The sequence below is a fragment of the Pseudoalteromonas sp. APAL1 genome (assembly GCF_021532475.1).
In the GTDB taxonomy this organism is placed as follows: Bacteria; Pseudomonadota; Gammaproteobacteria; order Enterobacterales; family Alteromonadaceae; genus Pseudoalteromonas; species Pseudoalteromonas lipolytica_C.
Genome location: NZ_JAKGAW010000025.1, coordinates 1 through 57671 on the forward strand (window position 1 = coordinate 1; position 57671 = coordinate 57671).

The following is a 57671-nucleotide window of genomic DNA, read 5'->3' on the forward strand; positions in this document are numbered from 1 at the left end:
TGTCAAGGTAGTGCTCTAACCAACTGAGCTACGGTCGTACAGAAGTGTCAAAATCAAGAGTGGTACAACCGAGTGGATTCGAACCACCGACCTTTGGACCGGGCCATTAAGAGTGGTAGTGCTCTTTCCTTTGGTTATACCTAAATCATGTTACAACCGAGTGGATTCGAACCACCGACCTTTGGACCGGGCCATTAAGAGTGGTAGTGCTCTTTCCTTTGGTTATACCTAAATTATGGTACAACCGAGTGGATTCGAACCACCGACCCCTACCATGTCAAGGTAGTGCTCTAACCAACTGAGCTACGGTTGTATTTTGATTTAAAAAGTTGTCAGCTTGGCTAAACAACGGAGGCTAATATATAGCGACTGCTTGTGTGAATCAAGCAGCTTTAGCTATTTTTATGTTAAGTGCTGGTTTTTTACTCATAACGGACTAATTTCGCACGCTCGATAAAAACCTTGCCACCAAGTTACATGGCTTTTAGCAGAGCGCTTAAGATTCCGTAATATTGCCTCATTACTTTCGCTATCTACTAATGGGCTCATTTCAGTGTCACGCCATATTTGATGATAAAGTGGTTGTAGGGTTTCTAATCTTCCCACCAAGAATGATTGATAAGGTTGTAACTGCTCCAAATAAAACTTTTTAAACACATTACTTAGCGTTTGTGCTTTTTGTTTATTCTTGTTGGCAGGACAGAGTTCATCATTTGTGTACTGCATAAGCAGCTCTGTTAATTGTTGATTGTAATGTGTTTGGGCTCGAGCCGCCGAAATTAACAGCTTGTTGTATTTAAAACGGTTTAACACTTCAAGTTGGCTGATGATTTTATCGGGCTCTATATCGTTTATTTTGCCGGTATTAATTTGATTGTTTAATTTAGCAATCTGCTCCAATGCGCTCACGGTTTCGCTAAAACCTGACGTATTTTCATCAATATAAGTCGAACTTAGCTGCCAGCTTTGTTTAAACTCGGTTTCGTTGAACAGCATAGCTTTAAAGTAGTTGGCTAAGTTTGCTTGTTTTTTTGCTGCGGTGAGTTTTATTTTTTCAAACAGTTCATCTTGTTCATCAATGCGCTCTAAGCATTTATTTGCGTTTTGTATAAACTTAATTTGATAACTCAAAATATTAGCGGGTGTTGCCGTTTTGCCAAGCTGGTTATTGTGCTCAGCAATCAGAGTTACAAGCTTACACTGACGTAACTGGGCAAGTTCAAGCATGCCGATCGTTGCTTTGTATTCATCGTCATAAGCGAAGTGCTTAACAGTTAGCGTACTCGGTTTAGATAGCTTAAAACCTTCGGTTTTAAGCACGTTATTTAGTCTTTGCGCATAGGTGTGATTTACATCACCAGAAGAGGGTGTGCAGGCAATAAGTGCCACACACACTAGAGCTATAATAGAGTTTAGAAGGCTATTGGTTTTGCAAAAATGGTGCATGTTTAAATCGCCTATGAACAGTGAACATCAACATAATCGCTGCGGCACTTAACCCCACAATAATGCCTATCCAAAAGCCATGAGGGCCCATTGCTGGAACAATTAAATCTGTACGAGCAAGTACGAATCCAAGCGTAAATCCGATCAGCCAATATGAAACAAATGTTATGTAGCCAATAGGGGCTGTGTGCTTTAATCCACGTAAAATGCCGTTAGCTGAGACCTGTAAAGCGTCTGGCAATTGGTAGATGCAAGCCAATACCATAATTGAAGAGGCAAGTGCTAATACCTCAGGATTATCTGAATACAATTGGCTGATGATATCACGAGCAAAGAAAGTAATACTGGCTAGCATAAATGCAATTACAGCTGCCAGAATATAGCTAGTTCTTACTGCATTTCTTAATTGCTCAAAGTGCTGCTGACCAAATAAATTGCCAATACGTATACTTATCGCAATTGAGAGACTTAGTGGCATCATAAATAGCAAGGTGGTTACACTAGCTGCAATCTGATGGCCAGCGACTGCGACTGCACCTAAATGAGCTATAAATAAAGGAATACAAGCAAATAAGGTTACTTCAAAAAAGGTAGCAAGTGAGATAGGAATACCTACTTTGGTAATGATCCACATTGTTGAGAATTTTGGTAATGCAAAATTAGCGAGGAGTTCTTTAGCGTTCACTTTTTTACTGAAATGACAGTAAATGACTTGAGTTAGTGCCATAGAAGTAAATACAAGTGCTGTGGCTATACCGCATCCGGCACCACCGTAGGCATCAAACCCTAATTTACCGTGGATAAACACATAGTTTGCAGGAACATTTACAGCTAAACCGATTAGGCTGATATAGAAGGCTGGCTTTGTCATACCCATACCTTCAGTAATATTGCGATACACGCTAAATAGCAAAAAGCCCAGCATTCCCCATTTAACAAAGTAAATATATTGCTCAGCCAGAGATGTAATCGCAGCGCTGGTGTCCAGTTGATTTAATACGCTATCAGCAAAACCAGCGACTAAGACACCTATGAAACTGAGTATCAGTGCTAAATATAAGCCTTGTTGAAAATAATGACTAATTCCTTGTTTATCATTTGAACCTGAAAATTGCGCAATAATTCCTGTAAGCGCAAGTAAAATCCCTTGAAGGGCAAGCATTAATGGGTTCCAGATACCAGTTGCAATTGATAAAGCAGCTAAGTCAGTTGCGCTTACTTGACCTGCCATTACTGTATCAACCACAGTCATTAAAATAAGTGTAACTTGCGCCAAAAACACAGGGATGGCTAAAGAAATTAAGCGCTTGGCTTCCCAACTACAAAAAAGCATATAAAACACACAACTAAAAAAACAGACAAACATTGTAATCTATTCATAGATCAATAAAAATCGCAGTTATCTATTTAGTGAAGAAAAGAAGTGTTGCTATGTTTACCGGAATTGTACAAACCCAAGCTATTGTAAAAAAAGCGATTCACGAAGGTGGAATTTTACGACTTACTTTACAGGTAGCTAATGACTATGCTGATAACTTAACTGTGGGGGCGAGTATTGCTATTAATGGCTGTTGTTTGACAGTCGTGAGTTTTGAAAAACAATCAGCAGAGTTCAGTTTTATTGATTTTGATGTAATAGATGAAACACTAAGACTAACTAATTTAGGTGCATTAACTGAGCATGACACAGTAAATTTTGAGCGTTCAGTTACCTTTGGCACAGAATTAGGAGGGCATATTGTTTCTGGTCATATTCATTGTATGGCAGAAATTATTGCAATTAATCATGACCAAAATAATTGTAAAATGCACTTATCACTAGCAGCTGATTGGCAAAAATACGTACTCTACAAAGGTTTTGTTAGTGTGAATGGCGCAAGTTTGACCGTTGGCGAAGTTGATGAACAGGGCTTTTGGTTGCACCTAATCCCAGAAACACTCGCAATCACAAATTTAGATAAGTACAGTGTTGGTGATAAGCTTAATATCGAAGTTGATCAACAAACCTATACCATTATAAACACCGTAGAAAATTACCTATCCCAACAAGAACATAGCAAACGAGCAAATTAAAAAATTTGCTCGTCGTCGCTGTCAACGAAAAGTTCTAGTTTGTTGTGTGCGTAATCAATATGCATATTTAAGTGGATCGGGTTACAGCATGCGCTGCAATCTTCGTAGTAATCCTGGTCACCGTCGCTTGCATCAAGAGCAACATGTATATGGTGGCCACAATGAGGGCATGAAATACGTTGTGTGAAATGTTCTTTCATCAGCTTTTACCTTAATCAGGCATGCCTGAGTTCGTTAAATTGCAATCAGAATTAAACCTTAACCCATGAAAAATGAATCTAGATTTAATCAGATTGGTATAACTTACTAACCGCTAAACAAGCGGCTAGCACCTGTATCTGAACGCGTTATAAGTAAACTATAGCCACGATTAACGGTTTATGACATTCGTTTTACAACGATTTTAATGTTATTTAAGGAGTAATTCGATTTGTTGTTTTGCTTCAGTAAGATAGTGTCCTGCAAAAATGTTTGCATGGTTAAGAACAGGGTAGAGTTGATAGATGAGTTTTCGTTGCTCATATCCAGATTGTAATGGGTATAAGGCATTGTATGCCTCGTAAAAGGCATCAGGCAGTGGAGCAAATAATTCGCTCATTGCGATATCACATTCCCGATCACCATAATAACAAGCTGGATCGAAAATACTGGGTACGGTGTTATAAAACCCCATATTTCTTCGCCAAAAATCACCATGGAGTAGAGATGGTTCCACTACATGGCTATGCAGTGCATCTTTAATAAAGGCGATGAACATTTCTTGGTTTACTAACTCAATGCCTTTTTCTTGTAACAATTGCAGTTGCCAGCCTATTCGTTCCTCTGCAAAAAAAACATCCCACTTTCTGTGCCATCGATTGGGCTGAACAGTTGGACCTAAAAAGTTATCATTATCAAAGCCAAACATGGCTTGAGTATGTTTTTGATGAAGCATGGCTAAATGTTCACCCATTTGATACCAATTTGAATGTGGTTGCTTATCAAGTTCTAACCATTCTAGAACGATGAATGAATACTCAATGTTACAACCTGTAGTGATGCAATCGGGTATCATAAATAAACTCTCTTGCGTGAGCAGCTCTAAATTAAAAGCTTCACATTCGAGTCGCTCTAAATCACTTAAGTGAGCTACCTTAACAAAGAAGTGGTGTAGATCATCACCAATATGGAAGTATTTATCGTTATTGGGTGATTGTAACTGGCGTTTAAAAGTATGCTTAAACTCAAAATGCATCGCTTGGCTTATCTGCTCATTCACCGAATTCCACATAATTCTGTTCACCTTTTAACCATATAATTAAACTATGGCAAAAAGACGGTGAATTAACAAACCCATGGCGTTAATATTATTAAAGTTTAGTAATTAATTTACGAGGATTCAGATGAATAAAAGTCTCATCACTAATTTAGTGGCAGTTGCCTTAGTATTAGTCGGATTTTTATTTGATCAAACAGTTGTATTAACGGTTGGTTTATTTGCCTTATCTGGGGCTGTAACAAACTGGCTTGCAATTCATATGCTGTTTGAAAAAGTCCCTTTTCTTTACGGATCAGGCGTCATTACTCTTAAATTTGCCTCTTTTAAAGTTGCTATACGTAACTTAGTTATGACCGAGTTTTTTGCAGAAGAGAAAATTGATCAAGTAATGGCTTTAGCGAAACCTAATATTGATCTTGAGCCAGTTATTAGTGAAGTTAATTTAAGTCCGGCTTATGATTCTTTAATTGAGGTCATTGAAAACTCACAATTTGGTGGCATGCTGTCTATGTTTGGTGGCCGAGATGCGTTAGAGCCTATGCGTGAACCTTTCATTGAAAAAATGAAAGCGGCGGTGATTGATATATCAAAGAGCGACGAATTTAAAACGATTCTTGATGAAAAGCTATTTGCCAACTCTCATCTAGGTGGGTCATTACATGGTACAGTTGAGCGTTTAGTTGATGAGCGTTTAAATGAACTAACGCCAACTATGGTAAAAGATATTATTCAAACCATGATCAAAGAACATTTAGGTTGGTTAGTGATCTGGGGCGGGGTGTTTGGCGGCTTATTTGGTCTTATCGCTGCGTTAATATAATAGGGGTAGGGTATGTAGCAGGCCGGTATCGGCCTACTACTTAGAATTCATCATAATTATTTAGAACCAGCAATAACAATGACTGTATCGTCAGATACTTTAGCAATATCTTGGATACTGGTTTTTGTTGTTGTTTCAAAATTTAAATAACTTGCTGATTTATTAAACCCATAGGTGCTAGCAAACTTTTCAGTGCTCATTTCATTACACTGTAGCTTTTCTGTCATAACCCGTTTGCTTAAGCGTAAATCACGCATTGTGTTTATTACGTTTAATGGTTTGTTTGAAGCAATTGCCATACACGCTTGAGTACCAACATTGTCATCTGCTGCTACAAATTGTGCGGCGTTTGTTTCTGTTGCTACTAATGAAGAACCTAAAATTAATGCTGTACCGAGTGCTGTTGTTAACGTATTCATCTTTCTCTCCAGTTGTTTGTCCATGTGACACGTCATATGTGCTACCTCGCTTTGGATACTGCACACTTCCTATTTGCTGGGCACAGTTAAAGTATGCGCTAACCGAGAGTAATTGCTGTTAATGAAAATCGACAAGTTGTAAGTAAGTATGTAGATGTGAACAACAAAAAATAACCGCTTGATAAGGTATATTTTTAAGTGTGAACTTTGACACAATTCGAGAAATATTTTTCTATTTTTATTATTAAAAAATCTTTATTGGCTAGTATTAAAGGTTTGGTTTTTACGTAATGGTTACATTTACGTTTTAACTCTACATTTTTTAGTCGCGCTATTTAAAGTATAAGGAGTACAAGTGGCCACGAAATTAGCAGGCTATTATCAACAAGCTTATGCATCTGAATCAAAACATTTTAATCAATGCTTCTATTGCGGTTGTGAAGCCACTGAGCGAGATTTTTGCCCACCACTACATATGCTACAAAGCATTATAGATTTAGGTGAAGACGCAGAATTTATATCTATTCCAGCATGTTATGAATGTTTTGCGTTACTACATAACGAACGGATACTGACCATTGATGGGCGAGTGACAAAGCTTAAAAAGAAACTTTCAGCAAAATACGCTAAAGCGTTGAGAATTTATCACATGTGGCATGAAAGTGAGCTTCACGATATGAGTGATGAATTTGTACATAGCATTAAAGCAGGTATGAAGTTAGGTGCAGAGGCTGCAGAGCGGCTTGCATTTCAAGGTTATAGTTATGCAACAGAAGAGGCCAGTGTAACTATTCGTCAAAAGCGTGCCGAATTTGATGTGCAAGGCAAAGTCTTTTATGACTTTAAAGACGCGCTAAATTACTGCATTAACGATTTGAACGTAGACAGAACAGAATTCTATAAGCTGGTGGTTGAAGATTATAACGGTGATTTTAATCGTGCTTTAAGCCAATATCGCCATCGCCACGAGAAGGTAACAGCAGCAAACGATGCTGATTCACTGATTAAAAGTTTTGCGAAGCAGCATAAACAAAATTCAGACTTTGTAACTCGCACTGTGAAGCATTTTATTAACAAAGATCCGAGTTTAACTACCGAAGGTGCTTTAGAGCAGCTATATAACAATTACATTAAAAAATAGAGCAAAACAAAACAGGTAATTCGTCCCAATAAACTGCTACTTGCCTCGTTTGTTCGCATTGAAATTAACATTTGGTTAAAGTGGTTCAATAATAAAAAGGAGAAACAACATAATGCAAAAATTTGCTCCATCCGTATTGGTCATGGCGCTTGGTGTCGCGTTAGCGGGTTGCCAAGACAATGGCCCTCAAGATCCAAAAGTAACCATAAATAAAAACCCATACCCAAGCACCTATAAGCCTCTTGCATCACAAAGCACATTGATCACAAATGCAACAGTACTAACTGGCACAGGTGAGCGCTTAGATGATGCAGATGTTTTCTTTGTTGATGGCAAAGTACAGCAAGTTGGTAAAGATTTATCAGTTCAAGCTGATAAAACGATTGATGCACAAGGCAAATGGGTAACACCAGGTATTATTGATGTGCATTCACATTTAGGTGCATATCCAACACCATCGGTGGCATCTCACCAAGATGGTAACGAAATGACAAGCCCTGTTACAGCTGAAGTGTGGGTTGAACACTCTGTCTGGCCACAGGACCCAGGTTTTAATCGTGCTCGTGAAGGGGGCATTACGTCTTTACAAATTCTACCAGGTTCTGCAAACCTGATTGGTGGTCGTGGCGTAACGCTTAAAAATATTCCTTCTCATACGATGCAAGGGATGAAGTTTCCTGATGCACCATATGGTTTAAAAATGGCATGTGGTGAAAACCCAAAACGTGTTTATGGTAGTAAAGGTGTTTTACCATCAACGCGTATGGGTAATATGGCCGGCTATCGTACAGCTTGGATAGAAGCAGCAGAATATAAGCGTCAATGGGAAAAATACGAGAGCGATTATGCTGCGGGTAAAAACCCCGAAGTACCGCATCGTGATATCAAGCTTGATACCTTAGCGGGTGTTCTTGATGGCGAGATACTCATTCATAACCACTGCTACAAGGCAGAGGAAATGGCTATGATGATCGATCTTGGTAAAGAATTTGGCTATCATTCAGGTACATTCCATCATGGTGTTGAAGCTTATAAGATTGCTGATCTATTAGCTGAAAATGGCAACTGTGCAGCACTTTGGCCAGATTGGTGGGGCTTTAAAATGGAAGCCTACGACATGGTTCAAGAGAACGTAGCAATTGTTGATGCAGTTAAAAATTCATGTGCAGTGGTTCACTCAGATTCCGACACGACAATTCAGCGTCTAAACCAAGAAGCAGGGAAAGTTATGTACCGTGCGAATGATGTTGGTTATAACATTTCTGAACAACATGCAATCAAGTGGATCACATCAAACGCTGCGAAATCACTAGGCATTGATGACAAAACAGGTTCACTAGAAGCGGGTAAACAAGCTGATGTGGTTATTTGGAATCAAAACCCATTCAGTGTTTATGCGAAAGCTGAACAAGTGTTTATTGATGGTGCCAAAGTTTATGATCGTAATGATGATAAATATCAAGCACAAAGCGATTTCATGCTAGGTCAAAAATAGGAGTAACATTGATGACAAAATTAACTCAATCATTAAAACTGTCTCTCGTTGCTGCTAGCCTGGTCTCGGCAACTGCGAGTGCTGCATCTGTAGCGATTGTTAATGCAACACTGCACACGTCAACAGAACAAGGCGTTCTAGAAGGCGCGAGCGTCGTTATTGACGAAGGTAAAATTGTTGCAATCAACCCTGCATCTATTGATGCTGATACAACCATTGATGCAAAAGGTCAAATTGTAACCGCTGGTTTTATTGGCACAATGAATCAATTAGGTTTAGTGGAAGTGGGTGCTGTTGCTGGCTCGCGTGATGGTGGGGATGATAAAGCAGGAATTGATTTCGATCCTAGCCTTGCATTTAACCCACGTAGTAGCTTAATTCCTTATGCACGTAAAGGCGGCATTACTCAGGATCTAATCGTACCAAACGGTGGTGAAAGTATCTTTGCAGGTCTTGCCTCTGTTGTTGATTTATCTGGTAGCTTTGACAGCGTAAATAAAAAGCAAGTTGCACTTGTTGTTCACTTAGGTGAAAAGAGCAAAGGTTCCCGTGCTATGTCGATGAAAACACTTATCGACAAGTTAGAAGGTCAAAAGTCAGCCAAAAAGGATGATAAAAAAGACGACAAAAAAGAGCCTTCGACTGAACAAAAAGTGCTAGATGCAGTGCTAGCTGGTGAAATGCCTCTTATTGCAAGCGTACAGCGCGCATCAGACATCTATGAACTTGTTAAGTTAAAACAAAGCTATGGCATTAATTTAGTGATTCATGGTGGTGATGATGCGGTTGTTGTGGCTGATACGCTAGCTAAAGCTAATGTACCTGTGATCATCAGTTCAATGGCTAACTTACCGGGTAGCTTTGATTCATTACATGCAAACCTTGCTAACGCAGGTAAGCTTGAAAAGGCCGGTGTAAAAGTCATTATTGGTGTAGCGGGCGATTCTAGCCACAATGTATACCAGTTACGCTTTGATGCGGGTAATGCTGTATCTTATGGTATGAGCCAGCAAGGTGCACTAAGCGCTGTTACAAGTAACATTGCTGATGTATTTGGTTTAAACTCAGGCGCAATTGCGACGGGTAAACGTGCCAACCTTGTAATGTGGTCTGCAGATCCATTTGAGCTTAATTCACACGTCAGTAAAATGTGGATCAACGGTGAAGAGGTTTCAACCGAAGCGCGTCAAGATAAACTACGTGAACGTTATACAACTGATTCAGCGATGCCACGTGCTTATACAAAATAAGCGCACGAGCACTTAGAGAAAAGGCCGCTATTGCGGCCTTTTTTGTATTTAAAGTGTTTATATTACCAAGTTTACAAGCTTATAGAGGCTTAGCCCGAATATCAGCAATAATACAGGTACAATCACCAGATTAACTGACATCGAGTTGGTATGCTCTTTCATTACAGATTTTTGATTCACTAACCAAACAAGGTAACAAGTAACAATAGGTAATAATAAACCATTGGCAGCTTGCGCGAGGATGATCACCGCAACAGGATCAAGCCCTAGCGATGCGACAAAAGCACCAAAAAGCAAAATAACAATAGCGACAAGCTTAAACCGTGTATCGCTCATTTGTGTTGACCAGCCAAGCATACCACATACCGCATAAGCACCTGCGAGTGGGGCGGTGATGGCACTTGTAAGGCCTGCGGCACACAAACCGATAGCAAAGAAATAATGAGCCATACCCCCAAGCAGAGGCTCAAGTTGCACGGCCATATTAGCAGCTGATATTTTACCTGCGTCAGTCCCATAAAATGCCACTGAGGCCGTTGATAAAATGGCTAATGTGATTATGCCACCTAAAGTAATTGAAATACCGGTATCAAGGTTCGTTTCTTTAATAACTTTATCGATGTCTTGTGAGCTATCGTGTTTTTCGGCAAGTACACCTGAATGTAAAAACAGGTTATAGGGCACAATAGTTGTGCCTATCAAGGCAAGCACCGTAGTAATTGAATCATCAGGTAGACTAGGTATAAAACCCTTCATAACTTGGCCAAGAGGCGGTGCCGCCATCACCAACGTTGAAATAAACACCAAGCTCATTAAAACAACTAAAACAATCAGTGCAGTTTCAATTACTTTATGTTTACCTGTGTATAATAATGCAGCACTTAATAGTGCAATAAGAGGTGTCCAGATCAATGGGTTTATTGATGGGATAATTTCTTGTAACCCCATACTTGCACCAGTCAAATTTCCCGCTTCGTAAGCGGCACTGCCAATACCAATCGCACTGATCACTAATATCGCAGCAAGGACTTTAAAGATCGGTGTTTGAATAGTGGTTCTAAGTGCAGTTGCTAAATCTTTCCCAGTAGCCACACCAAGACGAGCAGCCATTGATTGCAACAAAATAGTCGCTATAACAGAGAATAATAACGTCCAAATAAGAGCAAAGCCAAAATTAGCACCTGCAACACTTGCAGTGGTGATTGTACCTGGGCCAATAAAAGCGGCGGTGACAAGAAGTCCGGGACCTAAACGCATGACAAAACCTTTTATTATTATTTTTAGTGCATTAACAGTTTAAACAAAGCAGATCTTAAGGGTATAGAGAGTATTCGCAATGGTAAAGTAAAAGAGATGAGTCGCTTAGCGTTAGTGTGTTGAACTTATAACTAATCCACACTGTAATTTTTATACACTTTACGTAGTAATGGCACAGCATGTTTAGCTTTAAATATACTTAATCATTATAAATCAGGTAGTTATATTAACTGGAGTATTGGTTGGATTATTGCAAGGTATAAGCATATTTGTTATTAGCAAAAGGAAATGAAAATGCCTGAACTCACTTTTTCAGCTTACTCGGCTGTGTATGTTTATCTAATTATGTTGACTATTCAGTGGATAGTTGCAGCTGTGACTAAAGCAAAACAACCCAATGCGGTGCCAGGTAAACTCGACAGTTCCTTAAGTCATGATAGCTTTGTGTTTCGTGCGCATCGCACCTTTATGAATAGCCTAGAGAATAGCCCATTATTTTTAGCCACTGTGTTTTTAGGTTTTTTTCTTAACTTGAATAGCATGGCATTTGCTTTGTGTATCTGGATATATGTAGCTGCGAGGCTTATCCATATGATTCTGTATTATGCGATAGCAACAGAAAAGAACCCAAGTCCACGCAGCTATTTCTTTTTGATTGCAGCAATGGCTAACATGGTGATGTTGGTATTAATAGGCTTACGTTTATTGTAAAAGGGTGGTGAGGTATTGTGATTCAATGCCTCACCTGAGATTTATTTAAATTGACAAAGTCACTATTCGATATTTATTAAAACACTGCTAATTTCAGTGTCATATTGAACAGTGATCAATACCGTTCCTAATGTATTTGAGGTACTTGTAACTCTGTAGCCGGCTTGAGCTGTGCCCGCATTCACTAATTTAGTCGTTACTAGGTTACTGTTATTAATACTCCAATTAGCAAACTCAGTTACATTTAAAGATGATTGATTTGAGCTGTAGTTAGCGAACAATTTGAGTTCAATCGTTCCTAAAGGAGAAATTGAATACTCGCTAGAGCCATCATTAATTTCTAAAGAATCAAGTTCAGCGTCACCTTCAATTTGTACTGTTGTAATCTTTTGCTTAGTACCACAATCGGCTAACAGTTGCGTGGTACCAGGTTTAAGTGCAAGAAAACTAGCTGTCGAATCACTATCGTCAATACTTTTTGGTGTTAAACCAATAAAGTTACTGTTGATTGCAGACCACTTGATACTTGAGCTAATGTCTTCGGTTTGCTCTGAATTGCCATTTTGATATACCGCTTTGGCAGCAAGTTGGATTCGATCTCCAACGCTGATGTTTAACTCACTGTCTTGTTCAGAATTAAACGAAACATTAATTTCTTTTAAATTGCTAGGATCTGCAACAACAGATAATTGATCGGTAACATTGCCAATTGCAGCTGTAATTACAGTGCTTTCAACAGCTGCAGCAGATGTATATACAAAGCCTTGCTGATTGATTTTGGCAGTTGTATTTTCATCGACACTTAGATTTATATCTCTCAAGCTATTTAATGCAGTATATCCATCAACGTAGGTTATATCGGCCGATACTCTCGCAGGCGTGCATGTATTGATAGAGCCTGTTGCAGGAATGACTTGTTTTAAATTAATTGATTCTGCCGCCACATCTGCAATAGATATTTGTTTTTCATCACTAATATCATTTATAGTCGTCGCGGATATAGTAATTAACCCTTGGCTAGATGGCGAATTTTTTAGAGCAGTTAACAAGCCATTACTATTGATTTTAGCAATACTCTCGTCACTTGTTTGCCAGGTTATTTCATTGGTTACGTCTCTAGATTCACCATTTGAATCTATACCCGTTACTTTCAATTGATGGGTGTCACCTTCTTTTAAACGAACTTGGTAGTTTTCAATACTAAGTGACTCAATGATAGTGCCTTCTTGGCGTAACTTTTCAAGTTCAACTTCTTTTGCTAACTGAGTTGAGTCAGTTTCAGATCCGCAACCCAAAATAGCGCTAACAATTAAAGAGATACTGAAAAGTTTTGATACGTTCAACTGCGTGTTCATGAAAATCCTTTCGATTAGCTATTTAAAAATGGTAAGTAAGGCCAAGTGTTACACCACTGATTTCTACGTCGTCTCCTTTAAATAAAGATTGGTAGGCTAATCTCACTTGTGTATTTTTGATATAAGGTATCTGCTGGTGAACTGCTACTCCCCATGCAAAGCCATCATAATTATAATTTGTGGGGAGCTTTTCAGATGCTGAATTAACGATCATTTCGTTTTTTGCATAGCCTAATGAGATATCAAGTCCAAAGCCGTTAACTACATCAGATTGCATAACAAAAAAGAGTGCGGCGCTTTTTTCAAGTTCAAACTCTAAATTGTAAATGTTGTCGTCATCACTTGATATTAAGTACTGTGCCTCAAATGCCATATTATTGTTGCTGGCGCCTGCTCTTAAGAAGGTAGCAGTTGGTTTAGCACTTTCACTACTAATTTCAATATCACTGAGCATATAGTCAGCACCTAGATAGTACGTATCTGCCTTAGTCTGAAAACTAGCTGCAAATATAAAAAGCAAAATATACTTTTTCATAATTTAATTTCTTGTGTTTATATTAGGGTCGATACTAGCGTTTAGTATTAGTGGAATCAAGCAGCGTACTTGTAAATTTACATACAACTGGTTGAATTATATTTGAAACTGTAAATAACTAGCTTGCAGATACAAGTACCAGTTCGCTAGTTAAATACAGCAAAAACTAAGTTACTCAACACCAATAAAACCACCGGTTTGATGTGACCACAGGGCAGCGTAGATGCCACCTTGTGAAATTAATTGTTGGTGAGAACCTTGTTCAACCACGCCACCTTCATCAAGTACAATGAGTCTATCCATTTGTGCAATAGTTGATAAGCGATGCGCAATTGCTATAACCGTTTTACCCGTCATTAAATCGTCTAAGCTGGTTTGAATTGCCGCTTCTACCTCTGAATCAAGGGCACTAGTTGCTTCATCTAATATCAAAATTGGAGCATCTTTTAGAAGGACTCGGGCAATAGCAATACGCTGTCGCTGACCACCTGAAAGCTTTACACCTCGCTCACCGACTTGTGCAGCAAAGCCTTTATTACCTTTGCTATCTTCTAAGTCTTCGATGAACTCAAGTGCCTTAGCTTGCTTTGCAGCAGCGAGCATTTCTTCTTCAGTTGCATCTGGCCTGCCATAAAGAATGTTGTCTTTTACAGAGCGATGTAACAGCGAGGTATCTTGCGTCACCATCGCAATATGTTTACGTAAACTTTCTTGGCTTACATCTGCGATGTTTTGACCATCAATACGAATAGTGCCCGAGTCAACATCATAAAAGCGCAGTAATAAGTTCACTAAGGTCGACTTACCAGCGCCAGAACGACCCACTAAACCAATTTTTTCACCTGGTTTTATATCAAGGTTTAAGCCATTGATAACAGGGCCGCGATGGGTTTCGTTAGCTGCTTTACCATAGTTAAATTGTACATTCTCAAAGCTTATCGACCCTTTATCAACGTTAAGGGTGCTCGCATCTGTTTTATCATCTACTTCAATCGGCGTTGATAGGGTTTTCATACCATCAGCAACAGTACCAATGTTTTCAAACAGGCTACTGATCTCCCACATGATCCATTGTGCCATACCGTTTAATCTAAGAGATAAACTCACTGCAATAGCGATAGCCCCAACACTGATGGCACTAATAGACCACAGATACAATGACAAAGCGGCAATGCTAAATACCAGCAAATAATTAAGAGTATTGATAGAAAAGTTCAAGCTGGTAACTAAACGCATCTGCTTATATACCGGCTGTAAAAACACATCCATGCTGTCTTTTGCGTATTGCTCTTCACGCTGCGTATACGAGAATAATTTGATTGTTGAAATGTTAGTATAACTATCAACTACACGTCCGGTCATTTCTGAACGCGCATCTGCCTGCGAGCTGGCTACTTTTTTGAGCTTGGGTACAAAATACATCTGAATTGCAGCATAAAGTACTAACCAAACTAACAATGGCAGCATCAAACGCCAGTCAGATTCAGCGACTAAAAATACCATGGCACCAAAGTAGACTACGATATACATTAGTACATCGAGCAGTTTCATCACTGACTCACGAACGGCTAATGAAGTCTGCATGACTTTTGTCGCAATACGACCAGCAAATTCGTTTTGATAAAAGCTAACACTTTGACGAAGCAAATAACGGTGCGCTAGCCAACGGATAGACATAGGGTAGTTACCCAGTAGCGCTTGATGTAACACTGCTGAGTGAAAAAATACAACTATGGGCAATACTACCAGCAGCACAATTGCCATTTTTGTAAGCTCAGCCTGCTGCTCAACAAAAAGGGTATCAGGGGTGTATTGACCGAGCCAATCAACTAATTGCCCCATATAACTAAAAAGCGAGACTTCTAAAATAGCAAGTGCAGCTGCGCTTAAAGACATCAGTAGCAATGAGAGTTCCATGCCACGGGTATAATGACGACAAAATGCAAATAAGCTATTAGGTGGTTGAGATGGTTGCTCTTTCGGAAACGGATTAGTCATCCGTTCAAATAAACGATACATAGACGACGCTTTTTAAAAATCAAAGTAGCACTACTATATCATTTGAGTGGTTTTTTAGCAGTTCATTTAGCTCAAAAACTCAGATCAAAATCTATCCTCTATTCAGTTATTTACATCTTCTGTGAGAAGTGAAAATATAATAAGAAAAAGGAATTAATTATGAAAAAGTTGCTCTTTACACTTTCGCTTGTTATTAGCTTACCACTTTGTGCCTACCAAACCGAAACTCACACATTTAAGGGTAAACAAACCGCCATTGAGAAACCCGTTACGGTAACGTTACCGGATGGCTATCAAGAATCTAATAATTACAATGTTATTTATGTATTACATGGCTATAGCGGCAACCATACTGATTGGACAAAACTAACAGATATCGAAAAACTTGCCGATCAATATAACGTCATTATCGTTAATCCTGATGGAAACTTCGGCTCTTGGTATCTCGATTCTGACATCGACAAAAGTTCGCAATACGAAACTTACATCGCTGAAGATTTAGTCAATTATATAGACACAACCTATTCGACCAATCGGTCTAAAAGTGGCCGTGCAATAACAGGTTTATCGATGGGGGGATTTGGTGCTTTGCATATTGCCATTAATAACCAAACTCGTTTTGCCGCAGTATCGGGAATCTCGGCAGGTGTTGATGTAAGACCGTTTAGTGCTGAATTTGGCCTTGCAAAAGTATTGGGTGGCTATGCCGATAATCAAGAAAAGTGGGATAACATTGCCATTATTAATAACTTACATAAAATAGCTGCAGGTAACACAGCGTGGAAAAAAGGCGCTGATACTCTCGCTTTCATGCTCGATATAGGTGTAGATGACTTCTTTGTAGAGCAAAACCGAGCGCTGCACCAAGCTATGCTTAAGCTGCGAATTCGTCACGATTACATAGAGCGTCCGGGTTCTCACGATTGGCATTACTGGAATAAAGTAATCCCTTATCAGTTTCTGTTTTTAACAACACATATGGGGCAATAAGATGATGTTGCAACGACTGCTGTTTTTAATGGCGCTTAGCTTTTTTGGATTTATTGGTTGGGTAATTTATTTAGCAAATACGGGGCAAAAATCACTGCTTTTTGATTTAGTTGCTGCAATTCCTTATGGCGATAAACTGGGCCATTTTTGCCTGTTTGGTTTGCTGACTTTATTCATTAACCTTGCGTTTAAATTTAAAACTATCAAACTTGTTGGACATGAAATTTATTTAGCGGTGCTCATTGTTTCCACGTTCGTTGTATTAGAAGAATTTAGTCAATATTTTGTGGCAACACGTACTTTAGATGTTTTCGATTTAATTGCAGATTTCTTAGGGATTGCTGTATTTAGCGCAATATCACTTTGGCTTAGTAAAAAGTTATACCCAGTTAAGCCCTAAACTTTCAGCCACTTGCTTGGTTTCGTCTATACTTATTGCAAAGCAAACAATTTAGTCGCGTATGAACCAAGAAACATCGGAATATTTATCTGATATTATCACTCTCTTATTAGATGCTGTTTGTGTTGTAGACTCGAAAGGTACTTTGCTTTTTGCAAATCCAGCCTTTGAATCTATTTTCGGATACGCACCAGAAGAGGCTATTAATAGACAGATGCTCGACTTTGTTTATCCAGAAGACAGAGCAAAAACAATTCAGGCTATCAACAAAATAGTGTCTAGCAATGATGATCCACGTTTTGAAAATCGTTGGGTAAGAAAAGATGGCAGAATAGTCCATGTTTTGTGGTCAGTTTATTGGTCAAAAGAAAAACAAGTCAGAGTGGCAATCGCTTATGACATTACTGAGCAAAAAAAATTAGAACAAAAATTAATTTATATGGCAGGCCATGACTCACTTACCGATTTACCTAACCGTCATTATCTGACCACACAATTAGAAGAATCTTTGTCAATTGCGAATACCATTTCAACAGTAATAGGCGTGTTATTTATTGATATTGATGGCTTTAAGCAAGTTAATGATATCCATGGTCATGGAGCGGGCGATAAGCTGTTAAAAACAATTGCCATGCGTATTCGCCATGTATTGAAAAAAGGTGACTCAGTAGGCCGTTTAGGTGGAGATGAATTTGTCGTGGTATTGAAAAGCGTTAAGAATAAAAATGACGTGATAGAAGCCGTTGATAAGTTAAAAGCAGAAATCTGTAAACCACTTATCTATAATGATGCAGAGCTTATTTACTCGCCAAGTATTGGTGCTGTGTTATTTCCAGAACATTATGGCGATGCAGAGTATTTAATTCAGTGCGCTGACAAAGCCATGTATAACGCAAAGTACGCGGGTGGCAATCAGGTGGTGTTTTATAATGATACGATGACATTACCAGGTACAAAATCATAGTGTCACTTACAACTGAGCAGTTACCTTCAATTCCTACGATTCTTACTTATTTTAAACTTCACAGCACCTACACAAAAGATAAACTCAGATTATTCAACCTAATAATTTGTTTTCTAACTCATAACTATTGCGTGAAATGAAATATTAGTTAGCCTTGAATGATTCATTGAAGGAGTGAAACTATGTTTAAGCGTAAAATAATAACAACAACGGGTGCTTTGTTTAGCTCATCGCTGTTATTGGTCTCGGCAGCTCATGCCACAACACCTCAATACAAAGATCAACAAGCTTTGCATGATATTGCAAATGCAGTTTCAAAAACGCGTATAGAACAAGATATACAAACGCTGGTTGATTTTGGTACTCGTCATACTCTCTCTGAGACGAAATCTGATACCCGCGGCATTGGTGCTGCACGACGTTGGATCAAGTCTGAATTTGAGGCAATTTCTAAAGCTTGCGGAAATTGCCTGGAGATTATCGAAGTAAAAGACACTATTTCCGGTGAAAAGCGTATTCCAAACCCGGTAGAGGTTGTCAATATTGTGGCTATTCAGCGCGGCCAAGTTGATGCAAATCGTATGGTTATGATGTCGGGTGATATTGACTCGAGAGTCTCTGATGTAATGGACTATACCTCGGACGCACCCGGTGCAAACGATAATGCATCCGGTGTAGCTGGTGTGCTTGAATCAGCGCGAGTTTTATCAAAGTATAAATTTAATGGCTCAATTGTTTATGCAGCCCTTTCTGGTGAGGAACAAGGCTTGTTTGGCGGTAAAATTTTAGCTAAATACGCACAAGAGCATAACTGGCGTGTTCATGGCGTTTTAAACAACGACATGATTGGTAACTCAACGGGAATCAATGGCGTAACAGATAACACAACTGCACGTATCTTTTCTGAAGGCACCCGTGTTATCGAAACCAAAGAGCAAGCCCATAAACGCCGTTTTACCGGTGGTGAGGTTGATTCTGCAAGTCGTAACCTTGCGCGTTACATAGATACAATCGCAGACCGCTATATTGAAAACCTAGATACTATGCTGGTATATCGCCTCGATCGTTTTGGCCGAGGAGGGCATCATCGTCCATTTAACGATGTAGGCTTTGCAGCTGTGCGTATTATGGAAACCAACGAAAATTATAACCAACAACACCATGACTTACGTACTGAAAATGGTATTACCTACGGTGACACCATTGATCATGTTGATTTTGCCTATGCAGCGAAATTAACGTCACTAAATGCAGTGACGATGGCATCAATGGCATGGGCGCCTGCACCACCAACGGGGGTCAGTATTTCAGGTGCTGTAAAGCCAAGTACAACCTTGGCGTGGCATGAAAGTGATGATCCAACTGTGGTTAGTTATAAAATCTATTGGCGTTATACCAGTGAGCCACAATGGCAATTTAGTCGTGATGTTGGCAAAGTCACCGAAGCAACACTGAAAAATATTGTTATCGATAACTACTATTTTGGTGTTGCTGCTGTGAACAAAGATGGAATTGAATCACCGGTTGTATTTCCTGGTGATGTTGGTGCATTTGAATGGCCAGACAAATCACCTAAATAGCAATCGTTAAATCATAGCGGACACCACCGAGTTCGCTATGGACTGCCGTAATACGCCAATTATGGGCTTCGACAATTTGTTTTACTATCGCAAGCCCAATCCCTGATCCTGATTGCTTAACTGTATTTAAGTCAGGCACTCTATAAAGGTGGTCAAAAATCTTTGTTAAACTTTCATCGCTCACGCCAGGGGCTGAATCTTCATAGCGGATCAATAGCTGTGTTTGGCTTTGGCTAATCGTTAAATTAATCTTACCGGGCTGATGCGTGTACTTAAGCGAATTACTGATTAAGTTTGCAAATAACTGTGAAAGCCTTGTTGCATCACACTCTAATGTTAATTCATCGGCTATGTTTTGTGTGAATCCCACTTCAAATTGATCCAGCTGGATCACCATATCTGCGTGTAAACTTTGGAAATACTCAGCAGCATTAATTGCTGTTAGCTTGAGCTGAAAACTACTTTGTTCTAAAAGAGATATTTTATTTAAATCAGCAACTAAGGTCGCCATGTCGGTGATTTTTTGGTTGAGCTTTTCGTAGGTAAGCTCATTAAATTGAATAAGACCAGCTTGCAGAGTTTCAAGGTGTAAGCGCAACCCTGTTAATGGACCACTTAGTTCGTGGGCAACTTGTGATAATAACTTACTACGTTGGCTGATTTGTTTATCTAGATAATTCCGGCGTTGTTCAATCAGTTGTTTTCTTTGTTTTACTCTTAATAATGCAATGCCCATTACAGCTAAAAGCAAGCTAAATAATAAAATGCTGTATAAGATTGTTTGACGCTGTGAGGCTATGGCTTGGCTTTTTTCATGGTCTTGCAGTTTTAAATTTTGAATGGCCAAATCTCGGTCGCGAATAGCAATTGAGTTTTGTAACTCTGCTAAACGTTGATTGTAGTTGTTATGGGCAAAGTTTTTTTCAAGCTTCGTGATAGTGCGTTGATACGACAATGCTTGTTGATAATCAGCTTGCTGTTGTGCAACTGTAATTAGATGTTCAAGGGCAAGGATCTGCTTTTGCAGCCTATTTTTTTGATTACTTAATTGAAAGGCTTGCTGTGCATAATGTTTAGCTTGTTTAAGCTCAGTCGAGCCAATGTATAGTTTTGCTAATGTCAGTAACACATCAGTATATAAGTGATCGTCTTCTTTCAGTTCAGTGATTACTTGTTTTTCAATTGCTAATGCTTGATCAGCTTTATCAATTTCAAGCAAATTTATTGCAATATTATGCTTAGCCCAAGCGGTATTTCTTGTGCTGTTATAACTAGCAAATACTTGCTGAGCCTCTTGTGCGTATTCAAGTGCTTTAGTGTAATTGTGTAGCCCATATTCGCATTGTGATAACTTAACTAAGCTATGTCCGATATCTGAAAGTGACCCCGTTTGTCTATCAAAACTAAGCGCTGTAATAAACTCGCTCTTTGCTTTTTCGTATTGGCCTAAATCTAAATAACTTTGCGCAATCGAATAGGTTATGCCTGCTTGTAATGAAATAGACGGTGACATCTGCTGAACTAGCTCACGGCGTTTTAGTTTATACTCCAGAGCAAGCGTTAACCTGTCTAACTGCTCAAGATTACGTGAGTAACCATGGTAGAGCATTTCTTTTTGCTTTAAGGTTAATTCGCGATTGTTGTCGTGAATATAAACCTCAAGCAAGTTCAAGGCGGCTTGATACTCACCAGCATTATGATAGGCACTGACAAGGCTCGCCACGGCGTCAATTTCATAATCGCTAAGTTGCAAACGCTGAAATAGCGCGACATTTTGTTGAGATAACGAAATTGCGGTTTCTAAGTCACTTTTTCTGTAGGCCAGTCGTGCTTTAGCAAGATACAACTCGCTGTATATAGGGGAGTCGTTTTTGTATTTTGGGCCTGCTTCAAGCTCATCTATTATTGTTTGCGCCTGCTGAAACTGCCCAAGCTGTATATGAACGTGAATTAATCTAACGTTAAAACTGATTCTTTCTGCAAGGCTTGCCGATTCTAAAAGTTGTTTATCGATACTTAATAAATACTCATATCGTTTTTGGTAATCACTGATTGCTCTGGCTTCGTCAATATGGTTTTGCAATGATGATGCAAAAGCACAGTTCATTGATAAGGCAAAATACAGAAAAACAGCGGCTTTAAGTTTCATAGTAGGGTTTATTATTTTTTTAAATCCCAACTAGTCTAGCATGTCATACTTTTAAATGGGAATGATTTGCTTTTATAGCTAAAAGGAATTGCATTATGCAATTATTCTTCTCGCAACTTGCGAATAATATTGGCTAGATTTTTATAACGCATTGTTAAAAGGCAATTTATTTTTTGGAATGGTTGCTGCTTTAAGTAATTACACACCCAAAGGAGAGTGTAATTATGAAAATTAACATGTTCATTTACTTAACAGCGGCACTTGCTAACGGCTTGGTAAGTGCAGCACCATTTGAGCAGTGTCCAAGTAAAGCATTTTTAATTCAGGGTTCGCCCGCACAGATGTATGGTGTTGATTTAGTATCTGCGAAAACGACAGTGCTTGCAGCAGCAATGGATTTTGCAAGCGAAGCTAATAACGACAGTGTTAATGCGGTGGGCTTTAATTACCAAGACCAATACATGTATGGTTTTAGTAAGCAAGCCCCTAAAAGTGTGGTACGCATAAATAACCAATACAAGCTAGAGCGTTTAAATGTAAGCGGCTTACCAGATACGAACTTTTATGTGGGTGATATTTTAGTTGATGAGCAGCAAAAGAAGGCAGTGTATTACTTATATCATCCACGCTTTGGCCTTTACGCCATTAATTTAACAGCACAAAATGAACAATACCAAGCTGAATTAATTCCAGGCTCTGCTAACTGGAATCTCTCTATTTATGACTTTGCATTTCATCCGCACAGTACTCTTCTTTACGCTGTTGAATCAAACGGCGACTTATATGAGATCAACGTTGAAAATGGTGGCCCTGTTTTTATTACAAATCTCGACATTGCAGGTGATACAGGCGCCAATGGTGCAGCTTACTTTGATTTGCAAGGACAGTTTTATTTTAGTAACAATCGAAGCGGTAAAGTCCATAGGGTTAATTTAAACATCAGCCCTGTGTCGGGTTATACACCAACTGCGTCTGTGTTTACATTGGGCCCTACATCTAACCAAAATGATGGGGCACGTTGTGCTATAGCAGAGGTAAAAGTTACAGATAACTCGATTGATTTTGGTGATGCGCCTAGACCTTATCAAACAACGTTAGAAGATAGCGGTGCAAGACACTTGTTCGATCCTAATGAAGACCAATCTAACCTTGTTTATCTCGGTGCAAGTGTTGATGGAGAAAACCTAAACACTGCCAGTGATCTTCTCCAGTCATCAGTAGATAGCTCTGACGATGGGGTCAAGTTTGTAACTGATTTTGTTGCCGGCTCAACAAGCCAAATTATTGTCACATCACCAAATGATAATGGCTATTTATATGCTTGGTTTGATTGGGACCAAAATTACCAGTTTGATGCAGACGAAATCACAGTGAGTAAATATCGCCTTAATCAAGGGGATAACAGTGTTCTTGTTGATGTACCAAGTAATGCTGTTATGGGGGCAACATGGGCACGTTTTCGGGTTACAGACGGTAGCGAAGCAAATCCAATAACTGCAACAGGCGGGGTTACAGGCGGAGAAGTTGAAGACTATCCTATTAATACCTACGGTAGTCTTGCTTACCCAAGTGAGAATGGCTGGGTAACTCTGGCTTATGAAGACCAATGGCCCTTCGCTGGTGATTATGACTTTAATGATTTGGTTATGAATTACCGTACAAAGTTGATTGATAAAGATGGACAAGCGCTTGGTTATAAAATAGAAGGAGATCTTGTAGGAATAGGTGCTACTTTTCATAACGGGTTTGCAGTTCGCCTTTATCAATCTAGCCCCAGTGGTATAAACAAACGCATTTTACGCAGTCAAATAGACCAAGCATCAATCAGTTTAATCATTAATGGCGAACAGCAAACACATACGATCCTTGAAGAAGGAACAGAAGACGCAATTTTTATTGTGATGCCAGATACATGGGCTTATGCAAGTAAAGATTCTAGCTGTAGTTTTTTCAGAACAGAAGCGGGTTGTAACATTAATAATAAAGTTAGCTTCACTTTAAGTGTGTCATTAAATACTTATATAGCGAGTGTTGATGCACCTAAATATACACTGGATCCATTTATTTTTGCGGCAGAAGGTCATTACCACGGTACTTTTTTAGATGGCTTGAATCCTCGCGGATGGGAGGTGCATATTAAAAACCAACCGCCGACAGAAAAATTTAATCAAAGCTTGTTTTCTTTAGTAGGCAGTGATGATGCAACTAATACTCAGTTTGGGTATTACTTCCAAACGCCATCTGGATTACCTTGGGCCATTGAAGTGGGGTCGTCATGGGCGCACCCAAAAGAAAGTGTTGATATAACCCAAGCCTATAGTGAGTTCCAAACATTTGCTGAATCTGATGGCAGAGAAAGTCCAATGTGGTTTAACAATGCAACAACATCTAAAGTGATTTCGGGAGCACAGTAGCCATGAAACATCTATTAATTACAATGATTTGTTTAATTCTTACAGCGTGTGGTGGTGGCGGTGAAGGTGATGCTGTTAATGAAAACTCAAATACTTTGGCAACATCGGCAACAACCGCCACTACAGAAAATGAAACAGCAACTGAAACAACAGTACAAACGGATACAATGACTGATTTAACTATTTCTCCAACGTTTGATTTGTCTAGTAAAGTGTTACTTTATGTTGATGTTGATATAAATATGGGCAATCCACGTGCGTATATAAATATCTGCCTTAAAGGTGAGGATAACAAAGCGGATTACTCCGAATGTTTGTTACGCTCTTCACTTGTCGAGAGTAAGTTGAATTCGGATATTATGCTTGCAAACTCAGCGGTTGAGCTAGTGGCTGAGATATGGTTTTACGATGGCCAGCATGAACCAATGCGCTATTTTTGGCACTTTGATGCTTCGCAAGAGTCTCAACGGTTTGCGATTCGTTAAACTAAGTGATCGTTTAAGGCTGTTTAGAAGTTTAATAGTAATTAGGTGAATACAATATTTTCAATAGCTTGAGGAGTTAATATGCAATATCTACAAGATGTACTTAACCAAGTAAAGGAAGCAAATGCAAACGAACCTGAGTTTTTCCAAGCTGTTGAAGAGGTATTTCACTCGCTAGAACAGGTTGTGCAAGACGGGTCCGATTTTCAAAAACAGGCAATATTAGAGCGATTAGTTGAACCTGAAAGGCAAATTATTTTTCGAGTACCTTGGCATGATGATAAGGGCAATCTTAGAGTAAACCGTGGGTATCGAGTCGAATTTAGTTCATCACTTGGCCCCTACAAAGGCGGTTTGCGATTTCATCCAAGCGTGAATCTAAGTGTCATTAAGTTCTTAGGTTTTGAGCAAGTTCTTAAAAATGCACTAACAGGGTTACCTTTAGGTGGAGCGAAGGGCGGCTCAGACTTTGATCCTAAAGGTAAAAGCGACAATGAGATCATGCGCTTTTGTCAGTCATTTATGACTGAGCTTTACCGTCACATTGGCGAAAATACAGATGTACCAGCCGGTGATATCGGAGTTGCTGGTCGGGAGATTGGTTACTTATTTGGCCAGTACAAACGAATCACCAATCAGTTTCAAGGTGTGCTGACAGGCAAACCTGAAATAATGGCGGGATCTGCTTTGCGAACAGAAGCGACTGGTTACGGAGTAGCGTATTTTTTAAGTGCTATGCTTGATGCCAAAAATGACTCATTACGTGGTAAACGTTGTTTAGTATCAGGCGCTGGTAATGTGGCGCTCTATTTAATGGAAAAACTAGCGCAGCATGACGCGGTTGTGCTTACCTGTAGTGATTCGCAAGGCACCCTATACTGCAAAAATGGATTAGATGTTGAGTTAGTCAAACACCTAAAACAAGAAAAAGGTGCGAAGCTTCGTGATTATTTAAATGAACACCCAGATGCTGAATTTACCCCTGTAAATCAGTACCCGAGTGATGCCCATCAAGTGTGGCAATATGAGGCTGATATTGCTTTACCATGTGCAACACAGAACGAAATAACTCAAAAGGATGCAAAAGCACTTGTTTCAAACGGCTGTATGACCGTGTGTGAGGGCGCTAATATGCCAACGACTGCAGACGCACTTGCTGTCTTTAAAGAGCATGATGTTTACCTAGGGCCGAGTAAGGCTGCAAACGCTGGTGGAGTTGCGACCAGCCAATTTGAAATGGCTCAGAATGCCAGTATGCAGAAATGGCGCCAACAGCAGGTCGATGAAAAACTTCAACAAGTTATGAAAGAAATTTTTGATCGAGTATCATCAACTGCAAAACAATACGACCATGAAGGTGATTTATTGTTAGGGGCTAATGTTTCAGGGTTTGAACGTGTTTCACAGGCTATGATCAAACAAGGCGCTGTTTGATATCACACACTGCTAGCGCAAACCTTAAAATAGTTGACCATAACTCCACCAAATAGTCGATTGGGCGTTAGAGGTCAATAGTACTGCAAATAAGTTAAATTGAATTAAACGAGTTAAAGCTCAGCATGGCTGAGCTTTAATACTGAATGCTTACGAAAATGCGTTTTCTTTAAGAAGCTCTTGCATTTGCTCGCGCATTTTAAATTTCTGCAATTTACCAGTTACAGTCATAGGGTATTCTTCAACGAAGCGAATGTGCTTTGGTACTTTAAAATAGGCCAGCTTATCTTGTAGGAAATCACGTATAGCATTTTCATCAAGCACTGCGTCATCTTTAGGTTGGATCCACGCACAAACTTCTTCTCCATACTTTTCATCACTTATACCAAAAATAGCGGCATCTTGAATACCCGGGTAACTATAAAGCACTTCTTCTATTTCGCGAGGGTATATATTCTCACCGCCGCGGATGATCATATCTTTAATACGACCAACAATAGCAACAAAGCCTTCTTCATCCATTACACCTAAATCACCGGAGTGTAACCAACCTTCGTTATCTATGGTGGCATTGGTTTTCTCTTCATCATTCCAATAACATCGCATAATGCCTGCACCACGGCTGCAAACTTCACCAGGAACACCGATTTGTTGAATATCCCCAACTTCATTAATAATTTTAACTTCTGTATGTGCTAGTGCACGCCCTACAGTCGTCACTTGCTTTTCAAGAGGTGAGTCAGTTTCAGTTACATTGTTGATAGGGCTACACTCAGTTTGACCATAGCCTATTACTACTTCTTGCATATGCATTAATGAGTGAACTTTACGCATCACTTGTTCTGGACATGTCGAACCGGCCATGACGCCTGTCCGTAAACTTGAAAGGTCATAATTGCTAAACTCTTTTAGTTCAAGTTCAGCGATAAACATGGTAGGAACACCATGTAAACCCGTGCAGCGCTCTTTTTCTACCACCTCTAGGGTTGTTTTAGGGTCAAAAGAATCTCCTGGGAAAACAGCTGTAGCCCCTTTACTTATACAAACCAAGTTGCCTAGTACCATACCAAAGCAATGGTACAAGGGCACGGGGATACACAACTTATCTTGATGAGTAAGCTTCATCGCTTCGGCCATTAAAAAGCCATTATTTAGAATGTTCTTATGGGATAAAGTGGCTCCCTTGGGGTTACCCGTGGTACCTGAAGTAAATTGAATATTGATATCCTGATCGCAATGCAAAGTGGCAGCGATAGCATCAAGCTCAAGTTTATGGGCATCTGTAGGGCGTTCCATTACATCAGTAAAGCTATACATACCAGGAGATTTTTTGTCGCCAATTCGAATAATATTTTTTAAATGCGGTAATTTTTTTAGGTTTAATCCATCTGCAGGTAAATGGCTTAATTCAGGTGCAAGTTCATTAAGCATTTCAATATAGTTACTAGACTTAAATTGACTTGCAGTGATCAACGTTGAACATTCAACACTATTTAACGCGTATTCTAATTCACTCGGACGGTAAGCGGGGTTAATACAGACCATAATGGCACCAATTTTTGCTGTTGCGAATTGGGTTAGACACCACTCAATATTATTTGGTGACCAAATACCAACTCTGTCTCCCGGTTTAACCCCTAATGATAATAACCCCATTGCTAATTGGTTAATTTGTTGTTGGTATTCTTTGTAGGTAAGACGAATATGTTGATGATGAACCACAATAGCAGGGTGGTCAGGGTAATTGTCGACAATATTATCAAGATACTGACCAATAGTCTGTTCGATTAAGGGTACATCAGTGCAACCTTTAAAATAGCTTTTCGAAAGTGGAAGATTATTGTTTGGTGTGTTCTTTGTCTGCATTGTTTTCTCCGTGTCCGGCTAGTTAGTTGTCATGGACTTGATGCAATGCGTAATGAGGTAATCAAGAATTTGATTCTCAAAACGTGCGTTCGTATCTAACTAAACACAGATTGTCGACAAAGAAAAGTTTTTTAAGACTAATGTATATGTTGGTTTTTTATGAGTAATACTTAATGGGCAATAAAAAACGTGCCGTAGCACGTTTTATTGGAAGTTATTGTTCGTCTTGTTTGTAGGTTTTGCGCATAAGGTAAACGTAGGCGCTAATAAAAGCATTTTCTTGAAATTTCTTTAACCCAGTATCTTCGAAATCAATAGGAATTGGATTACGTTTAAGTTGCTCTTTAATTGTCGTTGCACTAAAAATTTGTACATCTAACTCGTCAATAAGCTGAATAGCAGTTTCCATTTTAAACCCTTTAGCACTGCCAGCAAATTTCCCTTTTGGTTGACGCTCTTTAATTGCAACAGAGTCAATTTGGTAATCTTGCATCAACTTCCTAAAATCAAACTGAAACTTACGCATTACTTCAGTGTCATTGCCATCACCTAAAGTGAAGCGTGTTTGTCTGACATCACGGATATCAAATACGTCATTGTCTTTGGTTAAAATACACAGTAGTACATCACTACCCGTAATTTCTACACCGCATGTTCTCATGGTCATTCTCTAAATAACTTAATTTGCGCAATTATAGCAAGTAACGTCATGAAAAACAGTTGCTTTAAAAATGAATTTTTATAGCAATTGCACTGTGGTCACTGACACTGATGTCTTCAGTTGATTGTGTAGGGTTTAAATGCGCTGCATAGCTTTCATATTCCAGCAGTTTAACCTTAGACATCTGGCAGTCAGGATTAAAGTGAGCAGAGGCCAATATATAATCAAGCACATTCCCTTTGCCATGAAAGTAATGACTAAACGGTTTTTCTTGTTGCTGATGAAATGCCGCACTGAACTCATAGCTATCTGTTAACCCAACAACGGGTTCATTGTGCTCAATGCAGGGTTCACAGCGGGTAGGGTGAAAGCCTTGTGTCATAAACGAAAGGGTTGGGCTGGTAAGTGAATCATTAAAATCCCCCATTACTAGCGTGGCGCATTGCTTTTCTCGTTGAGTTTTTAAGGCATCATAGTAAACAATCGATGCCTCTAGCGAACGAGATATCTGTGATTGCATAGCCCCAACTGTTTGGTGTAGTAGTTGTAAAAGTGGATCTTCAAGATTATGAATATTTAATATATGTGCCATAGACTGCACACGTTGTGATTTAAAATGCACAACATAACAGCATACATCGCCAAACTCAGGGAATGAAAACAAGCATTTTATTGGAGTACGGTTAAATTTAAATTCATTTTGATTATTTAAGTACTCAAGCATCTCTGGGCATGGGCTTAATGCTTCAGCTTTTTTAAATGGAAACTTACTGGCGATTGCAACAATTGGGTTAAATAAAACTTGTGGGTATAGGGCATCTTGAGAAGGAGAATCCACAGTTTTAAAATAGTCGTAGCCCGCTTCTTTGCACTGTACCTCTAAAGCATGAGCGCTAAACACTTCTTGAAAAGCAACAACATCGGCGTTTGTAGTTGATAAAAAGTTAGCGACAAATTGTTGTTTTTGTTGCCATTGAGTATTGTTGTAACGTTCGTGTAACTGATAAAAGGAATAGGGCGGCGCAGTATAATTTAGCAAGTTTAACGTAGCAAACTTGAGCGTATGCATGTGTGGCATTATGGTAACCTTCGAAGTACAGACCTCCTAATTATGAAATGAGTTAAGTAATTGTCAATTTGCTCGCATAACTACTTGTATTTAAGTGCTTGAGCAGCGACAATGGCCGCTTGTATTTGCGAAGACTCAGTAAATACATGCTTAATTAGCAATGCTTATTCGTAAAAGCGTTGCAGAGTTATTCAATTTTTTAAAAAATACTACATGTGATGCATTGTAGGCATCACCACTGTATAAGGATTTATAATGCCAGTTATTACCCTCCCTGACGGCAGTCAGCGTAGTTTTGAAAACCCAGTAAGTACTTATGATGTTGCAAGCGATATCGGTCCAGGTTTAGCTAAAGCAACCATCGCTGGACGTGTTAATGGCACACGTGTAGATGCATGTGACTTAATTACTGAAGATGCGCGTTTAGAAATTATCACAGCAAAAGATGAAGACGGCTTAGAGATTATTCGTCACTCTTGTGCGCACCTTATTGGTCATGCAGTTAAGCAACTTTTCCCTGAAGCGAAAATGGCTATCGGTCCAACCATTGATAACGGTTTTTACTATGATATCGATATGGATCATTCTTTAAGCCAAGATGATTTAGATGCAATTGAAAAGCGTATGCTTGAACTTGCTAAAACAAACTACGATGTGGTTAAAAAGACCGTAAGCTGGCAAGAAGCGCGTGATACATTTGAAGCACGCGGTGAAACTTACAAAATGGAAATCCTAGACGAGAACATTGCAAAAGATGACCGTCCTGGTTTATACCATCACGAAGAATACATCGACATGTGTCGTGGTCCACACGTACCAAACATGAAATTCTGCCAACATTTCAAAATCATGAAAGTGGCAGGTGCCTATTGGCGCGGTGATTCAGAAAACAAAATGCTGCAACGTATTTACGGCACAGCATGGGCGGATAAAAAGCAACTTAAAGCATATTTAAAACGCTTAGAAGAAGCTGAAAAGCGTGACCACCGTCGTATTGGTAAAGCACTTGACTTATGGCACTGGCAAGAAGAAGCGCCAGGTATGGTATTTTGGCATAACGATGGCTGGAGTATTTACCGTGAGCTAGAAGACTTCGTTCGTGAAAAACTACGTGAGTATGATTACGAAGAAGTAAAAGGCCCATTGATGATGGACCGTGGTTTATGGGAAAAATCAGGCCACTGGGATAAATACGCAGATGCAATGTTCACAACTGAATCTGAAAAGCGTGAATATGCAATTAAACCAATGAACTGCCCAGGCCACGTACAAATCTTTAATCAAGGTTTAAAATCGTACCGTGATCTACCATTACGTATGGCTGAGTTTGGTTGTTGTCATCGTAATGAACCATCAGGCGCTTTACACGGTTTAATGCGTGTACGTGGCTTTACCCAAGATGATGCACATATCTTCTGTACAGAAGAGCAAATCATGGATGAAGTATCATCATGTATCAAAATGGTTTACGATACATACGAGACGTTTGGTTTTGAGAAGATTGTTGTAAAACTATCAACTCGTCCAGAAAAACGTATCGGTGAAGACGCAATGTGGGATAAAGCTGAGTTAGCGTTAGCCGATGCATTAAAAGCGAACAACATTGAATTTGATTACCTACCAGGTGAAGGCGCATTCTATGGCCCTAAAATCGAATTCACGCTTTATGATTGCTTAGACCGCGCTTGGCAATGTGGTACTGTACAGCTAGACTTTGCATTACCAGGCCGTTTAGGTGCGACTTATGTTGCAGAAAACAACGAACGTCGTACACCAGTGATGATTCACCGTGCTATATTAGGCTCGATTGAGCGTTTTATCGGCATTCTAACTGAAGAATACGCTGGATTGTTCCCAACATGGCTTGCACCAAAGCAAGTTGTGATTATGAACATCACCGATAAACAAGCTGATTATGTGCAAGAAATTGTACAAAAATTAAATAAACTTGGAATTAGAGCCGCTGCTGACTTGAGAAATGAGAAGATTGGCTTTAAAATCCGTGAACATACGTTAAAACGTATTCCATATTTACTTGTTGTTGGCGATAAAGAAGTTGAACAACAAGAAGTGGCAGTACGCACTCGCACAGGTGAAGACCTAGGCAAATTTAGTGTTGATGATTTCATTGCAAAAGTAAGCGAAGAAATTAAAAATCGACAATAAATCATGAGCGTGTAGGGCAAAACAAACAGCCAACTACACGCTTTTTATTTTATATTCTTGGAGGATCGTACCATTAGAGGCGGCAAGAAAGGGCAACAAACAGCTCAAAAAAATCGTATCAACGAAGATATTACAGCTAAAGAAGTTCGTTTAATTGGCATCGACGGCGAGCAAGCTGGCATCGTGTCATTAAAAGAGGCGCAAGCTATCGCTGATGATGCGGGTGTAGATCTTGTAGAAATCAGTCCTAATGCTGAGCCACCTGTTTGTAAGGTTATGGACTACGGTAAGTTCATCTTTGAAAAAAGCAAAGAACTAAAAGAACAAAAGAAAAAGCAAAAGCAGATCCAGGTTAAAGAAATCAAGTTCCGTCCAGGTACGGATGAAGGTGACTACCAGGTTAAGCTTCGCAACTTGCGTAAGTTCTTAGAAGCGGGTGATAAAGCTAAAATCACCATCCGTTTCCGTGGTCGTGAAATGGCTCACCAAGAAATTGGTATTGAATTATTAAACCGTGTTAAAGCCGATTTAGAAGATGTTTCACAAGTTGAATCATTCCCTAATCGTGTTGAAGGTCGTCAAATGGTTATGATGATGGCCCCTATTGCTAAAAAGCAATAAACAGGTTATATTACGCACCGATTTTATTTCAGGTCTGCAAGTAACAGTTTACTGTTCACCTGAAATAACCGGTTTAAAGTAAGGTTGCAAAGCAATAGCAATGAACCTTCACCGGATTATGGCAGTAAGTTAGGCCTTATAAAGTAGAGCTATTTTATATATCTCTCGCCTGCTTGCTAATGTTTTAAGCAATACATTTGGAGTTATTGCAATGGCTTATAAGCTAAAAACTCACAGAGGCGCGGCTAAGCGTTTCAAGAAAACTGCTTCAGGCGGTTTCAAGCGTAAACAAGCGCATCTTCGTCACATTCTGACTAAGAAAACTTCTAAGCGTAAATTACACTTACGTCCTAAGATGATGGTTCATAAGAATGACCATGGTCTAGTTTCACGTATGTTACCATTCGCTTAATAGGAGTCTTCAGAAATGGCAAGAGTTAAACGCGGTGTTATCGCACGTGCACGTCACAAAAAAGTTTTAAAACAAGCTAAAGGTTACTACGGAGCACGTTCACGTGTTTACCGCGTAGCTTTCCAGGCAGTTACTAAAGCGGGTCAATACGCTTACCGTGACCGTCGTGCTAAGAAACGTACTTTCCGTCAACTTTGGATTGCACGTATCAATGCAGCAGCTCGTCAAAACGGTCTTTCATACAGCCGTTTTATCAATGGTCTTAAAAAGACATCTGTAGAAATCGATCGTAAGATCCTTGCAGATATCGCTGTTTACGACCAAGTTGCATTCGCAGCGCTTGTTGCAAAAGCAAAAGAAGGCCTAGCGGCTTAATTTCGCTTTTAATACAGTTTAAAAAGGAGCCTAGTGCTCCTTTTTTTGATCCTGAAAATCACTCATTACTTCATTATAGATGCTAGCTAGCATGTCATTTGCTCCATTTTTTTGTTGAATCACCGCAGTTTACGCAATCCATAATAATTAGTTGGTATAATTTCAGGTATTAGAATAAGTTCCGCACTTGAGAGTGATATGTTTGCGAGTTTAGTGTTTTTATCTGCTGTAGTAACGTTAGACAGCCACTTACCCCCATTAATGCCATGGCACGGAAACAGTGTGTCATTACTACAAGAAAAAGGGCCATTAACGACAGAGTTCGAGTTAAGTGATGGTACTTTGTCTCCTAATTATGATGAGACAATGGCATTTGTTGACCGTTTAGTTGCAGCTAACCCAACTCAATTTAAATTAAAGACCATCGCTACTAGTAGTGCAGGTCGTGCAGTGAAAATGTTAGTCGCAAATGAGCAGGGGTTATTTGATGCAGAGCAGCTAGTTGCAGACACTAAACCTACGATTTTTATTCAAGCGGGCATTCATAGTGGCGAGATTGACGGCAAAGATGCCATGTTTATGCTGCTACGCGATATTGCCACGGGTAAACGTCGCGATATCTTGAGCAAAGTTAATATTCTGTTTATACCGATTTTAAACGTAGACGGTCACGAGCGCAGTAGTCAATATAACCGTATTAATCAGCGTGGCCCAGTAGAAATGGGTTTTAGAACAAACGGTCTAAATTTAAACTTGAATCGTGATTACACAAAGCTTGATACCCCAGAAGTTCGTGGTGTGATGAAGGTGATCAATCAGTTTAAGCCAGATTTATACGTTGATGTTCATGTAACCGATGGTGCTGATTATCAATACGATGTCACGTATGGCTATAACCCTGTATTTTCAAGTGAATCACCAAGTGTATCTGAGGCATTAGATAATCTGTTTAAGCCTGTAATAGATGCGAAGCTTGAAAAGGCAGGGCATATTCCTGGTCCTCTCGTATTTGTTATGGATAAGCGCGAATTTAAGAAAGGGCTAGCTGGCTGGGTTGCCACACCACGCTTTTCAAATGGCTGGGGTGACTTGCGTTCATTACCGACGATTTTGGTTGAGAACCATTCATTAAAGCCCTATAAGCAGCGCGTATTAGGTACTTATGTTTTCATTGATGGTGCAATTGATGCCTTAGCTGCAAACGATAAAGCACTAAATGAGGCGGTTAGAAAAGAGCTTGATTTCAAACCAACGCAATTAGTTGTTGAACGTGGATATGCAAAACAACCAGATACTATTGAATTTAAAGGGATTGCGTACAGTCGTTCTGAAAGTGCTCTTTCTGGTCAATCTGAGGTTAAGTATTTAGGTCAGCCTAAAGACTATGACGCGTTACCTATTTTTTGGCAAAAAGAAGTTAAAAAGACTGTTAATGTGCCAAGCGCGTTTTACATTCCACCTGCGTACAGTCACATTATTGAAAAGTTAAAGTTGCATGGTATTAAGGTTGATAAAGTTACTGAAAACGTATCTGTACCGTTAACTCAAGCAATTGTGAAAGATTACAGCTTTGCCAAAGCGCCTTTTGAGGGACGTTTTAGGGTTGATGCCAGCTTTGATTATACCAAAGTAGACAACCTAAATATGTTTGGTTGGTATAAAGTATCGACTGAGCAACCATACTCTGAACTTGCTACTCACTTACTGCACCCAGAAGCGCCAGATTCATTCTTTGCTTGGGGAGACTTCAATACCATTTTTCAGCGGACTGAGTATGTTGAAAATTATGCATTGATGCCTTACGCAAGACAAATGCTTAAAGAAAAGCCTGCCTTGGCGTTGGAGTTTGACCAAAAAATACGTGAGGACAAGCAGTTCGCAAATGACCCACAAGCGCGCCTAGATTGGCTTTATGAGCGTACGCCATTTTATGATCAAGCTTATTTAAAATACCCAATTTTTATGAGCTTTGAGCAATCTGAACAAGGACAGTAATATGAAAGTAGTGACAGTTCCGGTGACTGGTTTTGCACAAAATTGTCGTATTATAATTTGCACCGAGAGTAATCAAGCTGCATTAATTGATCCCGGCGGTGATAAAGAAAAACTTATCACTGAGCTGACGAAATTAAAATGTAAAGTGGTTGCGGTATATCTTACTCATGGGCATTTAGATCATGTTGGCGCCGCTAAAGAACTAGCTGAGCATTATGATGTTGAAATTATCGGCCCGCATATTGATGATCAATTTTGGTTTGATGCACTTCCTATGCAAGCACAAATGTTCGGTTTTGATGCTATCGAACCATTTTATCCTACTAAGTGGTTATGCCACGGCGATACGATAGAGGTGGGTCAACTATCGCTTTCTGTTCGCCACTGCCCAGGACATACACCAGGCCATGTTGTGTTTTACCATGAACAGTCACAGCAGGTAATTGTCGGCGACGTAATTTTTCAAGGTTCAATTGGACGTACTGACTTCCCTAAGGGTAATAGCAGTCAGTTAATTGAATCTATTCAGTCACAAATACTTACGCTGACTGATGATGTTGTTATCTTAGCGGGGCATGGTCCAAACACTACGGTAGGCCATGAGCGAAAAACAAACCCTTTTATAAGTGGTAAGTATGGCTAAAATTGCAATTTCATTGCATAAGTAGTAGAAAATAAGCAGACTGTTTTTTAAATCAGTTATATAATTTAACCCATAATCTTAAAGAAAAAGAAATAAAATGTCTCTTAACCAAGTAGATCGCCAAATTTTGGCATTATTACAGCAAGATGCTAGCTTATCAACGGCAGAGATTGCCGATAAAGTTGGTTTGTCTCAATCGCCATGTTGGCGTCGTATTGCTAAGCTTGAGCAAGATGGCTACATCAAAGGTAAAGTTGCTTTGCTTGATGAGAAAAAGCTTGGCTTTGATATGTTAGTCTATGCCCATGTTCGTTTATCAAATCACGGCAGAACAAACTTAGCTGAGTTTGAACGATTAATTATGAGCTATGACGAAGTCACTGAATGCTACAGTATGGCTGGTACAATGGACTTTATGCTTCGTATTATCTCTAAAGGTATTGAAGGCTATGAGCAATTTGTTCGCGATAACCTGTTAAACCTAGAGTTTGTACAAGAAGTTCATTCTAATGTCACTATGACGTGTGTTAAACGTAGTACGTCTTTACCACTTTAGTTTTTATTTACTACGATTGATAACAGTTAAAAACGGTTAGTACTTAACAGTACTGACCGTTTTGTTGTTAATAATTGTTAACTTTTCTGCTTTTTGCTAGAATTGCGCGCCTTGCCGAAACGTATTCACTACAAAGAGGAACTTAATGTTTAACTTACTCAGCAAAGCGCCAAGCTCTGCTAAAAATGATATTTTATCTGGCTTGACGGTCGCACTGGCATTGGTGCCTGAAGCTGTTGCATTCGCTTTTGTTGCTAATGTAGAGCCTTTAGTCGGTTTGTATGCTGCCTTTATTGTTGGTTTGATCACCGCTATTTTTGGTGGCCGTCCAGGTATGATTTCTGGTGCTACCGGCGCATTAGCCGTTGTAATGGTAAGTTTAGTATTAGATCACGGAGTTGAATATTTATTTGCGACCGTGCTTTTAATGGGCATTCTGCAGGTCTTAGCGGGTGTCTTTAAACTTGGTAAATTTATTCGCATGGTTCCGCATCCCGTTATGCTCGGCTTTGTTAATGGTCTAGCTATTGTTATTTTCTTAGCTCAACTTGGTCAGTTCAAAGTACCTGATGGCATGGGAGGGCAGCAGTGGATGGAAGGTCAAGCCTTGTATATTATGCTTGGCTTAGTGGCACTTACAATGGCAATTATCCATTTTTTACCTAAACTGACTACGGCTGTGCCTTCTTCATTAGTTGCAATTGTCACAGTTACAGGATTGGTAATTGGTTTTGACTTAGAAGCGCGTACCGTTCTTGATTTCTTAAAAGGTATGACGGGTAATGAGCAAGCAACTATTGCGGGTGGTTTACCACAATTCCACATCCCTATGGTGCCATTTAACCTAGAAACATTAAAAATTATTTTCCCTTATGCGCTTGTTCTTGCGGCAATTGGTTTAATCGAGTCATTACTAACATTAACCTTAATTGACGAAATAACAGAAACACGTGGTCACAGTAACAAAGAGTGTATCGGTCAAGGTGCTGCGAATATTACCTGCGGTTTCTTTGGAGCGATGGGCGGTTGTGCGATGATCGGTCAGTCAATGATTAATATCAACTCTGGTGGTCGTTCACGTTTATCTGGTATCAGTGCTGCATTATTGCTGTTAGCGTTTATTATTTTCGCTGCAAGTCTAATTGAAATGATCCCACTGGCTGCACTTGTCGGTGTTATGTTTATGGTTGTTCTTGGTACGTTTGAATGGGCAAGCTTTAAGATGATGAAGCGTGTGCCTAAGTCTGATGCCTTTGTGATTGTTCTTGTATCGGGTGTAACGGTAGTTACTGACCTTGCTATTGCGGTATGTGTTGGTGTTATTGTATCGGCACTGGTATTTGCTTGGCAGCATGCAAAACATATTTACACAAACAATTATATTGATGAGCAAGGCTCAAAAGTATACGAACTTCATGGTCCATTATTCTTTGGTTCAGTGAAAAACTTCGCTGAGTTATTTGATGTTAAAAATGACCCTGAAGATGTGATCATCGAATTTAAGCATAGCCGAGTAGCAGATCACAGTGCGATTGAGGCAATTGATAACTTAGCAGATAAATATGCTAAAACGGGCAAGAAATTGCACTTACGCCACTTGAGCCCTGATTGTATCCAACTTCTGCATAATGCGCGTGATTTAGTTGAAGTAAACGTGATTGAGGACCCGCATTATAAGGTAGCTTCTGATAAGTTAGCTTAAATAGACAATGTTTAAAAAGCGAAGGCGGCTGTCGTCTTCGCTTTTTTTATACCTGAATTATGCGTTAAGGCTATAAAAAATTAAGATAGGCGGCAGTGCTTTGTATAACAGTCTATCGGTATAATAACTTTAAGTTTGTAAGGTAACTTGATATTTTGAATTGGCAATCATTAGTTGATAATCGACAACGTTTTTTCTGGGTTTTGCAAATTGCAGGCTGGATAGGGTATGCGTTAGTTAATTACATCGGCTCTAAAGTATTTGAAATGCGTGATATTTACGTGTTTGTCATTGTATTAAATGCTTATGCTGGTTGTTTAATGACAGTGCCTTTACGCTACATGTATCGCAAAGTGTGGAATGCTTCGCCTTGGGTACTCATGTTAGTAGTATTTGGTGCCTCTTATTTAACGGGCACACTTTGGGCTGTAGTACAAAAATTTAATTTATGGGAGATATACCGCCATGGTTATCGCCCAAACGAGTGGTTTTATTACTTTCAGCAAGGTTTAGATTCAGTCTATATTATCCTTTGTTGGAGTGGATTATATTTTGGTATTAAGTATTACCAGTTATTGCAAAGTGAACGTCAAAAGGCTTTAAAAGCGACAACAATGGCTCACGAAGCACAACTTAAGATGCTACGCTATCAGCTTAATCCGCACTTTTTATTTAATACGCTTAATGCAATCTCTACACTTATTTTGGTTAAAGAGAATAAAGATGCTAATTTAATGGTGTCTAAATTAAGTGATTTCTTGCGTTATACACTCAATACAGATCCAATTAAAAAAGTTCCATTAGAGCAAGAAATTCATGCATTAATGCTGTACTTAGAAATTGAAAAAGTACGCTTTGATGAGCGTTTACAAATTAACGTTGATGTAAGCGAACAAGCAAAAAAAGCCTTAGTACCAAGTTTAATTCTCCAGCCGTTGATAGAAAACGCCATTAAGTATGCGATAGCACAACTCAACGAGGGCGGAGTCATTGATATTAAGGCACAAGTTTTTGCAAATGAATTATTATTGGAAGTAGGCGATAATGGTCCTGGCACTGAGCTTAAAAATGGTCAGCTTGTTAATTCTCAAGGGGTTGGTATAGCTAACACTCAGGATCGATTAAAAACACTTTATGAGAACAACTACTCGTTTGTTCTCTCTGACAATACGCCAAGTGGATTAAAAGTAAATCTGCGCGTTCCGTTTGAAAAGGCTGTTAAGAAATGAGCAAAATTAGAACTTTGATCGTTGATGATGAACCGCTTGCAAGGAAAGGCTTAGCCGTTCGACTTTCTGAATTTGAAGACATAGAAGTAATTCGTTTATGTAGCAATGGTCAAGAAGCAATAGATGAGTGCTTATCAGGGAATATAGAACTGGTATTCTTAGATATTCAAATGCCAAATATGAATGGTTTTGAAGTGGCCCGCGCTTTAAGCGAAAGTGTTAATCCATTGCCTGCCATTGTGTTTGTAACTGCGTTTGATCAGTTTGCGGTAAAAGCATTCGAGATTCATGCATTGGATTATATTCTTAAACCAGTCGATGACAACAGACTAAAACAGGCGGTAGAAAAAGTGCATACTTATTTAAAAACACAACAAGATAACGCCCATAAGAAGAAACTAGCAAGCTTTGTGGCTGGTATTACTGGCAACAATTGTGAAGAGATTTTGAAAAAGCTTGCGACAGGCGATAGCCTTGCAGATCGTCGTTATCCTGAATCACTGGCAGTAAAAGAGCAGGGCGAAATTGTTCGTGTTCCTGTTGTTACAATTCAATGGGTTGATGCTGCAGGTGACTATATGTGTTTACATTGCCAAGATGGCCAAACTCATATCTTACGTAAAACCATGAAAGAGCTAGAGCAAGAGTTAGATCCGCAACTGTTTGTTCGTGTTCACCGCAGTGCTATTGTTAACACCAAACAAATTAGTAAGCTCGTCACTCAGGTGAGTGGGGAGTACTTGTTAGTTCTCGATAATGGACAAGAGTTAAAAGTAAGCCGCAGCTATCGTGACAAAGTAAAAGCTGCACTAGCAAGTTAATAAGCTTTCATAATCAGTTAAAGACAAAAAAGGCGCAATCAATGCGCCTTTTTTAATCAGTGATTGCAACAGTTTAAACTGTCACAATCTTCATTGTATTGGTAGCACCAATAGTTTCCATCGCATCACCGTGAGTTAAAATCACAGTATCTCCGGTGCTTAAAGAACCAAGTTCTACTAATGTATTGAGTGCTTCGCGAACCATATTTTCATCTTCACATTTAGTTGAATCAAAAAACACAGGGTAAACACCGCGATACAATGCAGTTTGACCTAAAGTGCTAGCGTGACGTGATAATGAGTAAATTGGTAAGCCAGAACTAATGCGCGACATTAATTTAGCTGTGCTACCTGATTCAGTCAGTGTCACAATCGCTTTTACAGAATCAAGATGGTTGGCTGCATACATAGCAGACAGTGCAATTGACTCTGCATTAGATGAAAAGCGGCTATCTAAACGGTGCTTAGAAACGTGAGTTTCTTTTTGAGACTCAGCACCTAAACATACGCGGGCCATAGTAGCAACGGTTTCTTCAGGGTAGTCACCAGCTGCTGTTTCAGCAGATAACATTACTGCATCAGTGCCATCTAGAACCGCATTTGCAACGTCCATAACCTCAGCGCGTGTTGGCATCGGGTTATCAATCATTGATTCCATCATTTGCGTTGCTGTTACCACAGTACGGTTTAGTGAACGTGCGCGGCTAATAATTAGCTTTTGTTTACCAACAAGGGCAGCATCACCAATCTCAACACCAAGGTCGCCACGAGCAACCATAACAGCATCAGAAGCAAGTACGATATCATCAACTGCTTCAACTGTTTCTACAGCTTCTGCACGTTCGATTTTGGCAAGAAGCTGCGCGTTAGAACCAGCAGCTTCTGCTAATGAGCGAACATAGCGCATGTCATCGCCACTACGTGGGAATGATACTGCAATATAATCAACACCAATTTCTGTGGCTGTGATTAAATCTTCTTTGTCTTTCTCTGTAAATGCCGGAGCCGTAAGACCACCACCTAAGCGGTTGATACCTTTATTGTTAGAAAGTACACCACCCACAGTGACTGTGGTGTGAACTAAATGACCATCTACGCTATCAACAGTCAGTTGGATAAGGCCGTCATTTAATAACAGTAAGTCACCTGATTTAACATCGTTTGGTAACTCTTTATAATCGATACCTACAGCATTTACATCGCCTTGGCCTTTTTCCATTTTTGCATCTAAGGTAAATTTAGCGCCAACTGCTAAGTTTACTTTACCGTCTTTAAACGTAGATACGCGGATTTTTGGGCCTTGTAAATCAGCAAGAATTGCAATGTGCTTGCCTAAACGCTTTGCAATATCGCGAACTGCTTGTGCGCGGTCTTTGTGATCTTGTGCTACGCCGTGTGAGAAGTTCAAACGAACCACATTTGCACCTGCACGAATGATTTTTTCTAAGTTGTTATCGCGATCGGTTGCCGGCCCAAGTGTCGCAACAATTTTAGTGCGTCTTAGCATCAAATTCTCCTGTGCGCTTAAAAATATTAAGCGAATTGATGGTTATCTATTAAAATGTTGTGCTTATTTAATAGCATATAAATGAATCAAATTAAGCTTAATGCAGAATTCATAAGTAAAAAATCATTGTTTTTACGTATGAGTATCTGGCTCTTTGTATTAAATACAGAGTTTACAAAGCATTAATGACGCTATTATGACACCGGTGTCAGGTAGCGTCAATACACATACCTTTTTAAAGGGTATTATAAAAATCTGGTCCGATGCCCTTATTAATTTGATATACTAACCCCAGCTTGCTGCGTGCCTTTTATAGATTTATAGCAAGTTAGCTCGGAAGCTCGCATTTTTGGGCTGCTTGGGTATAATGCGCGCGTATTTATTTTGATTAACTAACCAATAGTTGTTACCGAGGAGGACACTAAATGCAAGTTGCATTAGTAGGGTTAGGCGTTATGGGTAAAAATCTTGCCCTCAACCTGATTGAAAAAGGGCTGACATTAGTAGCTTATGATAAAAACCCAGATGCGGGTGCCGAGTTACTAAGCTGTGCGAAAGCACTAGGTTTGGCAGACCGTTTACATATTGTGTCTGATTTAAATGATATGGTTAGACGCTTAGAGCCGCCTCGTTCGATTCTACTTTTAGTTCCTGCTGGTGAATTGGTTGATAAAGTATGTACAGAGCTTGCAGAAGCAGGCGTTGACTGTGATGACATTATAGTAGATTGCGGCAATAGTAACTATAAAGACGGCATAAGCCGTAAACTTAAATATCAAAACAAATTTGAATTTGCCACTATGGGTATTTCTGGCGGTGCCGAAGGTGCTCGTCACGGCCCAGCTATGATGGCAAGTGGTTCAGAGGGCGGCTGGGAGCGTGTTGAGCCGTGGTTTGAAAAAGTAGCTGCAAGCTATAAAGGTGAGTCATGCTTTGCCCGTGTAGGTCAATCTGCAAGTGGTCACTTTGTGAAAATGGTTCATAACGGTATCGAATATGCGTTAATGCAATTAATTGCAGAAATGTATCAATTATTGCGTTTAGGCACGAATCGTTCACCAAAAGAAGTTGCTGACATTTTTAATGAATGGTCTGAAGGCACATTAAATAGCTACTTACTGTCAATCTCAAGCCATATCTTGAGCCTCGAAACAACAGAAGGTGAACCGCTAGTTGATTTAATCGACAACAAGGTTGGCGCTAAAGGCACTGGTTTATGGACTGCGCAAAATGCGCTAGAGCTTGGTATTGCAGTACCATCATTAGTGGCAGCTGTTCAAGCACGTCACTTAACAAATACTTGTGATACGCATGCTGCTAAAGAAATGACTTACGCTGCTAAAGCAACTGACACAGTTGATTTAGACTTAGCGGAGCTAAAAGATGCATTCACTCTGGCAAGTTTACTTGCTTATCGTCAAGGTTTAGCACTTATCAAAGGTGCGTCACGCGCTCATCAGTGGAAAGTTGATCTTTCTAAAACGCTACAAACATGGCGCGCAGGCTGTATTATCCGTGCTGATTACTTAGACAACGTTGCTGAAGGTGTAGAATTTATTGATTCTATGCAGCGTGAGTCAGCAGCTTTACGTAAAGTGACAGGTGCAGCGGTTGCTTCTGGTCTTGCTTTCCCTGTATTAACAGCAACGCAAACTTACATTGCGACGTTAACAACACCAAGCAATGGTCACCTTGTGCAAGCACAACGAGATTACTTTGGTGAACATGGTATTAAAACCCACAGCGGTGAAATATGCCATTTAACTGACTTAGTTGAGATTGACGAAAAAGTTCGTTAATCATCAAAAAACTAAAAAAGGCACCAATTGGTGCCTTTTTTTAACGGCTTAACTCGCCGCGAAGGTTATCTTGCATCAAGTGTCGAATTGTTTCTACTTCAAGCTTTTGACTAAATAAGTAGTGCAACTTGGTCAAACAGGCTTCTAATGTCATATCATAGCCGCTAATAACACCGCAATTAAGCAAAGCATTCCCTGTGGCATAGCCGCCCATATTCACTTGGCCTTTTAAACATTGCGTTAAATTAACAATCACCATACCGCGATTACTTGCATCATTCAGAATATCTATAAATGCAGAGTCTTGTGGCGCATTACCCACACCAAAACTCAAGAGCACCAAGGCCTTTATATTGTCGTTTACTAAACTTTTTACCACTTCAGGGCTGATACCCGGATATAAGTAAAGTACACCAATAGGCTGTGGAGTAATATTGGAAACTTGCAGTGCATTATCAACGTAAGGACTTAGCTGGCCTTTGATAAGTTGAATATTAATACCTGACAATGCTAAAGGTTCAAGATTCGGAGAGGCAAATGCATCAAAACCATCAGCATGGGCTTTTGTTGCACGGTTACCGCGGAATAATTGGTTATTAAAGAATAGGCTTACTTCAGCAATAGGGTAATTAGCTGCTAAATACATTGCATTGAGTAAGTTGACTTGGCCATCAGAACGAAGCTGCGAAAGCGGAATTTGCGAGCCTGTGACAATCACAGGTTTTGTCAGGTTCTCAAACATAAATGACAGGGCAGAAGCGGTATAAGCCATAGTATCTGTACCGTGCAGAACCACAAAACCATCATAGTCTTGGTATTTACTTTTGATATCGTCAGCAATTAGTTGCCAGTGGGCAGGTGACATATCTGAAGAATCAATCAGTGGGCAATATTCGTGAATATCAAATAAAGGCATTTCGTCACGATTAAATTCTGCATTATTGACCACAGTTTCGGTTAAAAAACCTTCAGCCGGTACATAGCCTCGGCTCGATTTTTTCATCCCGATGGTACCACCTGTGTAGGCGATATATATACGTTTACGTTTCATAAAAAAGGCCCAGTTAAATAACTGGGCCTAGTATACCTAAAATTGAATTGCTAAGTAACTTATTGAATTACATTACACACCAAACAACGAGCGTATACGCCTTGTGGATCGTTGTAATCTTTAAGATTGTCAATTTCACTACTTAGTTGCTTGATCAGGCTCTGTAAATTAGCTTGTGTAGCCAATACTGATTGTGATGAATCAGACTTAGCAAAGAAGCTTTTAACTGCTGCTGTACCAAAGATATCTTGAAGCATTTGCTCTTGCGGTGTAAGCGATTGTTTGATCGTTTTAACATCTTAATGCTTAAGTTTAGCTAGTTCAGCGGCAGCTTCAATTGCATCTTGCTTGTCACCCAGTTTATCAACTAAACCAAGCTCTTTTGCTTGTGTTGCAATCCATACACGACCTTGAGCAATTTTATCTACTTGTTCAGGTGTCATATTGCGCGCTTCAGCCACAACATCTAAAAAGCGTTTATATGCATTTTCAACACTTAGTTGGATAATATCTGCCATTTTCTCATCAAGCGGTCGCGCAATTGAGAAGCCTGCAAGATCTGTTGTCGCAACACCATCTGAATATATACCCAGTTCAGCCATAGTATTTTCAAATGTCATGAACGTACCAAACACACCAATTGAACCTGTAATTGTGCTAGGTGCAGCCCAAATTTCATTGGCGGCTGAGGCAATCCAGTAACCACCCGATGCTGCTACCGAGCTCATAGAAGCAATAACAGGTTTACCAGCAGCTTTCAGAGCTAAAACTTCAGCTCGAATAACTTCAGATGCGAACATACTGCCGCCGCCTGAATCTATACGTAATACCACTGCTTTTACTTTGTCATCTAAACGAGCTTTACGAAGTAGGGCAGCTGTAGAATCACCGCCAATTTCACCGGCTTTGCGTTCGCCATCGACAATAGTGCCTTTAGCAACAACAACCGCTACTTTTTCAGTGATTGGGTTGTCAAATTCAACAGGTGGTTTTACCAATGATAGATATTCACGGAAACTGACTTGCTTAAAGGTCTTACCGGTTTCTTCTGCACCGACTAATTCAATCAGTTGCTGGCGAATTTGCTGTGATGTTTTTAAAGAATCAACCCATTGATTGTTCAAAGCGTACTGACCAGAGTTACCGTCAACGGCCTGCATTTTAGCTAAGTACACATCCATATCTTCATCAAAATTGCTTTCATCGAATGGGCGGCTTGCAGCAACATCTGTTTTATATTCATTCCAAAGTGCTGTTAACCAAACGCTGTTCGCTTCTTTTGCTGCATCAGACATGTCGTTGCGAATAAATGGCTCGACTGCTGATTTATAAGTACCAACACGGAAAATATGCTGTGTTACTTTTAGCTTTTCTAATGCTTCTTTAAAGTAAAGAGGGAACATGCCATAGCCTTCGATACTCACACCACCGTAAGGATGCATTGAGATTTCGTCAGCATGAGCTGCAATATAATATTGTGCTTGAGTGTAATAATAGCCTGTAGCAATAACTTGTTTACCAGCCGCTTTAAACTCATCAATAGCCTTAGTAATTTGCTTAAGTTTATTGATGTGTGCACTAGGCATTTTTTGTAGGTCAAGTAGCATTACAGTGATGCGATCATCATTGGTTGCTTCGTTGATAACTTCGATTACATCATCAAGTAAAATTTCTGATGGTGCTTCTTTGCCCATAGTTGCGTCATTAATCGCAGCTTCTACAGGATCAACGTAAGTTTTTTCTTCAACTATTGGGCCATTTAAGTTGAGGCGCAACACAGTTCCGTCTGCTACTTTTACTTTGTCTTCTTCACCTGTTATTGCAACGAAAAAGAGTATTACTAGTAATAAAAATAAAATGTTTAGGACTAAACGGCGGGAGAAGTTAATCCCAGTCCAAATGCCTTTAAATATCTTTGCTAGCAAAATAAATCCTTAATTCAATACAGCTTTGTAATGACTCATCTTAGCTTAGATTAACTTTAAATTTAACTGTTAAATAGTAACAGAGTGTTTAAAAAGACAATTTGCTACAGAATATTTACTAGCGAAAAGTTGATTATTCTAAGTTATTACCGCAGAATCTATTTCAAGTAGAGGTTCGACCAGTTAACGGGGCACACAATGTTAGAACAAAAATTACAATTAAAGCATACCGAACTTCGTAACCGTTTGGTTATGGGATCAATGCATACCGGCTTAGAAGAGGGATGGCACAACCGTAAACGCTTGCGCGCATTTTATGAAGCACGTGCAAAGGGTGGCACTGGATTAATTATAACTGGTGGTTACAGTCCAAATTTACGAGGTAAGCTATCGCCTTTCGCCTCAACGTTTAACTCGTTTTATGATGTGATTAAACATCGCGCATATACGGATGCAGTGCATCAACATGGCGGAAAAATTTGCTTACAATTATTACATGCTGGCCGTTATGCATATCATCCATTTAATCAAGCACCAAGTGCTATTCAAGCACCTATTAATCCTTATAAACCTAAAGAAATGTCGTTAGGCTCAATAAAAAAGACTATTAAAGACTTTGCAAACTCAGCAAAACTAGCTGAAAAAGCAGGTTACGATGGTGTTGAAATAATGGGGTCTGAAGGCTATTTGATTAATGAGTTCATGGCTAACCATACTAATAAACGTACGGATAGTTATGGAGGTAGCCTTGAAAATCGTATGCGTTTAGCTATTGATATTGTAAAAGCTGTTCGCGCTAAAGTAAGTGAAAAATTTATTATTGTATTTCGCCTATCTGTAATGGATCTGATCCCAAACGGCTCGACACCTGAAGAAGTTAAACAACAAGCGCTTTCACTTGAAAAAGCGGGCGTTGATATCTTTAACACGGGGATTGGTTGGCACGAAGCACGTGTTCCAACAATAGCGAGCATGGTACCACCGGGTGCCTTTAAAGAGGCATCAAAACGTTTAAAAGATACAGTATCGGTACCAGTAATCGCAGTAAACCGCATTAATACACCTGAAATAGCCAATGGTATTTTAGAGGCGGGTGAGTCTGATCTAATTTCGATGGCGCGTCCTTTATTAGCGGATCCTGAGTTTTTTAATAAATACGTAAATAACAAGTCAGAGCAAATCAATATCTGTATTGGCTGTAATCAGGGTTGTTTAGACCATGTATTTAAAAACAAACGTGCGACTTGCTTAGTTAACCCACAGGCTGCTTTTGAATTAGACTATAGCCTTGAAAAAGCGTCATCTTCTCGTTTAGTGCTTGTTGTTGGTGCAGGCCCCGCTGGTCTGGCTGCTAGTTGCTATTTAGCAGAAAAAGGTCATAAAGTGACTCTAATTGAGCGTAAAGAGCAGATGGGCGGTCAATTTAATTTAGCAATGCAAGTACCTGGTAAGGAAGACTTTAACCATACTCTTAATTACTTTACTAATGAGTTAAAACGCTTAAATGTTGATTTAAAGCTAGGCACTGAATTTACAGAAAACATGCTTAACCAATACGATGATGTTGTGTTTGCAACAGGTGTTAGACCTCGTGAAGCAAAAATAGAATGTAACGATGGCAAGCGTGTGTTTGCCTATGATGAAGTGATCCGCGGTGAGGTAGAGCTCGGTAACAAAATAGCGATTCTAGGTGCCGGCGGTATTGGTTTTGATATGGTTGCCTTTTTAAGTGAACACAAAGGGCAAACTATTGAGCAATTCAAAACTCAATGGGGTATTGAATGTGAAGCTGCACCTGAAAAAGATAACCGCCAAATATACATGCTTAAGCGAAGTGCAGGGCGTTTTGGTAGTGAACTGGGTAAAACAACGGGTTGGATCCATCGTCAAGTTGCTAAACAGCATGGTGTAAAGCAAATTGCTGAGTGTCAGTACCTTAGCTTTGACAACCAAGGTTTGAAAATTACTGTTAAAGGTGAAGAGCAAATCTTAGATGTTGATACTGTGATTGCTTGTATTGGTCAGGTTTCAAATACAGAAACATTCGAAAAACAAACAGAAAACGCCAAAGTTCACGTTATTGGTGGAGCCAAATTAGCTGCCGCTATTGATGCGAAACGTGCGATTTTTGAAGCGCTACAAGTCGCTCGTAAAATTTAATTGAAAGTAAACTAGAAAACCCGCGGTCTGTGTGATTAATCTAATTAGTCACGAGACCGCAATGTTGATCACACACTTATTACCTCTTTACCAACGCATCTTAACTAAACTTCAGTTTTTAGATGGACTACCCAGCCTATTTATTCGCTTAATATTAGCCCCAGTGATGATCATTGCCGGCTTTAATAAACTTGCCTTAAGCGGTGATGTTAACCATTTTTATCAATACTTTTTAGCCTCTGATGATATCGTCGCTTGGTTTGGTAATAGTGAATGGGGGTTAGGCCTACCAATGCCCTCTGTACTGGCCTTTTTAGCAGCATGGACAGAGTTTTTAGGCGGCATTTTGCTGTTATTTGGTCTGTTCACACGTTTAGTAGCAATCCCCTTAATGATAACTATGCTTGTTGCTGCAACGACTGTGCACGCAAGTAATGGCTGGTTTGCTGTTACCCCAACAGATGCGAGTACCAGCCCTGCAAGAGTCCTCAATTGGCTTGCAATTCCTGCAAGTGAAGCCAGTTTGATTAATTCAAAAGAAGCGGGTGAGAGATTAACTAAAATGCGCGAGTTATTAGAGACTCATGGTTATACGGAATACCTGTATGCTAAAGGGAAACCTGTGATTTTAAATAATGGTATTGAGTTTTCAGCGCTCTATTTCGTTATGCTACTAAGCTTATTTTTTTCGGGGGGAGGTCGCTATTTTAGCCTCGATTATTGGCTTGTTAGAAATCGCACTAAGCTCTTTATTGCAAGTGAATATAAATGATAAGCTAGAACTTTAATGCCTTTATAAAATGAGGCGCTGTATTAATGTTTTAATAGGAATTAAATGGACGCTTTAACTCTTTTACAAACTCGACAATCAGATCCACGTCTTATAGCTCCGGGTCCATCAGAAGAACAGCTTGAGATTATTCAAAGAGCTGCAATAAAAGTACCGGATCATGGTTGCCTTGCTCCTTGGCGTTTTATTGTTGTTGAAGGCGATGCTCGGCATAGATTAGGTGATATTTATCATCAAGCTGCAGTTGCTGAACATCAAGATGAGCGCACGGTTAATCGTGCAAAAGAACTACCACTTCGCGCCCCTATGATTATCATTGCCATTGCTGATGTAAAAGAAAACCCTAAAGTGCCACGTATTGAACAAGTTCAAAGTGCTGGTTGTGCAGTGCTTGCCATGCAGCAGGCCGCTTTTGCCCAAGGATTAGGTGGGATCTGGCGCACAGGCTATTTTGCTCAAAGTGAATCAGTCAAAAAAGCTTTAAATTGTAAAATTGATGACGAGATAGTTGGCTTCTTATATTTAGGTACTCCTGAAGTTGATATTAAAAAGCCTATTAGGCATAAACCAGATACTTTTTTTGAGAGACTTTAAAAATTAGGAACTTTTTTATATTTATGCAGTCAGATGCTATTAAGCTTGCATGTGTTAGTTTAATTAATTTAAGCTGCAGTGTAAGAATTATTAGGATGCAAAAAACAAAATAATTATTCTTCAGTGTGTTTTTTAATCGGTTGTTTTTTGTTAACGTAGGGATAGTCTTAAAAAATAACGATAAAGAAGACGAGGACAATGGGAAACTTATTTTTACGAGAAAAAGAAAATTGGTTCGCTTGGTCAATATGGGGCATTATAGGTGCTGCCCTCACTTTTTTTGTGGCTATCTCAACTAGAGCGCCACAATTTCTTGGCTTATCTGCTATTGGGTTTTTGTTGTTACTTACGTGGTGGATGCACAGTACTAAGCGGTTTGATTTTGGTCGCGCTTTTAAAGTTTGTTGTTATGTATTGACCTTAACCTGCTTACCCGCATTTTTATTAGTGATAGTACCAAATAACAATCTAAATAAAATAGACGTTATTGTTCAGGGGGCAGGGTTTGCTCTTATCAGTTTAATTGTCTGTTTTGTCTGCTCAATGATTGCGCGTCGACCTAAACAGTATTACTAAATATGAGTTTTTATTGTTTTTTTACAATTAAGGCTTTACATCGACCACGGTAACTAATATTATGCGCGCCGTACGGAGAGATGGCAGAGTGGTCGAATGCACCGGTCTTGAAAACCGGCAGGGGTTTGTAGCCCCTCTAGGGTTCAAATCCCTATCTCTCCACCATTATTTAAAAAAACCGCCTACAGGGCGGTTTTTTGCTATCTGGAGATAAATAATGTCAGCAAGCACACCTTCTACACCTATAAGAATGATAAAGCATGTTTTACTTTGGTGTATCTTCTCTTATTTTTATCATAGTGGCATTAATGTACTTGTTGCTATGGCTCATGATGCACAACCAGATTACGGGTTGTTATCCTCAATTGCGTATGGCATTGGTTTCAATGTACTCGTAGGTCATTTAATTGGTAAGTACGATAAACATTGGCCTGTTATTGCGGCAATATTTATCGCTGTAGTTGGGCTTGTTGTAGTGCCTTTAATATTAATGGGGCAGGCGAGTTTAAAAGATACATATTTTATTTTGGCTATGGTGATAAGTTTACCGGTTGCAACATTAGTCATTGAGAAAATAAAGCAACGAATTAGTTTAAACACTGAGCAAACGCAATAAACTAAGCGATATTCGTTGTTTTTTTATGTTAGTATGGGCACGTCTTTTAACTAAATAAACGTGAATTTAAACATGTCAGATAATTTTACAACAGACGCTGAAAAAGCAAGTTACGGTATTGGTTTACAAATGGGTGAGCAATTAAAAGCAAACCCTTTTGAAGGTTTAAACTTAAACTCTGTATTTGAAGGTATGAAAGACGCATACACTGGTAACGATTTCCAAGTTGAAATCCCAGCAATTCAAGCTGCCTTTGAAAAGATCAATGCTGAAATCCAAGCTCGCCGCGAAGAAGAAGCTAAAGTACTTGCTGCTGAAGGTATTGCCTTCTTAGAAGAAAATGCAAAACGTCCTGAAGTAACAGTAACTGAGTCAGGTCTTCAATACGAAGTGCTTACTGAAGGCAATGGTGAGAAACCAACTGTAGATTCAACAATTCGTGCGCATTACCATGGTACACTTATCAATGGTACGGTATTTGATAGCTCTTATGAGCGTGGTCAACCAGCTGAATTCCCAGTGGGTGGTGTTATCAAAGGTTGGACTGAAGCAGTACAAATGATGGGTACTGGTTCAAAATGGCGTTTATACGTACCGCATGAGCTTGCTTATGGTGAGCGTGGTGCTGGTGCTGCAATCGCACCTTTCTCAACACTAATCTTTGATGTTGAGCTATTAGAAATCATCTAATTGATTTTAATAGGTATAAAAAAACCTGCTTTAAGCAGGTTTTTTTATGTCTGAAATAAACAGCTAATTAGCTATTTGACTCAGCGTATTCTTTACACTTAACTTTGTCCTCACACTCACCATAAAGGTAAAGAGAGTGGTTAGTTAATTTAATGCCATTTTCTGTAGCAATCTCTTCTTGACGACGTTCGATTAAATCATCTTCAAATTCAACAACCTTGCCGCATTTAAGACAAACGAGGTGGTCATGGTGAGTGCTACCTGATAATTCAAATACTGACTTGCCGCCTTCGAAGTGGTGGCGAGATACAATACCTGCATCATCAAATTGGTTAAGTACACGGTAGACAGTTGCAAGACCAATCTCTTCGCCTTTGTCTAATAGAATTTTATAGACATCTTCAGCGCTGATGTGTTGATTGTCTGGAGATTGTAGAATCTCTAAAATTTTAATACGCGGCAAAGTTACTTTTAACCCTGCTTTTTTTAGTTCCAAGTTGTGATCAGTCATTCAATCTGTCTCAATTTATTTAGTTATACTAGGCATCATTAAGATGCACACGACACATTAGCAACTGTTAGAATAACGTGCCTAGTTACTAAGTGCAAAGAACAATTCGTTTGATTGCTGTTTTTTTTAGACGAAAACGAACTGGTTGTGCATCTTTACATCAGCTAGTAAATGCGAGTAGTACTTGTTATTAATCAGCAAGTTCCGCTAAACACATCTCTTCATAAACTTGAGCGCACCAGTCTTTTACACGTTGCTCTGTCAGTTCAGGTTGACGATCTTCGTCAATCCCTAAGCCAACAAACGTTTTGTCATCAATTAATGCTTTTGATGCTTCGAAGTCATAGCCATCAGTTGACCAGTGACCTACTACAATCGCGCCACGCTCAGTAACGATGTCATTGATCATACCCATTGCATCTAAAAAGTATTCAGCATAGTCTTCTTGGTCACCACAACCGAAAATTGCAACCAGTTTACCTTCGAAGTCTACTTCTTCTAATTCAGGGAAAAAATCATCCCAGTCACATTGCGCTTCACCGTAGTACCAAGTTGGAATACCGAATAACAATAAATCGAATTCAGCAATCTCTTCTTTAGAACTTTTTGCAATGTCATGAACCGCGACTAGCTTTTTACCTAATTCTTTTTGAATCATTTTAGCTACGTGTTCAGTATTACCTGTGTCGCTTCCGAAAAAAATACCTACGCTTGACATGGATTTAAAACCTTCTATCTATCAATAGCCAATCTTTCTTGTAAAATTGTTTCAATCAACGCGCTACGGCTAATATTCTGCGCATCTGCCATATCGCTTAATGCCTGATATAACTGTGATGAAACCTTAAATTCTACACGCTTTAAACCACGTGCTTTATCTCGCTTTATTTGATTACGTTTATTTACTTTTAATTGCATGTCGCGAGGTAGGGGATTTGTTTTAGGTCTACCTGGACGTTTCTCGTATTCAAATAAATCGGGTGTTGTTCTATCTGTTTCTGATTTTGCCATATCTAGCCCACACCTGCGCCTTGCCAAAAGACTTGAATAAGACCTTTAGCTATAAACCCAGAACAGCCTAAGAATAGCACTAACCAAACGATGTATCGGCCAAATTTTGGTACATCACCTTTTTTAAGGACGTCTTGAATTGCCATTCCAATAAAAAAGAAAATGCCGGCTAAGCCAAAATACAACCCTAAGGTATCAAATTCGTTAATTAACTGACTGACCATCAACGTATAAACCTTCAAAATAAACGGCGCGTACTATACCACACAAATTCATAATAATTTAGTGCGCACGATCAAAAACAGCGAAATTTATCTGTCTTTTATGTGGCTAAAAAATCGCTAATTGCTTTATTTACGGCAAGCGGTTTTTGTGCGTGTAACCAATGACCAGCGCCATGAATTATTTTTGCTTTAGCATTAGGAAATAACGCCATAATTGCAGGGCGGTGCTCAGCTAAGATGTAGTCTGAATCATTACCTTTGATGAACAAAGTATCACATAAACAAGAATCATTTTCATCAACTTGAGCTAAAATATTTTCATATTGCTGATATATAACCGCTAAATTAAAGCGCCATTGGTAGTGGCCTTGATCGTTCTTAGCAAAGCTCTTTAATAAAAACTGGCGTACACCCACTTCATCTATGTGTTTTGCAAGGACTTCATCAGCGGCTTTCCTGTCAGCAACATTTGACTCGGCTACTTCATTCAGGCCTGCGAAAATAGCACTATGACGAGGGTTATTAGCAACAGGAGAGATATCTAACACCACTAGTTTATTGATTAGCGCTGGGTGATTAAGGGCTAATTGCATAGCAACTTTACCGCCCATTGAATGACCAATGATGTGAGCTTTATTAATGTTCAAGTGTTCAAGTAACTCACTGACATCTTGAGCCATAGCATGGTAATTCATGGTATCGCTGTGGAATGATTTACCATGATTTCGTAAATCGATATTCGTTACGCGGTAATTTTCAGCTAAGGCTTTTGCGATTACATTGAGGTTTTCTAGCGAGCCAAACAAACCATGGATCAACACAACGTCTGAACCTTGACCCATTTGTTGGTAGTTTAATAGCATTTTCAACTCCTAATTTTAATGGCAGTATTTTGCCTAGCGAAATAACAAATTGCAAAACATAGAGAATTACTGCGAGCTTAGGTATAATCATCGAGAACTTTTATAATGTGACCCGTAAAGACAGGAATAACATGAAAAAAATTGACATAGACGACGAGTTATATCAATACATAGCTAGCAACACGCAAAGTATTGGTGAGAGCGCTTCCACTATTTTACGTCGTTTATTAAACCTTTCTGATGGCACCTTAGCGCCCGTTGAAACAGCAACTAGCAAAACTGAACAAGAATCTCCAGTTGTTGAACCTGAACAAGCAATAGAGCAAGAACCAGCCCCTAAACACGATGAACCTGAACAAGTCGAAACTGTCACAACAGCGCAACAAGTCAAAGGTAATGTGTTTAATGTGTTAAACAAAGAAGAACTGGCAATGCAAAAAGGTGTTGTTGGTCGTTTCTTATTTATCTTGGCAGCGCTTTACAGAACACACAAAGCAGATTTTGCGAACGTTCTAGAAATTAAAGGCCGTGACCGCGTCTATTTTGCAACGAGTAAAGAGGCGTTGCTTGAAAGTGGCAGTAGTATGAATCCAAAAAATATCACCGATACAGAGTATTGGGTGATGACTAACTCAAATACAACCAGAAAAAAAATGATGCTTCATGAAGTGGCCCTAAGCCTAGGCTATAGTGCGGACGAAGCAGAAAAAATTCGTGATTACTTATAATAGGTAAGGAAATAATATGGCGATTCATCCAGAGGCAGGGAAACCTGCGCCACAACAGAGCTTAGTAAATGTTCCAAAACTAATCTCTGCTTATTACTTAAATGAACCTGATCTTGAACAAAACCCAGAGCATTGCGTTGCTTTTGGTACGTCTGGTCACCGCGGTTGTTCATTCGATGTAAAATTTAATGAATCGCATATATTAGCGATCACTCAAGCAATTTGTGATTATCGTAAAGAAAATAACATTTTTGGACCTCTGTTTCTTGGCAAAGATACGCATGCTTTAAGTGAAGCTGCTTTTAATTCAGCAATTGAAGTGTTGGTTGCGAATGAAGTGCAAGTTATTACTCAAGAGAATGACGACTATACGCCAACCCCAGTGATCAGCCACGCAGTTGTTTGTCATAATAAAGAAAATCCAAATGAATTGGCCGATGGTATCGTTGTAACTCCGTCACACAACCCGCCTGAAGATGGTGGTTTTAAATATAATCCACCGAATGGCGGACCTGCTGATACTGACGTTACTAAATGGATCGAAGATAGAGCAAATCAATTACTGCTTGAAGATTTAGTTGCTGTAGAGTTATTTCCGTTTGCTAAAGCATCACGTTCTGGCTTTATCAAATACCAAGATTTAATAACACCTTATGTCGATGACTTAGCGAACATTGTTAATTTAAAAGCTATTAGCGATGCAAAAATCAAAATTGGTGTGGATCCACTCGGTGGCTCTGGTATCAACTTCTGGCCAGTGATTGCCGAAAAATATAATTTAGACTTAACGGTCGTAAATAAGTCTGTTGATCCAACATTCTCGTTCATGCCTTTGGATAAAGACGGTAAAATCCGTATGGACTGCTCATCTCCTTATGCAATGACTAATCTTATTGCTTTAAAAGATGACTACGATATTGGTATCGGTAACGACCCTGATTATGACCGTCACGGCATTGTTACACCTGATGGTCTAATGAATCCAAATCATTTTTTAGCGGTTGCAATTGACTACTTACTAAATAACCGTGAATGGTCAAACGATGTTGCAATTGGTAAAACGCTCGTATCTAGCGGCATGATTGATAAAGTGGTTGCACGTAATAACCGTGAAGTAAAAGAAGTACCAGTAGGCTTTAAATGGTTTGTTGAAGGCTTAAGCAAGGGGACACTTGCTTTTGGTGGTGAAGAAAGTGCAGGGGCGTCATTCTTGCGCTTCGATGGTACGGTGTGGAACACCGACAAAGACGGTTTTATCTTAGGTTTACTAGCTGCTGAGATATTAGCAGTAACGGGTAAAACACCTTCACAGCTATATAAAGAACTTGAGCAAGAGTTTGGTGCACCTATCTATAAACGTATTGATGCCCCAGCTAATGCACAGCAAAAAGCGCGTCTAAAAGCGTTATCAGCAGATGATGTAACTGCCAGTACCTTAGCGGGTGATGCTATTACACAAAAACTAACTCATGCACCTGGCAATAATGCTGCTATTGGTGGTTTAAAGGTTGTTACCGAAAATGGTTGGTTTGCAGCTCGTCCATCAGGCACAGAAGATATCTATAAAATTTACCTAGAATCATTCAAAGGTGAAGAGCATCTAGCATTACTAGAAAAAGAAGCGAAAAAACTGGTTGATACAGTAATTAGCTAATTTCATTTTTATCTTTTAAAACGGCTGAGATTCTCAGCCGTTTTTGTATTCTACTCTCACGTATTTTTAGGATAGGACAATGAGCTATTCAATTCCTTCATATCTTGACGAATTAAAAAGCAATGGCGACTTTTTAACCTTAACCCGTAACAATGAATTTTCACTTGAGCCTTGTGCATTCACCCTTGAGAATGGCACTGATGTGACAGTTCATGATACGGGCATCATTGAATTTCAACCAAATCAGCAAACAAACAAAGATATTGTTCTTTCAAGTGCGATACATGGCAACGAAACGGCGCCAATTGAAATTTGTGACCAATTAATTAGAGCAATTATTAAAGAACAACTGCCGCTTAAGCAGCGTGTACTGTGTATTTTTGGTAATCCAAAGTCGATTAATATCGGTAAGCGCTTTGTAGATGAAAACCTAAACCGCCTGTTTAACGGTCACCATACTGTAGAAGGTATTGCTTCAAACCCTGAGCGAGTTCGTGCAAAGCAGCTTGAGGATGTTGTTTCTGATTTTTTCCAAAGAGGCAACCACAACAGTGAGCGTTTTCATTATGACCTTCATACTGCAATTCGTGGCTCTAAAAATGAAAAGTTTGCTGTATACCCATTCTTACATGGAAAACCGTGGAAAAAATCACAGCTGCAA

The 57671-nt window shown here is 39.4% G+C and carries 53 protein-coding genes, 2 tRNA genes and 1 pseudogene (1 of these 56 running past the window's edge); 34 read left to right on the forward strand and 22 right to left on the reverse strand.

The annotated features are described in order from the left end of the window. Positions 1-236 precede the first annotated feature (236 nt). The 3 genes from L1264_RS12960 to L1264_RS12970 form a co-directional block, all read right to left on the reverse strand. A tRNA-Val gene (locus L1264_RS12960) sits at positions 237-313 on the reverse strand. Positions 314-426: 113 nt separating this feature from the next. After that, positions 427-1446: a DUF3080 family protein gene (locus L1264_RS12965; protein WP_199526563.1), complete on the reverse strand. Its 1020-nt coding sequence runs from the start codon at positions 1444-1446 to the stop codon at positions 427-429. After that, entirely contained in the window at positions 1421-2779 is a 1359-nt protein-coding gene (locus L1264_RS12970) for an MATE family efflux transporter (RefSeq protein WP_199526562.1), read from the reverse strand. Before L1264_RS12970 ends, L1264_RS12965 begins: the two co-directional genes overlap by 26 nt. Positions 2780-2877: 98 nt before the next feature. Here L1264_RS12970 and L1264_RS12975 point away from each other — a divergent pair, with 98 nt between their 5' ends. Continuing rightward, positions 2878-3519 (forward strand): riboflavin synthase subunit alpha, encoded by a 642-nt coding sequence (locus tag L1264_RS12975; protein WP_199526561.1) that lies wholly within the window; start codon positions 2878-2880, stop codon positions 3517-3519. On the opposite strand, the gene L1264_RS12980 is transcribed toward L1264_RS12975, so the two are convergent. After that, entirely contained in the window at positions 3516-3719 is a 204-nt protein-coding gene (locus tag L1264_RS12980; RefSeq protein ID WP_135924367.1) for a CPXCG motif-containing cysteine-rich protein, read from the reverse strand. The genes L1264_RS12975 and L1264_RS12980 overlap by 4 nt on opposite strands. Before the next feature lie 209 nt (positions 3720-3928). Next, positions 3929-4789 carry a fructosamine kinase family protein gene (locus L1264_RS12985; protein WP_135924368.1) on the reverse strand — a complete coding sequence of 287 codons (861 nt, stop codon included), beginning with the start codon at positions 4787-4789 and terminating at the stop codon, positions 3929-3931. A gap of 112 nt (positions 4790-4901) precedes the next feature. Here L1264_RS12985 and L1264_RS12990 point away from each other — a divergent pair, with 112 nt between their 5' ends. Further along, positions 4902-5597, forward strand: a complete 696-nt coding sequence (locus L1264_RS12990) for a DUF445 domain-containing protein (protein WP_199526560.1) — start codon at positions 4902-4904, stop codon at positions 5595-5597. Positions 5598-5653: 56 nt separating this feature from the next. Here the strand turns inward: L1264_RS12990 and L1264_RS12995 are convergent, their stop codons facing one another. After that, positions 5654-6016: a DUF3718 domain-containing protein gene (locus L1264_RS12995; RefSeq protein WP_135924370.1), complete on the reverse strand. Its 363-nt coding sequence runs from the start codon at positions 6014-6016 to the stop codon at positions 5654-5656. 355 nt (positions 6017-6371) lie between these two features. Here L1264_RS12995 and L1264_RS13000 point away from each other — a divergent pair, with 355 nt between their 5' ends. The 3 genes from L1264_RS13000 to L1264_RS13010 all read left to right on the forward strand — a co-directional run bounded on the left by L1264_RS13000 (position 6372) and on the right by L1264_RS13010 (position 9902). Next, entirely contained in the window at positions 6372-7157 is a 786-nt protein-coding gene (locus tag L1264_RS13000; protein WP_135924371.1) for a hypothetical protein, read from the forward strand. A 112-nt stretch (positions 7158-7269) separates the two neighbouring features. Further along, positions 7270-8652 carry an amidohydrolase gene (locus L1264_RS13005; protein WP_135924372.1) on the forward strand — a complete coding sequence of 461 codons (1383 nt, stop codon included), beginning with the start codon at positions 7270-7272 and terminating at the stop codon, positions 8650-8652. Positions 8653-8663: 11 nt separating this feature from the next. Next, positions 8664-9902 (forward strand): amidohydrolase family protein, encoded by a 1239-nt coding sequence (locus L1264_RS13010; protein WP_135924373.1) that lies wholly within the window; start codon positions 8664-8666, stop codon positions 9900-9902. A gap of 57 nt (positions 9903-9959) precedes the next feature. On the opposite strand, the gene L1264_RS13015 is transcribed toward L1264_RS13010, so the two are convergent. Continuing rightward, positions 9960-11159 carry an Nramp family divalent metal transporter gene (locus L1264_RS13015; protein ID WP_199526559.1) on the reverse strand — a complete coding sequence of 400 codons (1200 nt, stop codon included), beginning with the start codon at positions 11157-11159 and terminating at the stop codon, positions 9960-9962. A 294-nt stretch (positions 11160-11453) separates the two neighbouring features. Here L1264_RS13015 and L1264_RS13020 point away from each other — a divergent pair, with 294 nt between their 5' ends. Continuing rightward, positions 11454-11870: an MAPEG family protein gene (locus tag L1264_RS13020; RefSeq protein WP_199526558.1), complete on the forward strand. Its 417-nt coding sequence runs from the start codon at positions 11454-11456 to the stop codon at positions 11868-11870. Positions 11871-11932: 62 nt separating this feature from the next. Here L1264_RS13020 and L1264_RS13025 read toward each other — a convergent pair whose 3' ends face one another. The 3 genes from L1264_RS13025 to L1264_RS13035 form a co-directional block, all read right to left on the reverse strand. After that, positions 11933-13225, reverse strand: a complete 1293-nt coding sequence (locus L1264_RS13025; RefSeq protein WP_199526557.1) for an Ig-like domain-containing protein — start codon at positions 13223-13225, stop codon at positions 11933-11935. 22 nt (positions 13226-13247) lie between these two features. Next, positions 13248-13760, reverse strand: a complete 513-nt coding sequence (locus L1264_RS13030; RefSeq protein WP_135924377.1) for a porin family protein — start codon at positions 13758-13760, stop codon at positions 13248-13250. Positions 13761-13931: 171 nt separating this feature from the next. Further along, positions 13932-15779 (reverse strand): ABC transporter ATP-binding protein, encoded by a 1848-nt coding sequence (locus L1264_RS13035; RefSeq protein ID WP_138556876.1) that lies wholly within the window; start codon positions 15777-15779, stop codon positions 13932-13934. Positions 15780-15938: 159 nt separating this feature from the next. On the opposite strand from L1264_RS13035, the gene L1264_RS13040 reads away from it, so the two are divergent. The 4 genes from L1264_RS13040 to L1264_RS13055 all read left to right on the forward strand — a co-directional run bounded on the left by L1264_RS13040 (position 15939) and on the right by L1264_RS13055 (position 19713). Beyond that, complete coding sequence (locus L1264_RS13040; protein WP_199526556.1) at positions 15939-16769, forward strand: alpha/beta hydrolase; 831 nt, start codon at positions 15939-15941, stop codon at positions 16767-16769. A gap of 1 nt (position 16770) precedes the next feature. Then, positions 16771-17169 (forward strand): VanZ family protein, encoded by a 399-nt coding sequence (locus tag L1264_RS13045; RefSeq protein ID WP_328247073.1) that lies wholly within the window; start codon positions 16771-16773, stop codon positions 17167-17169. 61 nt (positions 17170-17230) lie between these two features. Further along, positions 17231-18133, forward strand: coding sequence for a sensor domain-containing diguanylate cyclase (locus L1264_RS13050; protein WP_135924380.1), 903 nt, complete (start codon positions 17231-17233; stop codon positions 18131-18133). Positions 18134-18315: 182 nt separating this feature from the next. Next, entirely contained in the window at positions 18316-19713 is a 1398-nt protein-coding gene (locus L1264_RS13055; protein WP_199526553.1) for a M28 family peptidase, read from the forward strand. Here L1264_RS13055 and L1264_RS13060 read toward each other — a convergent pair. Beyond that, positions 19706-21862 (reverse strand): ATP-binding protein, encoded by a 2157-nt coding sequence (locus tag L1264_RS13060; protein ID WP_199526552.1) that lies wholly within the window; start codon positions 21860-21862, stop codon positions 19706-19708. The genes L1264_RS13055 and L1264_RS13060 overlap by 8 nt on opposite strands. 224 nt (positions 21863-22086) lie before the next feature. Between L1264_RS13060 and L1264_RS13065 the strand changes: the two genes are divergently transcribed. The 3 genes from L1264_RS13065 to gdhA all read left to right on the forward strand — a co-directional run bounded on the left by L1264_RS13065 (position 22087) and on the right by gdhA (position 26195). Further along, positions 22087-24276, forward strand: coding sequence for an LruC domain-containing protein (locus L1264_RS13065; RefSeq protein WP_199526551.1), 2190 nt, complete (start codon positions 22087-22089; stop codon positions 24274-24276). Between the two features lie 2 nt (positions 24277-24278). Then, a complete protein-coding gene (locus L1264_RS13070) occupies positions 24279-24761 on the forward strand; it encodes a hypothetical protein (RefSeq protein WP_199526550.1) in 483 nt (160 codons plus the stop codon). An 81-nt stretch (positions 24762-24842) separates the two neighbouring features. Then, on the forward strand, positions 24843-26195 hold the full coding sequence (gdhA, locus tag L1264_RS13075) for an NADP-specific glutamate dehydrogenase (protein ID WP_199526549.1): 1353 nt from the start codon (positions 24843-24845) through the stop codon (positions 26193-26195). A gap of 150 nt (positions 26196-26345) precedes the next feature. On the opposite strand, the gene L1264_RS13080 is transcribed toward gdhA, so the two are convergent. From L1264_RS13080 to L1264_RS13090, 3 genes are all read right to left on the reverse strand, one after another. Further along, a complete protein-coding gene (locus tag L1264_RS13080) occupies positions 26346-28061 on the reverse strand; it encodes an AMP-binding protein (protein WP_235404104.1) in 1716 nt (571 codons plus the stop codon). 214 nt (positions 28062-28275) lie between these two features. After that, positions 28276-28722, reverse strand: a complete 447-nt coding sequence (locus L1264_RS13085) for a DUF3010 family protein (protein WP_135924387.1) — start codon at positions 28720-28722, stop codon at positions 28276-28278. 64 nt (positions 28723-28786) lie between these two features. Further along, positions 28787-29800, reverse strand: a complete 1014-nt coding sequence (locus tag L1264_RS13090; RefSeq protein ID WP_199526547.1) for an endonuclease/exonuclease/phosphatase family protein — start codon at positions 29798-29800, stop codon at positions 28787-28789. A gap of 246 nt (positions 29801-30046) precedes the next feature. On the opposite strand from L1264_RS13090, the gene thrS reads away from it, so the two are divergent. The 10 genes from thrS to L1264_RS13140 all read left to right on the forward strand — a co-directional run bounded on the left by thrS (position 30047) and on the right by L1264_RS13140 (position 40311). Continuing rightward, the gene (thrS, locus tag L1264_RS13095) at positions 30047-31957 is read left to right on the forward strand and encodes a threonine--tRNA ligase (RefSeq protein ID WP_135924389.1); all 1911 of its coding nucleotides are present in this window, start codon (positions 30047-30049) and stop codon (positions 31955-31957) included. 57 nt (positions 31958-32014) lie between these two features. After that, on the forward strand, positions 32015-32578 hold the full coding sequence (gene infC / locus L1264_RS13100; RefSeq protein WP_082389338.1) for a translation initiation factor IF-3: 564 nt from the start codon (positions 32015-32017) through the stop codon (positions 32576-32578). A gap of 211 nt (positions 32579-32789) precedes the next feature. Next, the gene (gene rpmI / locus L1264_RS13105; RefSeq protein ID WP_054554888.1) at positions 32790-32990 is read left to right on the forward strand and encodes a 50S ribosomal protein L35; all 201 of its coding nucleotides are present in this window, start codon (positions 32790-32792) and stop codon (positions 32988-32990) included. A gap of 15 nt (positions 32991-33005) precedes the next feature. Next, positions 33006-33365, forward strand: coding sequence for a 50S ribosomal protein L20 (gene rplT, locus L1264_RS13110; RefSeq protein WP_036968189.1), 360 nt, complete (start codon positions 33006-33008; stop codon positions 33363-33365). 198 nt (positions 33366-33563) lie between these two features. Further along, positions 33564-35360: a M14 family metallopeptidase gene (locus tag L1264_RS13115; protein WP_135924390.1), complete on the forward strand. Its 1797-nt coding sequence runs from the start codon at positions 33564-33566 to the stop codon at positions 35358-35360. Between the two features lies 1 nt (position 35361). Then, positions 35362-36003 carry an MBL fold metallo-hydrolase gene (locus tag L1264_RS13120; RefSeq protein WP_199526546.1) on the forward strand — a complete coding sequence of 214 codons (642 nt, stop codon included), beginning with the start codon at positions 35362-35364 and terminating at the stop codon, positions 36001-36003. 97 nt (positions 36004-36100) lie between these two features. Continuing rightward, the gene (locus tag L1264_RS13125) at positions 36101-36559 is read left to right on the forward strand and encodes an Lrp/AsnC family transcriptional regulator (protein ID WP_036968198.1); all 459 of its coding nucleotides are present in this window, start codon (positions 36101-36103) and stop codon (positions 36557-36559) included. A 145-nt stretch (positions 36560-36704) separates the two neighbouring features. After that, positions 36705-38261 (forward strand): SulP family inorganic anion transporter, encoded by a 1557-nt coding sequence (locus tag L1264_RS13130; protein ID WP_135924392.1) that lies wholly within the window; start codon positions 36705-36707, stop codon positions 38259-38261. A 155-nt stretch (positions 38262-38416) separates the two neighbouring features. Further along, entirely contained in the window at positions 38417-39490 is a 1074-nt protein-coding gene (locus L1264_RS13135; RefSeq protein ID WP_135924393.1) for a sensor histidine kinase, read from the forward strand. After that, the gene (locus tag L1264_RS13140) at positions 39487-40311 is read left to right on the forward strand and encodes a LytR/AlgR family response regulator transcription factor (RefSeq protein WP_135924394.1); all 825 of its coding nucleotides are present in this window, start codon (positions 39487-39489) and stop codon (positions 40309-40311) included. Before L1264_RS13135 ends, L1264_RS13140 begins: the two co-directional genes overlap by 4 nt. Positions 40312-40384: 73 nt before the next feature. Here the strand turns inward: L1264_RS13140 and pyk are convergent, their stop codons facing one another. Beyond that, positions 40385-41818, reverse strand: a complete 1434-nt coding sequence (gene pyk, locus L1264_RS13145) for a pyruvate kinase (RefSeq protein WP_199526545.1) — start codon at positions 41816-41818, stop codon at positions 40385-40387. Between the two features lie 425 nt (positions 41819-42243). Between pyk and gndA the strand changes: the two genes are divergently transcribed. Then, a complete protein-coding gene (gene gndA / locus L1264_RS13150; RefSeq protein WP_054553937.1) occupies positions 42244-43617 on the forward strand; it encodes an NADP-dependent phosphogluconate dehydrogenase in 1374 nt (457 codons plus the stop codon). Positions 43618-43657: 40 nt separating this feature from the next. On the opposite strand, the gene ansA is transcribed toward gndA, so the two are convergent. Both ansA and sppA read right to left on the reverse strand, forming a co-directional pair. Beyond that, the gene (gene ansA, locus L1264_RS13155; RefSeq protein WP_199526544.1) at positions 43658-44668 is read right to left on the reverse strand and encodes an asparaginase; all 1011 of its coding nucleotides are present in this window, start codon (positions 44666-44668) and stop codon (positions 43658-43660) included. 59 nt (positions 44669-44727) lie between these two features. Then, positions 44728-46593: pseudogene (gene sppA / locus L1264_RS13160) on the reverse strand (signal peptide peptidase SppA). A gap of 198 nt (positions 46594-46791) precedes the next feature. Between sppA and L1264_RS13165 the strand changes: the two are divergent. From L1264_RS13165 to L1264_RS13195, 7 genes are all read left to right on the forward strand, one after another. Then, positions 46792-48753: an oxidoreductase gene (locus tag L1264_RS13165; protein ID WP_199526543.1), complete on the forward strand. Its 1962-nt coding sequence runs from the start codon at positions 46792-46794 to the stop codon at positions 48751-48753. 61 nt (positions 48754-48814) lie between these two features. Continuing rightward, positions 48815-49525 (forward strand): HvfX family Cu-binding RiPP maturation protein, encoded by a 711-nt coding sequence (locus L1264_RS13170; RefSeq protein ID WP_138556896.1) that lies wholly within the window; start codon positions 48815-48817, stop codon positions 49523-49525. Positions 49526-49588: 63 nt separating this feature from the next. Next, a complete protein-coding gene (locus tag L1264_RS13175) occupies positions 49589-50137 on the forward strand; it encodes an NAD(P)H nitroreductase (RefSeq protein ID WP_135924400.1) in 549 nt (182 codons plus the stop codon). Between the two features lie 198 nt (positions 50138-50335). Next, positions 50336-50713 (forward strand): hypothetical protein, encoded by a 378-nt coding sequence (locus tag L1264_RS13180; protein ID WP_138556897.1) that lies wholly within the window; start codon positions 50336-50338, stop codon positions 50711-50713. Between the two features lie 74 nt (positions 50714-50787). Continuing rightward, positions 50788-50878 (forward strand) — tRNA-Ser (locus L1264_RS13185). A gap of 52 nt (positions 50879-50930) precedes the next feature. Then, the gene (locus L1264_RS13190) at positions 50931-51329 is read left to right on the forward strand and encodes a hypothetical protein (RefSeq protein ID WP_135924402.1); all 399 of its coding nucleotides are present in this window, start codon (positions 50931-50933) and stop codon (positions 51327-51329) included. Positions 51330-51401: 72 nt separating this feature from the next. Beyond that, positions 51402-52019, forward strand: coding sequence for an FKBP-type peptidyl-prolyl cis-trans isomerase (locus tag L1264_RS13195; RefSeq protein WP_135924403.1), 618 nt, complete (start codon positions 51402-51404; stop codon positions 52017-52019). Positions 52020-52086: 67 nt separating this feature from the next. Here the strand turns inward: L1264_RS13195 and fur are convergent, their stop codons facing one another. From fur to L1264_RS13220, 5 genes are all read right to left on the reverse strand, one after another. Continuing rightward, positions 52087-52530: a ferric iron uptake transcriptional regulator gene (gene fur / locus L1264_RS13200; RefSeq protein ID WP_135924404.1), complete on the reverse strand. Its 444-nt coding sequence runs from the start codon at positions 52528-52530 to the stop codon at positions 52087-52089. Positions 52531-52720: 190 nt separating this feature from the next. Continuing rightward, entirely contained in the window at positions 52721-53248 is a 528-nt protein-coding gene (gene fldA, locus L1264_RS13205; protein WP_135924405.1) for a flavodoxin FldA, read from the reverse strand. Positions 53249-53262: 14 nt separating this feature from the next. Further along, on the reverse strand, positions 53263-53541 hold the full coding sequence (gene ybfE / locus L1264_RS13210) for a LexA regulated protein (RefSeq protein ID WP_004586673.1): 279 nt from the start codon (positions 53539-53541) through the stop codon (positions 53263-53265). Positions 53542-53543: 2 nt separating this feature from the next. After that, complete coding sequence (locus L1264_RS13215; protein WP_062569139.1) at positions 53544-53765, reverse strand: DUF2788 domain-containing protein; 222 nt, start codon at positions 53763-53765, stop codon at positions 53544-53546. A 98-nt stretch (positions 53766-53863) separates the two neighbouring features. Then, complete coding sequence (locus tag L1264_RS13220; protein WP_199526542.1) at positions 53864-54628, reverse strand: alpha/beta fold hydrolase; 765 nt, start codon at positions 54626-54628, stop codon at positions 53864-53866. A gap of 131 nt (positions 54629-54759) precedes the next feature. On the opposite strand from L1264_RS13220, the gene seqA reads away from it, so the two are divergent. The 3 genes from seqA to astE form a co-directional block, all read left to right on the forward strand. After that, a complete protein-coding gene (gene seqA, locus L1264_RS13225) occupies positions 54760-55356 on the forward strand; it encodes a replication initiation negative regulator SeqA (protein WP_135924407.1) in 597 nt (198 codons plus the stop codon). A gap of 16 nt (positions 55357-55372) precedes the next feature. Then, positions 55373-57010 (forward strand): phosphoglucomutase (alpha-D-glucose-1,6-bisphosphate-dependent), encoded by a 1638-nt coding sequence (gene pgm / locus L1264_RS13230; RefSeq protein WP_199526541.1) that lies wholly within the window; start codon positions 55373-55375, stop codon positions 57008-57010. A gap of 79 nt (positions 57011-57089) precedes the next feature. After that, on the forward strand, positions 57090-57671 hold the 5' portion of the coding sequence (gene astE, locus L1264_RS13235; protein ID WP_199526540.1) for a succinylglutamate desuccinylase. It continues 474 nt past the right edge of the window; only the first 582 of its 1056 coding nucleotides appear in the window; its start codon is at positions 57090-57092; the stop codon falls past the right edge of the window.

Bases quoted from the DNA above. Each gene is read 5' to 3' on its own strand.
- fur (WP_135924404.1), bottom strand. From the start codon at position 52,530: ATGACTGATCACAACTTGGAACTAAAAAAAGCAGGGTTAAAAGTAACT.
- thrS (WP_135924389.1), top strand. From the start codon at position 30,047: ATGCCAGTTATTACCCTCCCTGACGGCAGTCAGCGTAGTTTTGAAAAC.
- L1264_RS13020 (WP_199526558.1), top strand. From the start codon at position 11,454: ATGCCTGAACTCACTTTTTCAGCTTACTCGGCTGTGTATGTTTATCTA.
- L1264_RS13220 (WP_199526542.1), bottom strand. From the start codon at position 54,628: ATGCTATTAAACTACCAACAAATGGGTCAAGGTTCAGACGTTGTGTTG.
- L1264_RS13190 (WP_135924402.1), top strand. From the start codon at position 50,931: ATGTCAGCAAGCACACCTTCTACACCTATAAGAATGATAAAGCATGTT.
- L1264_RS13085 (WP_135924387.1), bottom strand. From the start codon at position 28,722: ATGAGAACATGCGGTGTAGAAATTACGGGTAGTGATGTACTACTGTGT.
- gdhA (WP_199526549.1), top strand. From the start codon at position 24,843: ATGCAATATCTACAAGATGTACTTAACCAAGTAAAGGAAGCAAATGCA.
- L1264_RS13025 (WP_199526557.1), bottom strand. From the start codon at position 13,225: ATGAACACGCAGTTGAACGTATCAAAACTTTTCAGTATCTCTTTAATT.
- L1264_RS13130 (WP_135924392.1), top strand. From the start codon at position 36,705: ATGTTTAACTTACTCAGCAAAGCGCCAAGCTCTGCTAAAAATGATATT.
- rplT (WP_036968189.1), top strand. From the start codon at position 33,006: ATGGCAAGAGTTAAACGCGGTGTTATCGCACGTGCACGTCACAAAAAA.
- L1264_RS13170 (WP_138556896.1), top strand. From the start codon at position 48,815: ATGTTGATCACACACTTATTACCTCTTTACCAACGCATCTTAACTAAA.
- L1264_RS13015 (WP_199526559.1), bottom strand. From the start codon at position 11,159: ATGCGTTTAGGTCCCGGACTTCTTGTCACCGCCGCTTTTATTGGCCCA.
- L1264_RS13120 (WP_199526546.1), top strand. From the start codon at position 35,362: ATGAAAGTAGTGACAGTTCCGGTGACTGGTTTTGCACAAAATTGTCGT.
- L1264_RS13045 (WP_328247073.1), top strand. From the start codon at position 16,771: ATGATGTTGCAACGACTGCTGTTTTTAATGGCGCTTAGCTTTTTTGGA.
- L1264_RS13175 (WP_135924400.1), top strand. From the start codon at position 49,589: ATGGACGCTTTAACTCTTTTACAAACTCGACAATCAGATCCACGTCTT.
- L1264_RS13195 (WP_135924403.1), top strand. From the start codon at position 51,402: ATGTCAGATAATTTTACAACAGACGCTGAAAAAGCAAGTTACGGTATT.
- L1264_RS12980 (WP_135924367.1), bottom strand. From the start codon at position 3,719: ATGAAAGAACATTTCACACAACGTATTTCATGCCCTCATTGTGGCCAC.
- L1264_RS13005 (WP_135924372.1), top strand. From the start codon at position 7,270: ATGCAAAAATTTGCTCCATCCGTATTGGTCATGGCGCTTGGTGTCGCG.
- L1264_RS13180 (WP_138556897.1), top strand. From the start codon at position 50,336: ATGGGAAACTTATTTTTACGAGAAAAAGAAAATTGGTTCGCTTGGTCA.
- L1264_RS13215 (WP_062569139.1), bottom strand. From the start codon at position 53,765: ATGGTCAGTCAGTTAATTAACGAATTTGATACCTTAGGGTTGTATTTT.
- L1264_RS13010 (WP_135924373.1), top strand. From the start codon at position 8,664: ATGACAAAATTAACTCAATCATTAAAACTGTCTCTCGTTGCTGCTAGC.
- L1264_RS13165 (WP_199526543.1), top strand. From the start codon at position 46,792: ATGTTAGAACAAAAATTACAATTAAAGCATACCGAACTTCGTAACCGT.
- L1264_RS13070 (WP_199526550.1), top strand. From the start codon at position 24,279: ATGAAACATCTATTAATTACAATGATTTGTTTAATTCTTACAGCGTGT.
- L1264_RS13125 (WP_036968198.1), top strand. From the start codon at position 36,101: ATGTCTCTTAACCAAGTAGATCGCCAAATTTTGGCATTATTACAGCAA.
- L1264_RS13050 (WP_135924380.1), top strand. From the start codon at position 17,231: ATGAACCAAGAAACATCGGAATATTTATCTGATATTATCACTCTCTTA.
- pgm (WP_199526541.1), top strand. From the start codon at position 55,373: ATGGCGATTCATCCAGAGGCAGGGAAACCTGCGCCACAACAGAGCTTA.
- L1264_RS12995 (WP_135924370.1), bottom strand. From the start codon at position 6,016: ATGAATACGTTAACAACAGCACTCGGTACAGCATTAATTTTAGGTTCT.
- gndA (WP_054553937.1), top strand. From the start codon at position 42,244: ATGCAAGTTGCATTAGTAGGGTTAGGCGTTATGGGTAAAAATCTTGCC.
- pyk (WP_199526545.1), bottom strand. From the start codon at position 41,818: ATGCTAAGACGCACTAAAATTGTTGCGACACTTGGGCCGGCAACCGAT.
- L1264_RS12965 (WP_199526563.1), bottom strand. From the start codon at position 1,446: ATGCACCATTTTTGCAAAACCAATAGCCTTCTAAACTCTATTATAGCT.
- L1264_RS13115 (WP_135924390.1), top strand. From the start codon at position 33,564: ATGTTTGCGAGTTTAGTGTTTTTATCTGCTGTAGTAACGTTAGACAGC.
- L1264_RS13140 (WP_135924394.1), top strand. From the start codon at position 39,487: ATGAGCAAAATTAGAACTTTGATCGTTGATGATGAACCGCTTGCAAGG.
- L1264_RS13030 (WP_135924377.1), bottom strand. From the start codon at position 13,760: ATGAAAAAGTATATTTTGCTTTTTATATTTGCAGCTAGTTTTCAGACT.
- ansA (WP_199526544.1), bottom strand. From the start codon at position 44,668: ATGAAACGTAAACGTATATATATCGCCTACACAGGTGGTACCATCGGG.
- ybfE (WP_004586673.1), bottom strand. From the start codon at position 53,541: ATGGCAAAATCAGAAACAGATAGAACAACACCCGATTTATTTGAATAC.
- L1264_RS13035 (WP_138556876.1), bottom strand. From the start codon at position 15,779: ATGTATCGTTTATTTGAACGGATGACTAATCCGTTTCCGAAAGAGCAA.
- L1264_RS12985 (WP_135924368.1), bottom strand. From the start codon at position 4,789: ATGTGGAATTCGGTGAATGAGCAGATAAGCCAAGCGATGCATTTTGAG.
- L1264_RS13080 (WP_235404104.1), bottom strand. From the start codon at position 28,061: ATGCAGACAAAGAACACACCAAACAATAATCTTCCACTTTCGAAAAGC.
- seqA (WP_135924407.1), top strand. From the start codon at position 54,760: ATGAAAAAAATTGACATAGACGACGAGTTATATCAATACATAGCTAGC.
- L1264_RS13065 (WP_199526551.1), top strand. From the start codon at position 22,087: ATGAAAATTAACATGTTCATTTACTTAACAGCGGCACTTGCTAACGGC.
- fldA (WP_135924405.1), bottom strand. From the start codon at position 53,248: ATGTCAAGCGTAGGTATTTTTTTCGGAAGCGACACAGGTAATACTGAA.
- L1264_RS12970 (WP_199526562.1), bottom strand. From the start codon at position 2,779: ATGCTTTTTTGTAGTTGGGAAGCCAAGCGCTTAATTTCTTTAGCCATC.
- L1264_RS13040 (WP_199526556.1), top strand. From the start codon at position 15,939: ATGAAAAAGTTGCTCTTTACACTTTCGCTTGTTATTAGCTTACCACTT.
- L1264_RS12990 (WP_199526560.1), top strand. From the start codon at position 4,902: ATGAATAAAAGTCTCATCACTAATTTAGTGGCAGTTGCCTTAGTATTA.
- rpmI (WP_054554888.1), top strand. From the start codon at position 32,790: ATGGCTTATAAGCTAAAAACTCACAGAGGCGCGGCTAAGCGTTTCAAG.
- L1264_RS12975 (WP_199526561.1), top strand. From the start codon at position 2,878: ATGTTTACCGGAATTGTACAAACCCAAGCTATTGTAAAAAAAGCGATT.
- L1264_RS13060 (WP_199526552.1), bottom strand. From the start codon at position 21,862: ATGAAACTTAAAGCCGCTGTTTTTCTGTATTTTGCCTTATCAATGAAC.
- L1264_RS13055 (WP_199526553.1), top strand. From the start codon at position 18,316: ATGTTTAAGCGTAAAATAATAACAACAACGGGTGCTTTGTTTAGCTCA.
- L1264_RS13090 (WP_199526547.1), bottom strand. From the start codon at position 29,800: ATGCCACACATGCATACGCTCAAGTTTGCTACGTTAAACTTGCTAAAT.